Raw genomic sequence first — 57671 nt, forward strand, 5'->3', positions numbered from 1 at the left:
CCTAGCTCATCTGAGGCCTCTGCATCCTGCTGCCCGGAATCCGGTTGTGCTGATGCTTCAGCGCTTTGCTCTTCTGACCCTAGCTCATCTGAGGCCTCTGCATCCTGCTGCCCGGAATCCGGTTGTGCTGATGCTTCAGCGCTTTGCTCTTCTGACCCTAGCTCATCTGAGGCTTCTGCATCCTGCTGCCCGGAATCCGGTTGTGCTGATGCTTCAGCGCTTTGCTCTTCTGACCCTAGCTCATCTGAGGCCTCTGCATCTTGCTGCCCGGAATCCAGCTTTGCTGATGCTTCGACGCTCTGCTCTTCTGACCCTAGCTCATCTGAGGCCTCTGCATCCTGCTGCCCGGAATCCAGCTTTGCTGATGCTTCGACGCTCTGCTCTTCTGACCCTAGCTCATCTGAGGCCTCTGCATCCTGCTGCTCTTGACTCGGATCAGCTGCTGTAGTATTTTCCGCCGGATCTGCGTCTTCACTGTTCATAGAAGCTCCGTTTGCCTCAGTATGATCATCAACCAGATCCTCTGCGGTATTCTTCATTGCTGCGGCAGCCGCAGCGTTTTCTTCCTGATGATCCTCTTCTGGCACAGAATCACCGCTGTGAATAAATTTGCTCATTCCATAACCCCCGTTTACTGTCGGTATACAAACCAGTCGAACAAAGAACCCGCGACCTTCCCGCTTACCATCGCCATTAACAGCCCGAACAGATAATGTGTCATATTCAAGCGTTTCGCGAGTATAGGCAGCACATTTAATACCTCGGTCAATGCTGCAGCGAGCATCCCGACAAAAATCCCGTCAAATAGTCCTATACCAAGTTCAACTAAAGGACCTGAAGATATTTTCCAATTCCAAAAATCACTTACGGTTCCTACCAATGATCCGACTACCATCGCACCCTCGTACCAATGTACTTTATCGTAAGAAGAAGTTAATTGGGCCAGACGGGGCACCATGTCAAGAACCACAAATAAAGCGATCACACCGCCACCTACAGCGATCCCCCCTGCAATCCCCAGCAGCAAATTCAACCCTAGTGTTATAGGTGCCGTCATCTTCCGTCCTCCACGTTCTCTGGTTGATTTTCTCCACGGCGCCTCATTTTGCTATACTCCTCATTGATGACGTATTGATCGATATTTTTCTGATACAGGTACATTTCCACTTCTAGCGGTGTTGGCTCCTCATTCCACTTTTTCTTAAATAAATGGTTGAAAAAAATGACCATCCCAAAACCGATGCCTACAGAATACGCAATCTGAAAGACAACCGGATGCTCATCCCGATGACCGGTTATCATCTCGACAATTCGGATTTGGACCTCCTGCATGTTTACATCCGCATGGAAATTCATAATGGTCAGCGCAGACCCGAAGAACAGCAGCAGCCACACTAAAACAAACATCGCTACTGAGGGCTTCCGCCTCTCCACCGGACCTTCAATCTGCACAATCGTTCTCCCTTCACCGATCGGCTCAATGTCCGCTTCGGGCACCAGCTCATAAATGCGGGGAATAACCATCAGAAGATCAATCAAAATCAGATTGCCGTCACTTTGCTCTGGCTTCATTAGCAAAATAGATTCCAAGGACTCTTTCAGCTCTGGCTCCGCGATCAAAAATGCAATATCACCCAATGTGACACCTTTACCTTTGGGTACCGTCACCCGGTTCTTAAGCTGTATATAGATGGCGGGAGCAGAATGTTGTTTCATCCGCATTCCTCCTAAAGGTTGTGGTCAAATAGCTCCGGTGCAAGATAACGGTAGTATGGGAGTAAAGCCTTATTTTTACTCTTGAAGCTCTGAATCAATTTCCAAAGATGCTGAAATGTTGATTCTTTATAGGTATCGGGAAGACTTATCACACCTTACAATCTTGTTATAAAAGACGAAGGGAGGCATTTATGTAAGCGGATACAAACATCGCGATTTAATGAGCACTTGTTGTTAAAACCCTAATCTGGAGGTTATTATCATGAGTAAAAAAAGCTCAAAAACAATGTTCAAATTGTTCATCTGCCTGTCTCTCGTGTTTAGTATGTGTTTCAACTTTGTGAATAACAAACCTGCGGAGGCTGCTGCGACTTTTGCAAAAGGGGCGGATGTAGGCTGGCTATCGGAGATGGAGTACTATAATTGGTCTTTTTATAATGATAACGGTGTGAAACAAGATCTACTGCAAATCCTCAAAGACCACGGGATGAATTCCATTCGACTTCGGGTCTGGGTCAACCCCTCCATTAATTTCTCCAACAAAGCCGATGTTGTGAAACAGGCCGTTCGCGCCAAGAACATGGGTTTTCGAATCATGATTGACTTTCATTATAGTGATACATGGGCAGATCCTGGCAATCAGAAGAAACCTGCTGCCTGGACCAGCAAGAACTTTACAGCTCTAAAGACAGCGGTATATGACCACACTTATGATGTTATGAATACTCTCCAAGCTAGCGGTGTTACGCCGGAATGGGTACAGGTAGGGAACGAGACGAATAATGGAATGCTGTGGGAGGATGGAAAAGCTTCTGTAAGTATGAGTAATTTTGCCGCGTTGATCAATTCAGGTTATAGTGCAGTAAAAGCGGTCAGTAGTAGTTCAAAAGTCATCGTCCACCTCTCTAACGGCTACGACAATTCCTTGTTCCGCTGGATGTTTGACGGTCTGAAGTCTAACGGTGCCAACTATGATGTGATCGGCATGTCACTCTATCCAACTACAAGCAACTGGTCTACACTGAATGCTCAGACATTAACGAATATGAATGATATGGTTGCCCGGTATGGTAAAGAGGTGATCATTTCAGAGGTCGGAATGGATGTTAGTGCTCCAACAACGGCTAAAGCTTTTCTTACGGACATCATTAGCAAAACAAAATCGGTAAGTGGCGGCAAAGGGCTTGGCGTATTCTATTGGGAACCGGAGAGTTATGGTACATGGTACGCTTACACAAAAGGTGCCTTTGATTCTTCTGGTAAGCCTACGGTGGCTTTAGATGCCTTTTTGAATTAAAAAAGAAGACAGCCACGGTGCTTAACCATTGGCTGTCTTCTTTTCTATCCTAATAATCTTTAGAAATGGAGCGAATCCAGTTTCTTACCTTCAAAATCAAACAGAGCTAAATTGGACCACCCATTCTCATGCCCAACAGACCATTCCTTTTGCGAAGGAATCCATGCAGGCTCCCAGTAATAAAAGCCGATTCCTTTTCCGTTAGGTGTGTTCTCAATTACGTTTATGAAATCCTTCATATACTTAGCTTGACCTTCTACTGTGGCTGGATAACCTTCATGGAGCTGGGCTTCCTCATTCACAATTACTGGAAATCCTTCAGGTGCATTCAGTGTCCATGGATAGGCTGTTTCCACCACAATGATATCCTTGTTATAACGCAGCGCTAATTCGTTCAGGTTAAGCTGCAAGTCGTCCAAAGTACCATGCCACCAAGAGTAGAATGATAATCCGATAACATCAAAATTTACGCCATGTTCTAAGAAACGATCAAAAAAGTTACGGCTCGCCGGATGATCAGCTCCCCGGTCAATGTGGATCATAATGGACAAGTCAGAATCGACGGATTTCGCACCCCCTATACCCGCTTTAACTAGCGTAGTGAACTGCTCCCACTGCTCCGGAGTATCACAATCTCCATCAACCTTGCCTTCTCCCCATAACATGCCTGGCGTAATTTCATTACCGATCTGCACCATATCGGGCAGTGTGCCTTGGGACTGTAAAGCTTCGAGGGTCTCGCGTGTATACTCATACACGGCGGATGTCAAACCACTGAAGTCAAGTGCCTCCCAAGCTTTTGGCTTCCATTGGTTAGCCGGATCGGCCCATTTGTCTGAATAATGAAAATCCAATAAAAAGTTAAGCCCTGCTTCTTTGATTCGCTTAGCCATGACCAGTGTACGTTCTAAATTGCAGAAACCGCCTGGAGGGTCATTCCAAATCCGTAGCCGGATGGCATTCACTCCATTGTCCTTTAGGATGTGGAGTAAATCCTCACCTTCCTCAGCGCTCCGAACAGAGCTACTGTGGAACTTGCCTCCACTCTGCTCTATTTCATCCAAAAACGAGATATCCATTCCATTGATAAATGTCGTTATCATCATCCCTACTCCTTTACAGAACCAAGTGTCATCCCTTTAACAAAATATTTCTGCAAAAATGGATATACGATTAGAATAGGAGCAGCCCCGATAAAGATTTGCGCGGCTCTAACCGTTGTCTGCGAGATTAATTCCATCTCCTTCGGATTAATGCTCATGGAGCTCATATCCCGTTGAATGATAACGGTCTGCAGAAAGGTCGCCAGCGGAAACTGCTTGGAATTGTTCAAGTACAACAGTCCATCGAACCAGGAGTTCCAATGAAACACCATACTAAACAGTGCAATCGTCGCAATCGATGGTAGTGAAATCGGTAAGTAAATACTGAATAAGGTTCGGAAATGTCCGGCACCGTCTATTAGTGAAGCTTCCTCCAGATCTTTAGGAATACCACGGAAGAAGTTCAGCATCAGAATGACCAAGAACGTATTTACTGCACCTGGCAGAACGAGTACCCAGAAGGAATCCATTAAGCCAATTTTTTGAATGACAATGTAGAAAGGGATCAGTCCACCATTGAACACCATACTGAAAACGAACAACCAGGAATACACATTCCGACCTTTAAAAACTGAGTTTTCCTTAGATAAGGGATAAGCCGCCAGAAAAGTAATCAGAAGTGTAAGTCCGGTTCCGAGTACGGTTCTTTGTACGGATACCCATATGGAGTGCAGGAATATCGGATTATTCATTGTCTTTTTATAAGCTTCCAGAGAGAACTGCTTTGGCCACAGGCCTACCAGATTGGCATCAGCCGCAGACTTGGCACTGAAAGACACAGCTAATACGTGAATCAGAGGAACAATACACATGAGTGCGAGTATGATCAGAAAACAAGTATTGAATATGTTGAAAATACGATAACCTCTAGTTTTGTAATACATAGGTCTCCCTCTTCCTTTGGTAGTTTAGAAAATGCGATATCCTGCCCATTTTTTAGCCAGACTGTACGATACAAGGATTAGGACCATACTAATGGCTGACTTGAATAGTCCGATTGCTGTACCAAACCCCATCTCACCATTCAGAATAGCTGTACGGTATACGAAGGTGTCGATAATATCGCCTTTCTGATAGACCAGCGGATTATAGAGGTTAAAGATCTGGTCAAACCCTGCATTCAATACATTTCCAAGAGCCAGGGTACCTACCACAACAACCATTGGCAGTAGAGAAGGCATTGTGATAAAACGTGTCTGTTTCCAGCGGGTTGCACCATCTATTTCAGCAGCTTCATATAATGAAGGGTTAATTCCTGCTAGAGCAGCCAGGAAAACGATCGTGTTATAACCAAATTCCTTCCATACATCCGTGAGAATGACCGTGAACCTGAACCAGTTATTATCTCCTAAGAAAAAGATGGGTTTAATCCCCATACTCCCGAGAATCTGATTGACGAAGCCGTCTGTAGCAAGCAAATCCAGCAAGATCCCGCCAAGGATGACCCAAGACAAGAAGTGAGGTAAATAAACCAGTGTCTGAATTGTACGCTGTATATAAACCTTGCGAATCTCATTCAACAGAATGGCGAACACAAACGGCACAGCCAGATTGAAGATCATCTTCAGAACGGCAATAATCAATGTGTTCCAAATGACCTGCATACTGTCATTACGTTCAAATAGATAGCGGAAATTATCTAATCCAACCCACGCTGATCCCGAAATTTTTAGCCATGGCTTATAATCCTGGAACGCCATCACAATTCCGCCCATCGGTATAAAGCTGAAGATGATCAGGAATATCATCGCCGGCAGCAACATTAAGTGAAATGGCCATGTTTTTTTAAGTGTTCTCATCCTTGGTCCCCCATATCGTGTCAAGTTCTTCTGTAACCATACTCAAATTATAGCAACGACAGGATTCCCCAAATAGCGAGCAAAACCAATATATATGGTACAAAACCAATCTCTTTACCGTATAGAAACAGAAGCTAATTTATACAAATTCGGATAACCGCTAACGCAAAAAGAGACCGTTTCCACAGCTAAATAACAGCTGAGAAAACAGTCCCTAATTGTACCCTTAACAGAGCATTATTTTACACTGTCATACCATTCATTTACTTCTTTAGTGATTTGATCGCCGCCGCCTGATTTCCAGGTCGCTACGAAGGTATCGAAAGCTTCTAGTGGCTTGTTGCCATAGATGATCTCATTAAACGTTTGGTTCTCGATTTTGTTCAGGTAATCCATCTTCGATTTCATAGTTTCAGTAGTAGGGCCTGTGAACATATTTTTGAAGGATTTATCCTCTTGTGCCAGCAGAACCTTTGCAGCTGCAGGAGTATCCTTACCATAGTTCACAGCTACATCCTTCTCCAAACGAGTGGTTGGTTCAGCACCATCTGCAAGGTTAAGAAGGGCTTTCATTTGGGCATCTGGAATCCGGGCGCCGTCACGAACCAGCATATAACGAACACTGTTTACATAACCACCAGCAATTTTATCATTTTCAATCATCTTACCGTTTGCATCTAGTTCATAGTCATATCCTGCAAAGAGGCCGTTATCTAGCTCGCTTCCAGGCTTAGGATCAGCAAAGTTATCGAACAGATAGTTTTGATAGGTGAAGAAGGCTTCTGGATTTTTCATCTTGGTGCTAATCAGAGTTACACCGTTAGTGAACTGTGTTCCATGACGCATAACTTTACCATCTGGTCCTGCTGGAATTTCAATTGGAGCCCATACAGCATCCGGAGCATTCTTCACAGTATCTTGAAGCGGCCAACCGCTCATCCAGTATGGTCCTGGGAGAATACCTGCTGTGCCCGCCACTGCTGGCTCAGCTGTTTTGTTCTCATCCCAAAGCGCTGCTTCTTGAGGAATATAACCTTTTGCGAGCCATTCCTTCATTTTTTCGAGCCCTTGCTTCATACCTGCATTTACAGAGCCGTATTCCAATTTACCATCAGCATCAAGATTCCATTGCTGCGGAAGCGTTCCATAAGCACCGAAGATCCAAGAAGGATCGCCCATCCAAGTGTTCATTGATGTCTTAAAGCCGATACTGAGCGGAGTCACCTTATCTGGTGCCAAGCCGTCAGGGTTCTGATTCTTGAATGCATCCATAACTTTTTCTAGCTCATCAATCGTTTTAGGAGCTTGCATATTTAGCTTGTCCAGCCAATCTTGGCGGATCCAAAGAATGTAATCATGGTTGTATGCGTAATCGAGTACAGGGAGACCCATTCTTTTGCCATCACGGCTGTATTGGTTCCATACGTTCGGATCCTGTGCCATGGCTTCTTTCCAAGTAGCTGAGGCGTATTTATCAAATAGTGTTCCCACTTCAGCATACATACCGGAATCAATCAAATCCTGAGCAATCGTGCTATCCCCCGTACCGATCGTTACAACATCGGGCATTTCCTGACCAGATGACATCGACAGGCGTAGTTTGGTTCCAAAAGCGCCATTCGTATCTGTAATGGACCAAAGTGATTTAATATTGATGCCGAACTTTTCTTTTGTCCACTTCGTAGCTACGTTATTCTCAATGCTTTCCCCATTCTTGAATTTAAGCTCAGGGTCAACACCCCATACCGTTGTAATGGTTACCTCAGGATCATATTTATCCTTGTAGGCGTTTTCAGAATTAGATGTTGTATTGGTAGTCGAATCACCGGCTGTATTCTTTCCATCAGCAGCATTATTACTCGAACAACCTGCGAGACTACCTACCAAAAGCATACTCATACACAGGAGCGGCAGCCATTTTTTTCTCTTCATCGCGCTCATTTTGTTCCCCCTTAGATTCCTTAAGTGTTGGTTATGACTTAATTATAGGGAACGAAGATGATGTCGAATACGTCATTTAAACAAGGTTTCTGCACCTTTCTCAACCTCTCTATCCGTCACGAAATTCATTTGGTGTCATATTGTAATGCTTTTTGAACATTTTGCTGAAATATTGCGGATTTTGATATCCGAGTTCGGTAGTGATTTCATAGATTTTTTTATTCGTATTCTTAAGCAGATAAAGTGCACGTTCCATCCGCATGCGGATAATATAGTCTCCGAGCCCTTCTCCTGTCTCTGCCTTATATATTTTAGATAAGTATACGGGGTGCAGATACACATGATCCGCTATCGTCTTGACCGACAAATCATGTCCGGAATGGTTCCCTACCAGCTCATGCACCTGCTTAATAATGTAACTTTTCGTATTCTGATCACTTTCTGAGAGTTCCTTCTGAAGCTTGTTTAGCATATCGAACGCCCAGTCCTTCAGTTTGTCAAAAGAAACAATGATGCTCTGAGTCAACATCGGATCGAACGCATATTGGTCGATTTGTGAGATGAACTGCCCCCCTTTGTGGGCAATGTACATGAACGCATTAGTAATGGACAAAAAAACTTCATACAGATGCTCACTTGAAAATCGCGCATTCTCCATATCTCGGAACACATCAGCGATCTTCTCGCGGGCTGTATCCCATTGCTTAGATTCCAGCAAATGAATAAGCGTTGGCGGACGGTAAAGGCTTTCGAGTGATTTGATGCTCATCATCTCCTGAAGATGACGATCCCCCAGATAAAGTACCGAGCCTGTTTCATTATGTGTTGTCAAAAACATTGAACTTAAGCCACTTCGATAGGCAGCCGTCATCCCTTCGGGAAAAGCAAACCACTCCGTAACGATAAGCGATATCTCACCCTTCAGGTAGTTACTCACACTAATTCTGAAGTTAGCGATCGCTGACTTAAGGATTTGTTGTCTCGCAGCATCGTAATTATTCGACTTCTCTAACTCCCGCTGGATGACTGGCTTCAGCTCGACAAGCAAAATTAAACAATCATGGGGTGCTTTGCAAAACCAGACATGGAACTGCTCTTTAAAGAGCTCCTCGGCAATATTGCCGATGGCATATTCCATTAGGGAAACCGAATGATGATCCATCGCGGCATAATGTTTACCCAGCTGAATCAATAACATCGCCGCTTCCACATCTGATTCGAAAGAGATTTCATATTCCTTTAGCTTTAAAGCAAGTGTCCGCTCAGACAGTACTCTACCAAGTAGTAATTCATGCATCAAGTTGGCCCGTAAAACACTGTAATCGGCTTTCCGATTATAGAGTAGCAAATGGTATTTATCATGTGCCTCCCATTCATCTTTTAGCGACTCAATCGCTCCGGAGATACTATTGATAAATTCTTCATCACTTACCGGCTTCAAAATATAATCAAAGGCCTGCAGCTGAATCGCCTTCTTAGCATACTGAAAATCAGAATAACCTGTCAGTAGGATCGAACGGATATCCGGCCATTTCTCACTCACTGTTTCAATTAATTGTAACCCGGACATTCCCGGCATAGAAATATCAGTAACCATAATATCTATATCCTGCTGTTCCAATATTTCCAGAGCCTCAGCACCTGATGCCGCCTGATGCACTTGCTTTACGCCAATCTCGTCCCACGGAATCGTGCGGGCCAGACTTTCTGTTACATAAGGCTCATCATCGACTAACAATATCTCTATCAACATATTCCCTCCTAGATGTCATCCATATTATTGTCAGTTAGCGGTAGCAACCACTGAAGTTTAACCTGTAGTCCTCCAAGTGATGATGGTGCAATCGTCAATCCTGCATCCTCACCAAAACGCAGCCGCATTCTCTGATGCACATTCCAAAGCCCGCAGCCCATTTCTTCATCCATCGCTTTGCCTAGCTTATTTTCCAATACGATAATTTCCTCCGGGGTCATGCCTTTTCCGTCATCCTCAACCGTTAATGTCATAACTCTTCCGTTGCATGTGCCCGTAATTCGCACCAGCCCCTCTTTAGAGACAGGCTCAATTCCATGGATAACCGCATTCTCGACCAAAGGCTGAAGAACCAACGGAGGAAGATCCCGTTTCCGCATTTGCGGTGGGATAAGAACTTCATATTGAAGTCTGCTCATCCTCATTTTTTGGATCTCCAGATAGTGAGTCACAAATTCCGTTTCTTCAGATAAAGCGACAAGATCGCGTTCTTGGCGGGTCGTATATCTGTAATACCGGGATAAATTATGCGACATACCGACGACAGCACCCATATTATCGAGCTTCGCCATACTCGTAATAAAGGAGAAGCAATTATAGAAGAAATGCGGATTGATCTGAGATTGAAGCTGCTTTAATCTGGCTTCCCTAACATGGATTTTTTCCATTAACACATTCTCGATCAGCTTCTGAATCTGTTCCACCATGCTATTAAACCTTCCGGACAGGAAGCTGAACTCATTTTTACCTTTGATCTCCACCCGCGCAGAGTAGTCTCCTTGCTTCAACCTCTGGAAGCCTCCAACCAATAATCTAACGGGCACCTGCACCTGCACATATAGTAGATAGGCTACCAGACAGCTCATTAATAACAATGCACCAATAGCAAAATAAAATAAGCGATTGGAGGTTTGGATTGGATGCAGTATTTCTGACAGCGGCATATAGTCGATCAAATACCAGCCCATTTTATCCGAAAAGACTATGTTTACACTGTAGGACTCACCATTAATGTTCACTGTACGATTTTCGCTTTGCTTCAACTGCTCTTGCTCCAGCCTATTTACCAATTCATTAGCTAGCAGCTTGTCAGCACTACGGTTAAAGATAAGTCCAGTACCCTGTTTATAATAAAAAGGATCTCTCCTGCCATCACTTTTAAATTTATCCAGCATATCTTCAATGTTTCGGCTGTCAAACTCCACCTTCATAATCGTATTGGCCTTTTCAGGAGTGAACTCTGACATGAAGGGGGTAAAAGAAAACCAAGAGAACACAAAATGGTCGCCATCCTGCTCAATGATCTTTTCTACATGCCAGCCTGACTTTACTTCCCGCTTCAAATCCTCATCCGAATATGGTAAAGCATCATTCTCTGACACCATTCGGTGGATCGACGGTGAATATAGATACAACTTACTCTTCCAGTTGGAGGAGCTTTCCTGAATACTGATTTTGGTCTGAATCCGCTTAATCAAATTTATTGCATCCAGGTTCAAATGTGTCCCCTTTAAATAAGTATCCTTTAAGCTCAAAATATCAGGATCATGAATGAGCAGGATCGGCCAGGAGGACAACAGCTCCATATTACTCTCGACTTGATTCTGAAAAAAACTGAGCTGATTGCTGTTCGAAGTATTTAACTCCGTACGTAGCACATCCGTGGTCGTCTTATTGGAATAGAAATAGAGGATCGTAATAGGAATCAGCATGATGACCATGATACTTACGATTTTGGTAAATAAATTATATCTATACACTTTCCTTCACACTCCGACTCAAATGTCATAGCCTCTATTGTACAAATAATCTTCATTAACGCATAGATAATTTCTCCCCGCACAATGAGGTAGACAGGTGATAGCTTGTTCAAGCACTGTTATCGTCCTCTCTATTGTAAAGGCTTAAATTATTACGCTATATGCTACGTACGAAACATTTCTGCAGTTTTTGCAGTCTAATGTATTGTTGAGACATACAAAAAGGGATGATCCGAAAGCCTCTAGGCATTCAGTCATCCCTTTATACTTTATTTAGTTCAATCTATACAATCAGAGTCTGTTCAGAGCGTTTGTGCTTTAGATTGTTGACTCGATATAAAGAATAAAGCAGTCCAGATCAACGCGAACCCGATAATTTGCGGTAGGGTGACGAGCTGCTGGAATACGATCCAGTTAATGATTACTCCCGTCATAGGAAAGCTTAGTTCAGCCAATGTAGCGAAGGAAGCTTTGGTAGTGCTGAGTCCTTTGTAATACATTAGCATACTGAGCAGTCCTGGCAGCAAAGCCTGCAGCAACAAATTAATGGCTATGGCAGCAGATGCACCAAATCCACCATTAATCTGCCAAGGAGCCCCTTCTAATGTGGTGATTACGAAAAGCAGCGGCAGCGCCATTATAAATCTTAGGGAAGTCACTGTCTCATATTTCATAGACCCAAGCAGATAACGTCCCATTACTGTCGAGCCACCCCATAATGCGGCCGCTCCTAAGGCCATCAGACTGCTAACACCGATAAAGTTGTTCACATGTCCGAATGGAATACTCCAGCCAAAGGTCAGCAGGTAGGTTCCTACCAGAGCCACAGTAATGAGGATCCCGAAATTTTTAGGCAGACGTTCTTTAAGAATTAAGGCTGCAAGACCGATAGCGAATATCGGCTGAAGCTTTTGCAGCAACAGCACAGCATTTAAATCCCCACTGGAGAGTGCCATCGTAAATAGAATTGTTGCCCCGGCAGAACCTCCCCAGGAAACAATTAGCAAAGCTCCAATCTGGCGGAATCCAATACCTTTTAGCTCCGCCCGGTGACGCCAAAGAACAGGGGAAGCAGCCAAGAAAAGCACCACATGCTCCAAAAGAACAATTTGCGATGAGGTCAAGGATTTTAAGAGGATAATACGAAAGAGCGGATCCACGCCCCATAGTGCTGCACCGAACACAACGAGCCAAAAACCACTGCGTAACGGCGACGTGCTGCTTACCTTATTAGCTGATGTTGAAGCTGTTACATTACTCATAATCCCATTCTCCTTGTCGATACAAACCCTCGATAAGAGACCAAAAACCCCCGAATCACCATAAAAGGTCGACTCGGGGGCATTATCAATAAAGACGTACAGGATAGACTCCTAGCGCCTTCATCTTATGATCCTCTCCCATCCGGACTTTACCGTCGGCTCTGGATTCACACCAGATCAGTCACTTCTCTGCAAGCAGAACAAGTGAGTCGCGGGCTTAGTTCGCTTTGAACATTACCGCCGGTTGGGAATTTCACCCTACCCCGAGAATCTTGTATTCCGTTGTTTTTTTCACAATCTCAGAATAAACCTCTTCTTGCCATTCGTCCAGTACTTTATGAAAATATACATAAAATTTTCATGTATTACAGCTTTTTATTACATATTTTTTTCGTTATTGTTCTACTGTCTCATCCACAAAAATCTGTATAATGAAATTATGTTTATTTTTCCATAGTTTAGGAATTTTTCTAAGGAGGTTGTTATGAAGAAATCATTTTGGATGAAGGAGTCATTCTGGACGAAGCTATTGTTCTCCTTTTTTGCGGTCGGAGTCATAGCTTTTTTAGGATTCATAGGTTCGATAATTACTGCGCTTTTCGGGGGGCTTATCTTTTATACTCCTCTTGTGGCGATTTTATCTGTGGTAATAGCCATTTACGTTGTACTCCTTATATTTGATTTGTTGTCCCGAAAAACAAGCAATATAATATTGCTATCCATCCTCGGACTTAGTGTGCTCGTAACCGCAGGATATGAGATCAAGCAAGCATATACTAACAGCATTGCCACGGTCGATGATCGGGAGGTCAATCTCGTACAATATGAACCCTTTGCTGAGAATACGAAAGCAGTGAAATTAGACAAACCTTCTGCCTATAGTATCGATAGCAATCCACCCAAGCTGGATGGTGCAACCGCACTTTACCCACTGTATTCAGCTTTCGTGCAATCTGCTTATCCTGCGGGCAATTATAAACCATATGATTTTCAAATCGGCCAAGTAATTTGCAGCAGCACACCGGAAGCTTACAAAAGACTAATTGAAGGTGAAACCGATATTATTTTTGTGGCTGCTCCTTCTCTTGCTCAGCAAAAACATGCGAAGCGAAAAGGCGTCGAGCTGAAGCTCACACCTATTGGGCGCGAGGCTTTCGTATTTTTTGTGAATAAACGAAACGAAGTGACTGGACTTTCTACCGCCCAGCTTAAAGATATCTACGCAGGCAAGATCACCAATTGGAAAGATGTAGGCGGAGCTAATAACCGTATTCGCGCTTTTCAACGGCCAGAGGATAGTGGGAGCCAGACGATGCTGCAAAAGTTTATGGGAGATACCATACTCATGACACCACCTAAGGAAGACGTCGCAGATATTATGAGCGGAATCATTAAACAAACATCCAGCTATCGCAATTATAAAAATGCACTCGGGTACAGCTTCTTATTCTACGCCTCAGAAATGAATCAAAGCGGGGAAATTGCACTACTCGCCATAGATGGTGTTAAGCCCGACAAAGAAAGTATTCGTAGTGGACAGTACCCTTTGGCTACAGAATTTTATGCTGTGACTGCCGGAAGTGACAACCCCAATATTCAGCCCTTTCTAGATTGGATGCAATCTGCTCAGGGTCAGGAATTGGTAGAAAAAACGGGTTATACTTCTTTGAAATAAAATATTGTTAGGGAAAGAGAGCTAACCCAAATGTTTGGGAAAGCTCTCTTTTCGCTTTTTCTACCGAAATTTTTCCTTTTTCACTCTAAAAGAGCGCAACTTTTGGAAACTATTGTCGTTTAAGAATTATATACGCTGAAACTGCATCAAAGGAAGAAAAAGTAAGAATTGCTAGAAACCAAGAAACGGGGATGGTAGGGATTGCAGATGAAGAAGTTTGGTTTTTTGGCGTTACTGCTGCTTTTGTTGGTGCTGGTTCATCCAGGAACTGGTTATGCCGGCTCTGCAGAGACACACATCAATCTAGACGGCAATGATCTTAAGATTTCTAAAGAAGCACAAGTTCAAATTGTAAATGGAAGCGTGATGGTTCCACTTCGCCTCGTTACGGAGCAGCTTGGTTATACCGTGAAATGGGATAATGTGACCAAGACTGCAACCATTGAGCAAAAGGGAACGACATTAAAGCTTATCGTGAATAATGCGATGGCAGAGGCTTCGGGGAAACAGGTAAAACTGGACAACCCTCCTTTTCTAAGTGGCAACACGACCCTCGTTCCTTTAAGATTTGTTGGTGAACAGACAGGAACTACTGTAGGTTGGGATAATGTGACCAAAACGGTCTACTTAACTTCTCCAGTGCCAGAGATTGGCGGAAGCGATCCAGAAATTACAGTTCCAGACACTTCTGTAACCGCACCCTCTGATAATGGATCCAACGGTAACACAGCAACCGACGGAAATTCCTCAGCTGCAGTCACAAATCTTAGCTTCGTTGATAATAAACTAATCGTTGCGGTGAACGGTAGTGTAACACCTAATGTATTCACAATGACAGATAAAGACCGAATTGTCGTAGATTTACCGAATACCAGCTTTGGCGACAGCTTTCATCAGAACCTTTCTGTCGGAAAAAACCAAAGCGGGCAGTTGACGATTACCGAATATCCTAACGTCTCAACCATTCGTTATTCATTATTCAGTAGTTCTCCCTCTACGATCCGGATCGTGATTGATCTGAACAGCGCGAATAACTACAGTGTAACAAATGCTAACGATGGACTTATTATAGTGGATCTAAATGGGACAAGCACCACGCCTCCTGCAACCACTGTACCAGAAGTACCGGTTACAACGCCTCCACCTTCAACCGGCAACACAGACAAGAAGATAATCGTCATTGATGCAGGACATGGTGGGAAAGATCCTGGCACCGGAAGTAACCGAAAAGAGAAGGATTTCACCTTGCCAACAGCACTGAAAATTGCAGAACTACTAAAGAAAGAGCCAAATATTGAGGTTGTGCTCACTCGAAGTGATGATACATACCCGACCCTACAGGACAGATCCAACCTCGCCAATAAGGTAAAAGCAGATTTGTTCATCTCTGTTCATGCCAATAGTATCCCAGTGGGCAGTAAGAGCAATCCTAGTGGTACTGAGACCTATTACACACGTAAAGATAGTTTATTATTCGCGCAAACCGTTCATAAATATCTTACTGTTGCTACAGGTCTTCAGGATCGAGGGGTTCGTCAAGCGAATTATCATGTAACAAGAGAAACTAAAATGCCAGCCATTTTATTAGAATGTGGTTACTTAAGTAATACCAAGGACGAAGGATTACTCTTCACCGTGGATGTACAGAATAGGATAGCCGAAGCAGTAGTTCTAGGGATAAAGGAATATTTAGGTCGATAGAAAAAAGAGGAGCTTCAAAGCCACCAATTGGCTTTGAAGCTCCTCTTTCTATTTATTCATGTTTGTTATTCCAAACACTCATTCGTTCTCTTAGATTAGAAGTGTGCAGCTCTAACTGAATCCCATCTGGATCGAGAAAGTTGACTGTCCTGCCTACTCCCCTTTTAACAGGTCCTCTAATGATTCGTACTTCGTGGGTACGGAGTACCTGTACTGCCTCCTCGAAATGTTCTTCCGCTATACTAAAAGCAATGTGGTCTATCCCAATTACATTGCTCATTAATTCAATGTATTTTGGCTTTTCAATGAGGCAAATCCATGCGCTCCCCCATTCCAGATAAGCATCTGTATTCCCTTTGTGAATTAGCTGAAGACCCAAAATACCCGTATAGAAATTCAATGAACGTGATAAATCACTCACATTTACCGTCACATGATTAAATCCTTGAATTTTCATCCCCGTTCATCCCCTCAGACTTCTCAAACCAGAATAGAGACAATTCTCTTGCGTTTCTCTGAATCGGGATCTTGAGTAACTCGCATCTCCTCATCAAAGATCAGTGTAGGACGTTCTTCCAGATTATACTCAGGCCATGATAGCTCAGATGTAGCTGGGTTTCCACGATGAGCAAAGGCAATCCATGCCGCATGCATACTTTTAGCCAATTTTTGCATCCCCGGTGTAATTTCCGCGCCCAAGCGAGTTACATGAGACAAATTATTAAAAGCATAGACAATTTCCGCACCATGTACAGCTTTATTTAACAATGGATGGCCAGGGACCGTCCCATCAAAACGATACATCCACACAGGCGCATAGGCCAATTGATTCTCAGCTAAGGATATAGAAGTACCCCAGAAATATAGATCCGTTAGAATCTCCGCCTGTCCTTCCCATGTAGAAGAATAGTGGCTGGCAACCTCCGCCAGACTTCCAGTTCCCATCATCTGCTCCAGCGCCTTGAGCGATTCATCAAAGTCTGCACCTGGTGTCTCTCCCCTGAAAAATAAATTACCCTCATCTCGATTGGTTCCAATCAACAACGGAATCCCCTGGGCCGATCCTTCTGCCACAGCCTGTGCAGGATCTATAGGAAGCGTATCCCCATCAATGACAGGCTGAAATAACATGCCTATTGAACCACCCGTTAATTTAATGGTCATTCTTGTGGCTGCGTCTATAATTTGTTCCGCTGAGAAAGTATTAAGTAGGCTAGTATCTCCATCAGGGGAAATGCCTAGTTCAGTAAGTAATGCTACAGCAATATCTTTTCCTTGCTGATTTGGCAAAGTTTGAGCAGCCCCACTTTGCATGATCGCTCCAGCAAATAATCCCTTTGCAGCAGGCATAGCCAGAAGGGCTGCGATACTCATACTGCCAGCTGATTCTCCAAATACCGTAACTCGCTGAGGGTCGCCTCCAAAGGCGGCAATATTATGCTTTACCCATTCCAGCCCGGCAATTTGATCCAGCAAGCCTTGATTAGACGCAAATCCATCACCAAGCGAAGACAGATGCATAAAACCAAACGGTCCCAGTCGATAATTAATCGTCACCAGGACTACATTTCCATTCTTCGCGAAGCTAGTACCATCAAACTGTGGCTGACTTCCCGCACCTGTCACAAATGTCCCCCCGTGAATCCAGAACATTACAGGAAGTGCCTCGCCTGGGGATGCAGGTGACCATACATTTAAATATAAACAATCTTCAGAATGACGAGGTGTTAATCCACCGAAACGCGTACCTCTCGTATCCGCTGGCTGATGGCTAACTGGACCAAATTCAGAAGCATCTCTAATTCCGCTCCAAGCTTCTGGTGGCTGCGGCGCACGAAATCGAAGCTCTCCAACTGGTGGAGCGGCAAAAGGGATTCCACGCCAAACGTTCACGCCATCCTCCTCTCGTCCTTGAAGCTTACCGTAAGAGGTTACTGCTATCGGTCCTACCATTACATTTCACCCTTCCACATTATTCCTTATTCTCTTCAATCTGCTTATACAATCCGGACTGGAACCGGAACCATTGAAAAATATGTGTAAATACAACCTTGAGCACCGCGTAACCAGGAACTGCAAGGATAATGCCAAGAACGCCGAACATTTTGCCGGCAAAAATAATCACAAAAATGATCGTGATCGGATGAATCTTCAGTGTCTTGCCCATAATCTGCGGAGAGATAAACTTCCCTTCAATCAGCTGTACAGCCGTCCAAACGATGATCATCTTCAGCAGCATAAATGGTGAAGTGACCATGGCCACAATTAAGGCTGGTGTAATAGCAATTGCCGGACCCAAATAGGGAACAACTGCTGTACAAGCAGCGGCAATGGCAAGAACAAGTGAATACTCCAGACCAATAATCAAATAGCCAATATAGAGCAGCGCACCAATGCAGCAGCTTACTATTATTTGCCCTCGAATATAGGAAGATACTTGCGCGTTCATTTCCGACATTACCATCCGAGTCTGCGGCTGCAGCGCGGTAGGTACAAATTTCAAAATGTAATCTGGCAATCTTTTTCCATCACGAAGCAAGTAGAATAGAATAAACGGTGTCGTCACCACCGCCAGCACAATTTCCGTAACGGCTCCGACGAAGCTCCCTACGCCTGTTAGCGCATTATTCAGAAAAGAAGTGCCCCAAGCCGTAATTTTACTGGTAATTTCACTTAGGTTGGTTCCTATACTGTCTTGAACTTGACCAAAGAATTCGCTTCCCGTCAGGTTCATAAATCGTTCCTGGATCAAGTCACTATACCTTGGAAAATCGTCAATCAAACCAGATAACTGCGTTCGAAGAATCGGAATCACCATCACCAGAATCAACGTAATAATACCCGCAATTAACAGATAGAGAATGATGATTGCATACACACGTTTCATCCTGAATCTATTTCCCATTAGGTCTACTAACGGATTCAGCAAGTAATAAGCGATACCAGATAGTAACAATGGTGCCGCCACCGTGTGCAGTAATACAGATATAGGCGTAAAAATAAACGGTATCTTTGAAAACACCAGGATAGTTACCCCAGTTAACAATAAAATAAGTAACGTTACCACAAATTTATTGTTCAGAAAAAACTTTTTAAACTTCCCCGGCCACACCTGCAGCCTCTCCATCGAACCCTCTCCCCCATGCGCCACCTTATATGAAGTGTTATTTTATTCACTTTTTAATAGCATAGTCAACGTAAGGGGCGCAAGTCAAATTTGATATCTGTAATTCTGCCCGCCTCCACAAAACCAATCGATTGATATACTTTGTTAGAATCCGGGTTTTTGGCATCCGCTACGCCATGAGTTCTGTAATCGTAGTACTGTATTCTTCAGTCGCAAGCCGTAAATATCCTCCAACGTTTGCAGGCTTCTTTACGACAAGGCAGTGATAAGCCTCAAGCTTCATATATGTATGAAAAGTTTCTCCATGTAATTCACAAAAAGATTCCGCAAACAACTGCGCCGTTTCTGCATGATCATCCACTGTAAACCTCTTAAACATGTCTATTCCCCCTAGATCTTCCTTTCATTCAATCATGATCCTCTACTGAACTAAAAGAAGCAACGTTGCCTTCCTGAAAAGACAAAAAAATACCGCCAGCGCATTGACGGTACTTCAATCATTTCTGCTTAGATTCCACTCAGCTGCGAAACTTCGATCTATGGACAGCTATTTTTTCTTCTTCCCATTAGCTCCCTTGTCATCTGCAGCCATCAGCTGACCATCATAAGAATACAGCAGATGATCTTCAAGTCTCTCGCCCTGTAAATGCTTCCGTACTAGCGATTTCGCTGATTTAGGTGTGATCTCTTTATACCACACGCCTTCAGGGTATGCGATCACGACGCAGGAATCTGAACATCTACCATTACAACGGGTTACCGTCGTATGTATAAGACTCTGTGCACCTTGCTTTTCAATCTCATCTTCTATCGCTTCAGCTACCTCTTCACCTTTGTGTTTCTTGCAGCTGCTACCATTACATATCAACAAGTGACTTACGGTTCCTTGTAAATTCCAAGTTGTCATGAAATCCCCATTCCTTTCATGCCTAAAATATCCCGTTAGCGGATTATTCTAAACACTATCATAAGAGCTATTATAGTCAATAGAAAGAAAGACTGCTATACTATAATTGAGAATGATTATCATTGAAAAGGGGATCATTTCTACCATGCCCATCCAATCCGGCGGGATGCCACATCATTCCCATCCTTTTTATATGCCTGTTAAGATTAGTAGCCTAACAAGTCTTTCCCACTACACAACCGATAACATCCCGGCTACGAATTCCTGTATTATGATTGTCTGGGAAGGTAAGGGGCAGCTTGAGATAGATGGCGAACCTCACAACCTCAAACCCGGAAGCATCAAGAATTTTGCTGCATCTTCTAATTTAAAGCTAGAAACTGAGCAACAGTTACAGGGGATGTGGATAGAGTACGCCAGTACGGCCAACCGTAATCAAGAGGATTATTTTCTAAATGACAGCTCCTCCTTACACCATGCCTCCACAGAATTGATAGCACTGTCAGGTGAGCTTTATAGTGCTTGGATACAACCCGATAATCGGAAGCCTTTTAAGGTCCAGCAATTATTCACTCAATTGATCGTGAATCTTCATCATGAGCTGGCTGCAACAAAGGAAACATCAGGAAGCTGGCTTGAACATGTATTTAAATACATAGAAGCGCATTACAACGAAGATATCACTCGGGAGCAGATGGCTACGTTAGCTGGGGTAAGCCCTGAACACTTCTCACGTACCTTTCGTAAAATTATGGGTCAAACTTTCAGTGCTTATATTACACTGTTAAGAATCCGCAGAGCGCAGCAACGAATTCTCACCAGTTCTCCCAATCTAACAACTCTGGCGCACGAGGTTGGCTATGAAGAAGGGACTTATCTCAGCCGTAAATTCAAGCAGCTTGTGGGCCTTTCACCTACAGCCTATCAGAATAAGAACAAAAAAATTGTTGCTTTGAACTACAATCACACAGCTATCCTACGAGTACTGGAAATCATGCCCCAACTCGGTGTTTATTCGGATTGGCATCGGAGCTTGGAGCAAGTGCCTGCCTCCAAGCAACTAGCGATGAACGAAGGTAGCTCTTCCCTATTGGATTCGATAGCTTCAGCAGAGCCTGATATTATTATCAGCTACAATATTCCGGAGAATAAGATCCTGACTCCAGTTGCTCCGGTCATTGAATTACCCTTTATGCAAATGAGCTGGCGAGAGCAATTTGGTTTGATCGCTGATGTGGTTAATCGGCGACAGCGAGCGGAAGAATGGTTAGGTCATTACGACGGGCTCTGCCATGCGGCCAATAAGAAACTGAACCATTCGATAGGATCGGAAAGAGGGACAGCCATCGTTTGGGAGCTTAGTTCCCGAGCAGCTTATTGTTTCAGTAGCAGTTACGGTAGGGGTTGTCAGATTTTGTACGGAGATCTTGGATTCAAGCCACCATCCATCATTATGGAGAACGGAATAATGGATTCAGGGTATCTAGTGTCATCTATTGAGGAAATCGGAACCTATCCTGCAGACTATATTATTATCACTAGCATCCCATCATCTTCTGAGGGAAGAAAACGCCTCTCTCGCCTTCTGCGTTCTCGTGATTGGAAGCAGTTAGATGCAGTCCGTAACAATCGGGTATACATCCTGAACAAGGGTGACATGTTCTATGGATTTGATCCGCTGTCTTCTCAAGCACAGCTTAAAGAATTGCTACGTGTGATGACATCATAAATATGCACAAACGAAGATCATATTCGTCCATAGTAAATAACCAGAGAAGATTGTAAAGTTCTTATTGAGAATGATAATCAATTACTATAGGAGGAACAACAAATTGTATAATCTACACAAGAATACTTCGAAACAGAATCATTGGCTTCTATTTCCCTTCATGCTGACGTTAATTCTAGTCCTATCAGCTTGTGGAAATTCCAATACTACGGTGGAGAAAACAGGTGGTACCAGTAACACCAGTAATACAACAGCAGCAACACAAGCTCCAACCGAAACTAGTCAAGAAGCAGAAAGTGCTGAAACCCCTACTGTCAAAACAGTAAGTACCGTAAAAGGTGATGTTGAAATCCCTGTTCATCCTAAACGAATTGTCGCTGAGGAATACTTGGGAAGTCTAATAGCTCTTGATACCATTCCTATCGGAGCTCCAGGCTTAACCTTAGAAAATATGTATTATAAGGAGGCTCTTACAGGTGTTACAGACACAGGAGCGTACGGTAAAATGTCACCTGAAAAAATCATCGCACTAAATCCTGACTTGATTATTTCGGGACAAGCAGAAAGCTATGAAACGCTTAGCAAAATTGCTCCTACCATCATTGTGCCTTACGGGGATTTAAAAGATGCTCATGCAGAATTAACCTATTTCGGAGAACTCCTTGGAAAGGAACAAGAAGCAAAGAATTGGCTTGCAGATTATGACAAACAGATAGCCGAAGCTAAAGCAAAAGTGGACAAGGTCCTCCCGGCAGATGCAACCTTCTCCATCATGGAAGACGGCGGAAAATCCATTTGGGTCTATGGCGATAACTTTGGACGAGGCGGACAGCCCATCTATCAAGCGCTTGGTCGCAAGCCGCCTACAGAAGTAGCAGCGGAGATTATGGAGAAGCAATGGGCGGAAATATCTAAAGAAGCGTTAACTAAGTATGCCGGAGATTATATTATCTTAACCTCAAATAACCTTACAGAAGCTGATTACAAGGCTGATTCATTTTGGGGCAACCTTCCTGCTGTCAAAAATGGACACCTCTATGTTTGGAAAGAAGAACGTTCCTGGTATTATGACCCTATCGCCGTATTAACCCAGACCGAAGAGCTGGCCGATTGGCTAATAAATAATAAATAATGCATGAGGAAAAGGGATGTCCGAAGCCATAGCGGCTAAGCGGACATCCCTTCTCACGCTTCAAATTTAACTTATTGTAGTGACTTCAACAACGTAACTATCTCATCCAACTGCTTGTCCAGCGCATAAGCATCAGAGAGATAATAAGTTTTGAGATCGTATGTGAACACATGACCCGCCTTAACAGCAGGTAGACTTTTCCAAAAGACACTGTCCAGAATGTCCAGCTTATCCTGCTCCACACCACGGCTGAAGCCTTGGAATATATAATCAGCTTCTCCTAGATATTCGGGCAGCGTTTCGAGAGAAAGGGAAGCCCAGCCCTCCTTAAAGGCTACCTCTTCGACAAGATCAGGTGCATGCAGCCCCAATCCGTTGTATATAATCTCTCCACCACGCCCATATGACGAACCGTATAGATACAGCTCTTTACCGGCAATTTCAAAGATTGCCACCTTTTTGTCAGCTGCGATCAGATCGGCCAACTCAGCTTTCTTCGCTTCCAGCTTCTGATTGAAATCCGCCACCCACTTTACAGCCTGCTGCTCCTTGTTCAAGATTTTCCCGATCTCAATCAATCGTTCCTTATAGTCGTATTTACCCCAAGGAATAAAGACAGTCGGAGCAATCTTGGAGATTTGCTCATAGGTATCTTCCTGATAAGTGATAATTAAATCCGGTTCCAGGCTCGTTATTTTCTCCAGGGACACCGTCATGTCATCGCCCACTACTTCTACACCCGTAAGCGCCTCTTTGAAATATGGATGGTTCAAGATATCATTCCCAGCTACGGCAATGGGCGTCACCCCCAGTGTCAGAAGATCACCAATAAAGTCTTGTACCGGAATTACAATTCTTTGTGGATTGCGTGGGATCTGCACCGGACCTTTGTCGCTTTCGTATGTCCAGTACTCTGCATCAGCAGCCGGCTCCGTGCTGGCAACTACAGAATCATTAGTGCTTTTAGCCACATCAGCAGACGTGCTAGCTGGAGCATTCCCCTGATTAGCAGCTTGTCCGCATGCGCTCAACAGTAGCACCAGCGTAAGCACAACGGCTATCATGCTTGTTTTTCCTAACGATATTACTCTGTACAATGTAAATCCTCCTTGAGACTTTATATTATTATGATATTGATAATCAATATCATTTATATCCTTGTTTAATATACCGTCTCGGTGGGAAAACATATATACACGCTAATACATCAATTTGGCTATGGACGATTGTCAGCTTAATTTATGGCCGGTTAACAAATCTGTCTGTATCTCCAACTGACGTTCGAGTGCAAGCCCTTCGCTGCCCCAAAATTCCTCAAGCTTCAGGTAATATATGCGTTCATTCCTGTATGCTGTAAGATTGCGCCAAACCGTACTTTTGCTAATGCGTTTACGTGTTCTGGACATCCAGTCCTCACGTCCTGATACAACCACAAACATATGGTCAGCCGCATATATTGGCAATTCCGAAAGTGAGATGCATAGATGATCATTCCGCTCCAGAACATCTGACCTTACCTTGTCCGGTGGAGCTAACCCTAACATTGGATACAGATTGTACACACCTCGGGCTGTATGATTCCAGATATAAATACCGTTATCTTGCCTAATCTCATACACCGCTACCGTTTCACCAGATTCAATTAGGGAGGACAAGCGCTGCTTGGCCAAATCTATTTTCAAATGATAGTGCCTTATCCATGCCTCTGCCCTCTCCTCTTCTCCCAGCAGTCTGCCGAATAAACGAATCTGTTCTAAGCGGTCCATCTCATCACATTCCACCGTAACTAGTGGACCCAACTTTTCCATGTATTTAAGCTGACGGGGGCTCAGATAGGTCGGTGCAATGACTATATCGGCTTCCAGCCCAGACAAGTCGGCTTCCGCCGGACATCCCTGCAATTCAAACGATTGTACATCCGCCAGTTCAGGCTGCAAAAGTAATGAGTAGTTCATCACATCTTTTTCAACCGCGACAGGCTTAACACCCAGCGCAAGTAAATCCCCGAAAAATTGCAACGCTACTATCCGCTTCGGTTTGGGACGCAAACGGAAATCTGTTGGAGTCATCCCGGTGACTTGCTTGAATTTGCGGCTCAGATAGTCCATCTGAATAGCCTACTTTTTGAGAAATTTGCTGGATTGTTGCTTGGCTGGACATCAAATATTCTTTCGCTTTATTCACTCTTAGATGAGTTACATATTCGGTGAAGCTCCACCCAGTCTGCTTGCGGAACCATACTGAGAAATAGCGAGGATTAAATCCCATCATTTTTGACATCATCTCTCGCGTGATCTCTCTTTGAATGTTCTGCTGAATATAAGAGAGCATTCTGAAATATGAATTATCTGTAATGTCTGCTTCAGCATCAGCCTCTACGACCAGTTGATGTAGCTGATGCAGCAAGGATTGAATTCTATTTGCCTGTGCTTCTAAATTATTGGCAGCAACGCCTTCCAATTCACTAAATAAGCGGGTTATTTTGTTCGTTGTACGTATAGGTAAGATCCCGTTCGCTGGGAAAATTTCACGACAAAGTCCATAGATGAGTTCTTGTTCAGTGCTATTGCTTAACCCGTATACCTCATAAGAAATTGCGTGAATGGAGATAACCGTCTCTATTGGCACATCAATTTGATAAGTCGTACCTGCACTTAAAAAAAGAATTTCACCTATTTTAAGAGCTACAGTCTCTCCTTCAATAGTTATTAGAACAGCAGCTTCTATGGGTGTCAGGAAGAGTGGGGACTGGGCAATCTGGAGATTACGGATGTGACCACCGCCGGATTGGCGTCTCCCAGCCTCTTTTAACATATAAATTCTGTGAACCGGGTTATTATTAGATAACTTCATTCCTGCTCCCTTCCAGATCATCAGGCCATTAAACCTTGAAATATAAAGAAAGCGCATAAGGCTTCTCTCCGCTCGAAATGGATAAGATACCCTATACGCTTCATATAAAATTCAGATTTTATAGTTTGAAAAGCCTCTATCCTTAATGGTCGTCAACGACACCAAGCGCCTTATTCTTCTCCTTGAACCGCTCATTATGAGAGGAAACATATGCAGCCTTAGGTGCAGAGGGGTCCATATACAGTTTAGCGCTGTTCAGCGCAAGAACTGCATCGGTAAAGGTGCCAGCGATTAACCGGACCTTACTGCTATAATCCACAAAGTCACCTGCTGCAAAAATACCTGGAAGATTCGTCTCCAGCTGTCCGCTCACATTCGCACACCACTCGCCCATATCAATGCCCCATTCCCGTAATGGGCCAAAATCGCTTTTCAGACCATGATTAACAATAACAGCATCTACTTCATACTGTTCACTCTCACCTGTTTCGATATGGCTGATCGTAACCTGATCAATGGTCTCCCCATTACTGCTGTGTAATTGGCTTACTGCGAAAGGCACGCGAACATTGACTGAAGATTCCTTCATACGCACAATATTTTTCTCATGGCCGCCGAACTGCTCGCGACGGTGCACAATGGTCACACTTGCTGCGATGGACTCCAGTTCATTTGCCCAATCCACAGCGGAGTCACCTCCACCAGAAATCAGCACTTTTTTACCTCGGAAAGGCTCCAGCTCCTGAACTGTATAATGAAGATTCGTTACCTCATAACGGTCGGCACCTTCAATCTCCAGCTTTGCCATTTGCAGAATCCCATAGCCAATAGCCAAAATGACCGTACGAGTCCAATGCTGCTCACCAGTAGCCGAGGTCAGCATATAAGTTCCATCTTCCAGACGCTCATGATGCGTAATCTGCTGCCCGAAAATAATCGTAGGATCAAACGTCCGTGCCTGCTGAGCAAGCTGATCTATCAATTGACGACATAGTACGGGTGTTACCCCACCTACATCCCAGATCATTTTCTCAGGATATACGAGCATTCTTCCTCCAAGCTCATCCTTCGCTTCAATCAACTTCGTCTTCAAATCTCTCATACCACTATAAAAAGCTGTATACATCCCAGCAGGTCCGCCGCCAATAATCGTTACATCGTATAATTCCAGTTGATTGTTCATTATGTCCCTCCAAAAGTATATTCTATTGATGCCCTTAGCTTCTTACGCTCCAAATTGTGCCTCATGTAGTCGACTGTAAATTCCGGCAGTCTGTAGCAGTTCTTCATGTCTGCCTTGCTCAGCAATACCACCTTCCGCAACGACAACAATACGGTCGGCATTCTTGATCGTTGCCAATCGATGAGCAATAACAAGCGTCGTACGACCTTGTGACAACTCCGCAAGTGCTTCCTGAATCGCGGACTCCGTCTCGGTATCCAACGCCGATGTGGCTTCGTCTAGAATGAGAATCGTTGGATTCTTCAGGAACATCCGAGCAATAGACAGCCGCTGCTTCTGACCTCCAGAGAGCTTAACGCCGCGCTCCCCGATCATAGTATCCAGCCCAGCAGGCTGGGATTTGATCAGCTCTTCCAGTTGGGCGCGCCGTGCTGCCTCCCAGATTTCTTCATCGGAGGCTCCAAGCCGCCCGTAAGCGATATTCTCACGGATGGTTCCGTCAAACAGAAACACATCTTGCTGTACAATCCCGATGTGTGAACGAAGAGATTCAAGCTTCATGGAACGAATATCAATTCCATCAATGCTAATGTTGCCCTCACTTACATCATAAAAGCGGGGTAGTAGACTGCAAAGCGTTGTCTTACCCGCACCTGATGGACCGACCAGAGCAACGGTCTCTCCTGCTTGAATCGATAAATTCACATTTTGGAGTACATTTTCTTTATCACTGTATGCGAAAGCCACATCATGGAAGGTTATATTCCCCTTAAGATCATGAACTGTCTTAGCGTCTACCGCATCATCAACATCCGGTTCCGTCTCCAGCAGTTCGAGATAACGTTTGAAACCTGCAATACCTTTGGGATAGGTCTCAATGACCGAGTTAATTTGTTGTAATGGTCCTAAAAATACATTGGACAGCATCACAAAAGCGATAAATTCACCATAAGTCATTTGCTTCTGGATTACAAAATATGTTCCGCATACGAGAACGAATAACGAGACCAGTTTCATGAGAACAAAGCTAAAGGATGAATTCCAAGCCATAATTCGATAAGTCATCAGCTTCGTTATACGGAAGCGTTCGTTATTGACTGCAAAGCGGGAAATTTCATGATTCTCATTAGCAAAAGCTTGCACAACACGGATGCCGCTTACATTGTTCTCCACGCGTGCGTTATAGTCAGCAATGTCCGCGAACATGATGTGGAAGGCTTTAGACATTTTCCGGCTGAAGTACATGGATAAATAAATCATAAGCGGAACGATCACAAACGTCAGAATAGCTAATTGCCAATTGATACTGAGCATAATGCCGAACACACCCAGCAGCGTCATTACTGCTATAAAGAGATCCTCTGGCCCGTGGTGGGCAATTTCACCGATGTCCATCAAATCATTTGTCATCCGGGATACTAGATGACCGGTCTTGTTGTTGTCAAAGAAATTGAAAGATAACTTTTGAACTCGGTCAAAAAGCTTTTTTCTCATATCCGACTCGATATTAATCCCCAGCTTATGCCCCCAGTAAGTGACGACAAAATGCATAAAGGCACTGACAATATATATCCCCAGCAAGCCGAGGCATGAATAGAGTATCCATCTCCAATTGCCGCTTGGCAGTAGATCATCTACAACCCGGTTAACGGCTAACGGAAAGACCAGTTCAAGTAGTGCAGCAGCAATAGCACAAGAAAAATCAAGAATAAACAATCCCTTATAGGGCCTATAGTAAGCAAAAAAACGACGCAACATGTTAATGATTCGCTCCTTCTGGTGAGAGATCAGCCTACTTTCATCAAGATTTCGTACGGGCTAATAAATATAAAAAGTATGGTGCTCCAATTACTGCTACAACGATACCCGTAGGAATCTCAGACGGTTGAAGAATCCAGCGCCCAATGGTATCCGCTGTAATAACGAGTAGTGATCCAAGCAGTGCCGAGGTTGGAAGCATGAGTTGATGCTTCGGCCCAACTAACCGTCTCGCCAAATGGGGTCCGACCAATCCCACAAAACCAATCCCACCGCTGACAGCTACACTCGCCGCTGCTAATCCTACCGCAGCCGCAAGAAGCCGGAATTGTTCCTTCGTTACTGCGGCACCAAGTCCCACAGCCGTCTGCTCCCCTAGATTCAGTACGTTCATCACCCTTGCCTTATAGATGACATAAGGCACCAGAATTAGGATCCACGGTAAGAGTGACAGTACAAACTTCCAGCTTGTTCCCCAAATGCTGCCTGCCAGCCAGGTAGCGACGAATTGATATTTCTCTGGATCAAGTCTTAGCGTAAGCACGATCATAGCTGCACTCATCCCAGCTGCAACAGCTACACCAGTCAACAGTAAGCGCATAGGCGATATTCCTTGGTGCCGCTTATAAGCTAGAGCATAGATTAAGGCAGCTGTAAACCCTGCACCGACGAACGCTACCATTGGCAGCAGATACACTGGAGCCGCGGTTGCCGTAGGGTAAAAAGAAATTAACAGCATAACCATGATTCCTGCACCAGCATTAATCCCTAAAATACCAGGGTCCGCCAATGCATTACGAAAGACGCCCTGCATCACAGCACCGGATACAGCCAGACCTGCCCCAATTAGAACGGAAATCACAATACGTGGCAGCCGAAACTGAAACAAGATTAACTCCTGCTTGTCGGTTCCTCTACCGAACAATGTATTAATCAACTCCATAGGAGTCAAACGTATGTAACCTGTATTCATACTAATAATAAAAGCAATCACAATCAGTACAGCCAACGAAATCATGATCATTAAGCCCCGTTTGTTTTTGGCGGCTTCGAAGGAACCGAATGTCGTTTTTTCCATCATTACAGCTCCCTCCTTTCTTTACGTGCAAGATAAAGGAAGAAAGGTACACCAATCAGTGCAATAATAGCGCCAAGTGGCGTTTCATTAGGTGGATTAATCATCCGCGCAGTTAAATCTGCAAATACAGCAAGTAAACTGCCGAGGATCGCTGAACAAGGAATGATCCATCTATAATCCACACCTACAAAAAAGCGGGTCAAATGCGGAATAATTAGTCCAATGAAACCCACTGCACCAACTACGGCAACCGATGATCCAGCCAAAATCAATACGATTAATGCACCTGCCAACTTCACAAGCCCTGTACGCTGACCTAGACCTTTCGCAACATCGTCACCTAAACTGAGCATCGTGATCGATCGAGAGATTACCATTGCACCAATTAAAGCGGCCCCTATCCAAGGGAACATGATTTTGAGTTGAATCCATTTCGTTCCAGCCACGCCTCCCGCGTACCAGAAAGCTAAATCTTGACCGATATGAAAATATAAAGCTACCCCTTCACTCAGCGCCGACAAAAGTGCACTAAAAGCCGCACCGGCCAGCACCAAACGAGCAGGCGTTAATCCTCCCTTAGCAAGTGATCCTATTCCATATACCACACCCGCGCCTACGCCGGCACCCACGAAAGAATATAGAATCAAATACATAAACGATAAATTTGGAAAAAAAGCAAAACATAGTGCAAGCGCAAATCCTGCGCCTGAGTTGATACCCATCAGACCTGAATCAGCCAATGGATTTCGCGTCATCCCTTGCATAATGGCACCTGCAACTGCAAAGCTGGCCCCTACCATTGCCCCGCCAAGTACACGAGGTAATCTTAATTCTCTAATAATCTGATGATCCATGATCTCTGGATCAAAGTGAAACACAGCTGACCACACCACAGACAGCTTAATATCTGCTGCGCCGAAGGAGACGGAAACAGCAATTCCTAATAATAATAGCGCCAGACCGCCGACCAAGATGAATGTTGCCGCCCAAGGACGTGAACGAAATTCTCGTTTAACTACTCCCTTATCGGCTCCTATCCTGGTAGTTATCTGTTGATTCATGAATGCCACCCTATTTCTATGAAATTGATTCTCATTATCATTAGACTATTGTAAATTACATTTCCTAGGTTTGGCAATAGATAGATTTAATTGGTACCATTTAATTTATTGCATTGACAGAAATTCTAAGCTTTGATACAGTTCAAAATGATAACAATGATAATGATTCTCATTATTATCAATTGCTACATATACTTAGGGAGGTTTACCATGCTAAAAAGAAAGTCCCTTTTCCCCATCCTTGCACTCGTAATGTTATTGTCTGTATTTGTGACGGCTTGCGGGGGAAACAACAATGCTTCATCTAATACACCAACAGCGACAACTGAAGCAACAACAGCCCCGAGTGCAGAGGCAACGGCTGTTCCTGATGCTTCCGCTGCCGAAATGCGCAGCTATGAAACTACTAAAGGTACTGTTCAAATCCCAGTTAAACCTCAGCGTATCGTTACAGATTATTATGGTGGGGAATTACTCTCCGTTGGAGCTAACGTCATAGGCGTTGAACCTAGTACTTTTGATAACCCCTTCTTGAAAGACCTGCTCAAAAACACACAAGATGTTGGTGCTCCAGTCAACGCTGAGAAAGCACTAGAACTTGCACCTGATCTAATTGTAGTTATGTACGATGACAACTATGATGCTTTATCCAAAATCGCTCCAACCATTCATATTCCATACGGAACTGCTACTAACATCTATGAAACCGTAAAACTGTTTGGAGATATCGTGGGAGCACCTGATAAAGCTGAGCAATTCATTGCTGATTTTGAGAAAAAGGCTGCTGAAGGCCGCGAAAAGCTTAAAGATGTCGTGAATGAAAATGATACATTCGGAATATATGAGCTGACTGACAAAGGTGAGCTATGGACCTTCGGTAACAATGCGGGCCGTGGTGGACAAGCCCTTTATAATGCTCTTAAGCTGAAAATGCCTACTAAGAACAGCAATGACAATCAAACACTGCAGCTGTCCATGGAGCTATTACCAGAATACGCAGCGGACTACATGTTCCTCACCACTTATGATCCTGACAAAAAAGGGGATAAGCTGAAGGAACTAAAAGAATCGCCAGTCTGGAACGGACTCGCTGCTGCGAAGAATGATCATCTGTTTTACAACGATTTTGATACTTTCTATCGCTACGATCCTATTGCGATTACCGCACAGATTGATCTGTTCGTTGATATGATTCTTGAGCGCAACGGTAAGAAATAAGAATAGACAAATAAAGAAACACCCCACTATTAGGCATTGCCTAAAGTGGGGTGTTGTTTTGAATTACGAAATGAATATTATCTAGTGTAGTTCTCGTACTGATCGCTTTTGTTTAACTTTTTGTACATATACTCATCATTCTTGAGCTTGTAGAGCTGACCCATACCCGCAAATACGAAAAATAAGACCAAGATCAATAAATACGCATAGGTGAGTTCACCAATATAGAAGCAAGTGACAATAGCAACTAGGGTTAAGATCAACAATGCCACTGCAATTCTGGATAAAATCTTTTTCAAAATGGAGCCCCCTACGTTTTTTATTTGTTAATATTATCATAATTGGAATTAAATTCACAACTCCTATTATTCGTTGTGGGAACATCAAGCAGTTCGATATGAGCCAGCATCTTGCGAGTATATACTTTGGTATATAGATCATAAAAGAGCACTTGAAATAAAAGATAGCCCCCTCCTACAAACAAGCAAAACCAAAATGGCGCCAGAGCTACGGACATCTCAAACCTTGAAGAGCTGACAACATACACAGTGGCTAGCACAATACCTAATACATAAGGAAGAAAAAATAATACTTTTAAAGGACCGCCTATCATTTGAGCCACATCTTTAGAAGTTATTCCAATCTTATGCAACTTCCCGAATTTGATCTTCTCCCGCTCTAAATCAGTCTGGATACTGAAATGCAGCACTATACAAGAGGCACCAAAAAATATTAGACCAACAAAGGTAATGACGAAGATTCCAAATCGACCGGACTCCTGTAACTGTAAATACTCACTTATTCTAGATTTTGTGGAAAATACGAGCGCCTCATGCCGTTCATTGCCATACCAGGACTTCGTATTGTCCTTATTGTATTTGGCTAAAGCCGTATTTAGCTTGGTATCTATATCTGCAGTTTTTTTCCAATCCTTGAAATTGAGGAGCTGAAGATTCCCGATCGCATCCATATTCTCCACTTTCAGCGCCATATAGTCATCCTCGTTTACAATGACATGAAGACCATTCATAAGATTCGGCACAGGGTTAAATAGCATTTTAAATATAAGTCCTTGTGAGTACAACGTATGATTCCCGGAAGAAAGCTTCATTTCAAAGGTGGGCATCTCTGGTCTTTGATTCTTCCATTCTTCTCCTCGAGCACCTAAGGCAAGATTAAGAAAATGATCTTTCTCCACATGATAATCACTGCCGATTAATGTGTTGATGTTTTGATCCAAAAATATTTTGAAATAGAACAAATCAATGTATTCAAGCCTTTGATGTGAAATCAGAGGTGTAGCCCCATGATCCGTGATTTCGCTGAGTATCTCTGATGGAAGGCTATTTTTCCCGAATACTTCTGCATAGGCAATATCATAAGGGTTGTCTTTTACAGGAATATTCTCAGCATCCCAAGTAATATAAAAGATAATGCCACTTAGAAAAACCGTAATGAAGACGAGGAAGGTGATGAGAGAAAGTACTATTTTGGAGCGTCCAAGAGTATAGTTCAAATCGGAGCTTAACATTAAATGCTTATGATAAGCTTTCGTAGATCGCGAAAAGATGAATTTCATCCAGTCACCAAGACCTGACAGCAGCAAATAGATCCCCACCATACTTACGCCCAGATTGATTAACATCATACGGGTATTATCAGGACTGTAATGAGTAATCATATCATAAACGGAGATCGCCAGTAGTACAACTCCGATGATCCCTGTGATTTTACCATGAAGAAGGCTACGTTCTGCGGTTCTGGATTCTTTTAGAAGGCGTACAATGTTGTATCTCAGCGTTAATAATAATTGGATTCCAATCACAGCTATGTAAATAATCCCGAAGAATTTAATGGTATACAGATAACTTTCCAGCGTAAGTGAAAAAGAACTGTCCCCTATATTAACAAACAACGAGATGAAGAGAAAGAAAAGACCGGAGAAGACCGACCCTGCACCTAAACCCGTGAGAATCGAAGCTAATGCGATCATGCTATTTTCTAATAAAATAATTTTACGGATATTGTGGCTCGTCATTCCAAGAATCATTAACAGCCCAAAGTCGCTTTTTCTAAATTTCAAAAAGGCCGTTTGCGCATATCCAATAAATAGAACAGCAAACACTCTCATAACCAAGAAAGGAGCATATAAATTACCGGACACCATCCCATTCACTTGATAGGGGTCATTAAAATCAGGGTTCGTATACAGGGAGTGAAAGGCGAAAAATACCATAATCGTAAAGCTGCTGCATAGGAAAAATAACAAATACCTTCTAAGGTTCGCCTTAAAAATCTGAAAAGCCATTCTCCTAAAGGTCATCTTCTCCCCCTCCAATGAAGGCCAGATTCTCCAGAATCCTATCAAAAAATGCGCTCCGCTCTTTATCTTCCCTAGTAATCTCAAATAGCATCTTCCCATCTTTGATAAAGAGCACGCGATTACAATAGCTGGCCGCAAAAGGATCATGTGTGACCATCACAATTGTTGCTCCTTTCAGAGCATTCAGTTTGGCGAAGGTCTTCATCACTATACTGGAGGATTTGGAATCCAAATTTCCCGTTGGCTCGTCCGCAAAGATCACCTCCGGATCATTAATAATCGCTCTGCTAATCGCCGCTCGTTGTTGCTGTCCTCCTGAAACCATATACGGATATTTATCCTTCACCTCGCCCAGATCAAAGAGTAATAACGTCTCATCTGTCTTGGTATTGATGTCGTCTGCCTCTTGGTCATCCAGAACCATGGGCACCATTATATTTTCCCGTAGGGTCAGGCTATCCAGCAGATTGTAATCTTGAAAAACGAACCCCATTCGTTGCCGGCGAAACAGTGCAAGCTCGTTCTTAGACATCTCGCTTATACTAGTCTCTGCAATCTGGACTACCCCACTATATTCCGTGTCGATCCCGCTAAGGATATTCAGCAGTGTCGTTTTACCGCTCCCCGAAGGCCCCATAATTGCTACAAACTCTCCGCTGTCCACACTCAGGCTTATGCCGTTTAGCGCCCGAAACACATTCATTTTAACCTTGCCTTTATATTCTTTTGAGAGATTCTCTACCTCTAGAATAGGCATGCTCGCACCGTCCCCTTCATAGCTTGTAGGATTAACATTAAATGTAATTATGTTATTCCTGTAAATACTATAAAACTAAGTGAAGAGAACGGTTGTTAGATTGCTCACAGAACAAGAAAACTTGATTCCTCCTCTATCCTTTCCGATAGCGTTAAAATATTCCGCGCGCCCAGCAGATGCGTCGCATCCACATTTAGCTCTTATATAAGCAACAAACTAGAGCATCCCATCATCAGTGCACCTATTTTAAGCACACTCATCCTCCATCTTCTGACCATTCGAGACAACCCACTTGGGATGAAACCCTAGGTTTACATAAAAAAGCGTTGGTGGATTTTCCTCCTACCAACGCCTTTGGTAATAATTTATTCATTAAAATTGTTCGTCCAACATCCCCGTAACCTCCATAATCTTCGAGGCTAACAAGAACGAAGGAACTACATAATCCACGCACCCGAGCTCAACTGCCGCTTCAGGCATTTCATTTACAATCGAAGTCTCTTGCGATTCTACAAGAGTAGATTGGGCGCCAGCATGTTTGGCATTCAGCATGCCTCTCGAGCCATCGCTTCCCCTTCCAGTCATTAGAATCAAATGCTGCTTCAAGCTTTTCAGTCCAGAAATCGATTCGAATAATATATCAATGGATGGACGGTATCCGTTCACTGGGGCTTTCTTGTGAAGTTTGATTCTACATACTTGTCCTTGCTGAACTACGGTCATATGACAATTACCAGGTGCAATATATGCCGTTCCGCCATGTACCAATTGATCATCTTTCGCCTCAACCACCCGTACACTTGAGAATCGATTCAATCGTTCTGCTAATACTTTCGTATACTTGGGTGGCATATGCTGAACGATTAACAAAGGATATGGGAAGTTTGCCGGGAGCGAGCTAATTACGATTTCAAGCGCCTTCGGGCCACCAACTCCACATCCTATGGCTACGATTTGATCGAATTCTTCCATACACCCGCTCTTAGAATTGTCTTCTGCCTGTTGTCCTGTCATCACTTTCGAAACAGTAATATTGTTAAGAATAACGGTTCTCAAAGGAATTTGAGCAGCTTGTTTGATTTTGAATATTAGCTCGTCTTTTATTTGGGATAAATCAGGCCCATGGAATTGTGTGGGCTTGGATATAAAATCTACAGCTCCGTTCTGTAGACCTGTGATAGTTGCTGTTATTCCATCCTTTGATCCCGAGCTTAGGATAAGGATAGGGGTTGGACGTTGCGACATAATACTAGAGAGCGCTACTAAACTATTCAATTCTGGCACTTCTATATCAATCGTCACGACATCAGGCTTGAGTTCTTGAACCATACTAACCGCTTCGGATGCATTTCGAGCTGCTCCAATGACCTCGATCATTGAATCCTCCGCAATAAGGTTCGAGATCTGTTTACGCATCATTACTGAAGTAGCTACAACGAGCACCTTTAACTTTTGCACTACTTCTCCTCTCCTATCAATGATGATCCCCATGACACTGTTTATTTAACTTTAAAAATAGATACGAGTGCATTTAGTTCCTCCGCAAGCTGTGCTAATGCATTAGCCGTCGTTGCCGTTTCACTACTGCTTGCCGCCATTTCTTCCGTTGCTGCCGATATGCTCTCGATCGAGTACAACACCTCTGATGACTGCGCGGCCTGTTCTTCACTGGCAGCAGCGATTTCTGTTACTTTATGAGCGGTATCGTTCACCATAGAGAGAATATGATCAAAGGCTTCCCCATTTTTTTGTGAAAAAGCTACGCCTTCGACTACAGCCTTTACACTATGCTGCGTATTTTTCTGCATTTCTTTAATAATGTCCGTGACTTGCTTAGTAGCCTCACTGCTCCGCTCTGCTAGCTTTCTTACTTCATTCGCTACAACGGCAAAACCTCGGCCCTGTTCACCAGCACGAGCCGCTTCTATAGCTGCGTTAAGAGCCAGCAGATTTGTCTGTTTTGCAATATCATCAATGACCGCAATGATCTCACCAATTTTATCTGAGCCTTCTTCTAGTCTAGACATTTGGTTGTTAAGTAACGTCATCCCTTGAATGGAGTCAGTAACCACCGCACCTCCATCCTGAGCAATACGCATCGTATGATCTGACAGCTCTGAGGCTTGCTCTGCACTCTGAGCTACTGAATTAATCGCTTCAGACAATTCCCGGAACAACTCATTCATTGTTTGCGCTGCAGTTGCTTGACTCATGCTGCCGCTAGCTACTTCCTCAGTACTTGCTGATATTTGCTGTGCTGCCGCCGAGACACTTTCTGCAGAGGACAAAATCCCCCCCACAGTATGCCTTAAGTTCAGAACCATTTCATTCACAGAATTCGCAAGTTTGCCGATCTCATCCTTAGAATTCAGATTCGATGTTTCGCTTAAGTCTCCATTGGCTACTTTACCTAGCAGGCGCATCACTTGATTAAGAGGCCGTGCTATAATTTGCGAGATTAGATAGCCAAAACCCACGCTGATTAAAAGTGCAATGATAGTAACACTAAAGGTAATCAACCGAGAGGATTGATATAATTCATTCGCATTATCACTGGATTCCTGTGCCTGCTTCATATTGATGTCAATTAAACCTTGCAAGAAATTCGTCATCTCCGTAGTGGCCAGCTGTAAATCGCCTGTCAGCAAATAATTCGTATATTCTTCATTACTAATGATCTTCTTATCCAATTCAATTGCATGATCCACGCTGGTGGTATAGCGTTGCCAGATCTCAGGATAATCCTTCATTTTCTCTAATTCTTCTTCTCTCAATCTTGTCTTACTATATTTACTCATGATGTCTTCAATGCTTTGGACATTCTTATGTAATTTATCCCGATATTCTTTTTTCTTCACCTCGGTTTGGGCCATCGTATTTATATCCCGGATGTTTATCCTATTCGTTAAAAAAAGTTCATTCGCTTCACCGAGATAGGCAATCGGTGTTAAGCGATTTTTATACATATCCTCGATGGACTCATCCATCTTACTCAAATTACTTATTCCATAGAATCCTACAAAGCATAAAATGACTGATACCAACACAAATGCTGAGATTAGCTTCACTGCTGTTCTCAAATTATAAAACCATTTCATCCTTCTGCACCTCATTACGTTAGTCAATTTTTAGTAATTCTTAGGAACTATTTCATCATAAACGGTAAGCAGAATATGGTAACCGAAAATAAATGGCGTGAGCACGCAAAATTATTGCGTACCTCCGCAATGACGCGCAAAACAAAAAATCCCGCCTCACTATCTAGTGATCGGGATTTCAATCTATAGAATTGTTACGTATTTTCACAATGAATTAGTAAAATCTGATTCCTTCAATATTCCGAGCCGTTTAGCCTTTATAGCCGCTTCAATTCTAGATTTCACATTTAGCTTTTGGAACAAATTCGTTAAACTATATTCTAGTGACCGCTGACTCATAAGCACAATCTCCGCTATTTCCTTATTACTTTTTCCTTTTGCAATTTCCGTCAGCATTTCATGTTCTCTTTTGCTAATCATGGAGGTTGCTTGTTCATCATTGATCTCTAAACCTTTAGGAGGTACTTTTCTTAACTGCTTTACTAAGGTCCGCGGTAGAATGACTTCCCCTCTTAATGCACATCGTACCGCTGTAATCAACTGCTCTCTATTGGTTGTTTTTGAAATAAACCCAAAGATCCCCGATTCGATCATCAGGTTAAATTTGTTAGTAAATTCATATCCGGTGTAGATTAAGATAGTCGCATCCGCGTTCATTATTAATACTTGCTTCGCCAAATCAATCCCATTCACATCCGCGATATGAAGATCAAATAACATTACGTCAAAGGAATGACTACTCACTATTTCAAGCACTTCATTCGCTGAATTAGCTAGAGTAACCTTCATGTCTCCCTCTTGCTCTAATATCATTCTAGTCCCTTCCATAACAGATGGATGATCATCCACTAACAATATTTGAATCATGCCTATGACTACCCCTCTATCCAATTGTTATGCCGCATGATTAATCTGCAGGTATAGATATATTGACCGCTAATCCCTTTTTATCTGGCGAGTGAAATACTATTGTCCCATCCATACTTCGAACTCTTTCCTTCATCCCATAAATCCCCATACTTGTAAGTGAATCCTCACCAAATAAATTCATTCCGATTCCGTTATCTTTATAATCCAAATGAATATGATTGTCTTCACTAGCTAAGGTGATGCGTACTTCTGTCGCAAAAGAATGCTTTGCTGCATTAGCCAAAAGTTCTTGCACAATACGGTACAGGCCTATAAGCACTTCATCATCTAACTTATGTGTGAATCCTTCAGACTCGAAATAAATCTGATAGTTGGTACGTAGCTGCGTAAATTCAAACAACGTCTCCAGCGAGGAGATAAGACCTTCATTGATTAATGCAGGAGGTCTGAGCTCGTTACAAATAATCCGAAGTTGATAAATAACATCTAGTAACCCTTCTGCAATCTGTTCTAGCAGTTCCCTAAGATCCCCATTGATGGACTTTTCACCTAACAGTAGATCCAACTTACGATACCAGATAATCTGTTCTTGAAGCGCTGAGTCGTGTAAGTCCTGAGCAAGTCTTTTTCGCTCATTCTCGGATAAATTAAACATAAATCGGAGAAGCCATGTAGGCGCCACTTGCTTGGAAGCTGCTAGCTCAAGATCCTTCGTTAAATCTTCGATAAGCAAAAAATGATCAAAGAGAACACTGACATAACGGGTAATCGTCTCCAGCCACACTCGAATAGAACCGATTTCTAGTAAAAGCGTCTTCTCGTTAATCGACAACAAGTAGCTTTTTCCTCTGGACTCCCCGATCTTGAGTGAATACCCTTGCTCAGTCTCTATAATTTCACATAATTTATCATGGTTAGATTCAACTGCGATAAATTTTATATTTGTTATCTGCAGAGTTTCTCTGACTTCTCTAAGCAACCGCTGCTCCATATGACTAATCTTCATCACACCAAAAAGATCTTGGGAGAACTGATCGAGACTCATTTGCAGGCGAAAATACCGTTCCTCACTCTCTCGTATAATCTGCTCTGTATGTTCTCTGTCCTCATCTGCTTTTTTTCGATCGCTAATATCCCTAAATATAGAGATACATGCGACTTTTCCTTTATACAAAATGGAGCTAGCTGTTACCTCTACATCGATAATCGTTCCATCCGAACGTACGACCTTTTGTTCAATAGGAGCTATGATCTTATAGGGTTCTTTATAGATCTCTCGCATGCGTTCTTTCGACAGCCGCAGATACTCCGGGTGCGCCCAATTGAAAATATTTTTACCAATCAATTGACTCTCATCGCTAACTCCAAATAATCCAAGACAAGAGAAATTTACATAAACAAACTTATAATCGCTATGCAGAACAACCGCTTCAGGCGACATCTTGATCAGCTGCTGATTGAACTCCTCGCTTTCCCTTAATTCATTTTCCATTTGGACTCTCTTAGTAATGTCTCTTGCTACAATTACGATACTCATTACTTCTCCATCCTCATCTAGAACAGGAGTAGCAAGACATTCTAAATTTAAGATATAACCTTTTGTGTGAATAAAACGATTGTAAAACATCTTGCTTGCTTTTGTCCGAAAAATATTTGATATCTGTTCACGCAAGCTTTCTTGCTCATCTGGATCGATATACTTAAGTATGGTAGTGTCTTTGATTAGCCCTACAGGAATACCGATTAGGGTTTCGCAGGAAGGCGAGGCTACAATGAAATTTCCTTTCTGATCCAGTACCCCCATCATATCCTTCATGTTATTAATAATAAGTCTGTACTCTGCTTCACGCTGTGCCAGCTTATGTTCTACTTCTACTGTTGATGTTATATCTTTAGCGACCACAAAAGCACCTACAATACGACTATTCACATAAATAGGGATATTTTTCATAGTCCAGTGGCTCACTGTTCCATCCTTACGCGAAGAGGCAACAACATAGTGCTGAGCAGATCCCCGTACTGTTCTTTCAAAAAAATCCGACATCCTCAGTATATTTTCTACTCCAAATAGATTCGTGATGCACAAGTTCTCTCCGACCATATTTAAAGCTTCTCCAGTAATCTGCTCTGCTGCGGAATTGATTGCCAAAATATTACCTTGCAGATTCACCTCGCATACGACGTCTGAGTTATAGTCAAATAAGGATTTATAGCGCTGTTCACTTTTGAGTAATGCCTCCTTCATTAACTTTCTTTCAGTGATATCTGCCAAGATCCCGTCTAGCCGAACAACCGCTTGGGATTCATCTAGACTGGGTATGATTCTGACCTGTAGCCATCGAGGCTCGCCACTTGCGTGGATAATCCGATATTCACTAAGTTGTGGAATCCCTTGACCAACCGATGATATTATCTCTTGAATCAGGGGGTTTTCTTCTTTATGCGCAATACGGAACCAAAAATCATCCTCTTTCGCCTGTTCAACGGAATAACCAGTGATATTGTGAACCGCATCCGATACAAACAATACTTTCTTTGCAACATAATCAAAAGACCAAATCGCCACGTCAAGGTTAGAGAACATCTGTTGATACAAAGAAAAGGTGCTTTCTAATTGAATTTGCGCCGTTTTTTGTTCAGTAATGTCCAGCATAATTCCATCTATTCGGCAAACCTTGCTCTCCTTATTCAGGATTGGCGTGCCAATACTTTGAACCCACTTCAGTCCTTTAGCAGGTAGTTGCATCCGATACTCAAGACAACTGATATGACCAGCATTTAATCTTTCCATGTAGGCATCATATCGATCAAGATCCGCTACATTCACAAGTTCCCGCAAAAAATTGGGGTTGTGCGGTTTAGTCTTACTTGTGCAACCAACCCATTCCTCTAAAATATTCGACATCGTCAGCAGATTTTCTTCCATATCCAAAGACCATGTGATCACATTCTCGTCACCGAGTGAATCCATATTGAGATCACCTCCACATAAAAAGCCCCCCCTTTTCGGGGCGGCTTTTTGTTCTAATTCGCTAATTTATAAGCGTCATTACATGAATAACTTTATCCTACTATTGAGCAATCTGCTCACGGATATTCTGCAATATTTTCTTCTCCAGCCGGGATACCTGCACTTGAGAGATCCCTAGACGACTAGCGACCTCTGACTGCGTTTGATCACGATAGTAGCGAAGATAGACGATCAGACGTTCACGTTCACTGAGGCCTCCGATAGCTTCATTTAATGCCAGCTTATCGAACCAACGCTCCTGTGATTCGTCAGCGATTTGATCAATCAGCGTGATTGGATCTCCATCATTCTCGAACACCGTTTCATGGATAGAAGTCGGTGGCTTATTGGCTTCTTGGGCGAATACCACTTCTTCGGGTGTAACCCCTAGCGCTTCCGCAACTTCACCAATCGTAGGCAGACGATCAAGCGTTTTAGACATTTCGTCCTTCATCTTACGAACTTTATTAGCCATTTCCTTAAGGGAGCGACTGACCTTCAAGGTGCCATCGTCACGAAGGAAACGCTGAATCTCACCGATAATCATCGGCACTGCATAAGTGGAGAACTTGACCTCATAGCTGAGGTCAAATTTATCAACGGACTTCAAGAGTCCAATGCAACCGATCTGGAACAAATCGTCAGGCTCATACCCGCGGTTCATAAACCGCTGCACCACCGACCATACCAGTCGGATATTACAGCTTACAAGCGTGTCGCGGGCAAGACTATCTCCGGCCTGACTGAGCGCGATAAGACGTTTGACCTCCGCATCGTCCAAATAGGTCGGCGGAGCTTTTTTTGACTCTGCATCCATGGCTCCAACCCCTAATTGTATAAAGCTTTTTTCGAGACGATGGTTTTCTTCATTGAGATAGAAGTACCGTGTCCCGGTTCACTAGTGACTTCAAATTCATCCATGAAATTCTCCATAATAGTAAAGCCCATGCCCGACCGCTCCAGCTCTGGCTTAGAGGTATACAGCGGCTGTTGCGCCAGCTCCAAATCCTCAATGCCGCGTCCTTGATCCTCAATGGTTAGATGTACCGTTTCGTTGTCCAACGATGCCGAAATGGTCACAATACCTTCCGGATCACTATCATACCCATGAATAATACAGTTGGTGACCGCTTCCGACACGACTGTCTTCAGATCATTCAGCTCGTCCATCGTAGGATCAAGCCGGGAAACGAACGCCGCTACGACTACACGCGCGAACGATTCGTTCTCCGAGCGTGCAGCGAACTGCACGTTCATGAAGTTACCAGCCTTACTATTTGTCATAACGCAACCTCCAAATCCGAGAGTGCAGTACTCTCGTCGTCATATAGGGGCATGATTTTGAACAGGCCTGACATTTCCAGCAGCCGCTTCACAGGTGCCGTTGCATCACACACAACCATTTTTCCACCTTTACTGTGGATCAGTTTATACCTTCCCAGAATCACGCCTAGGCCTGAACTGTCCATAAACTGCAGATGCTTAAGACTAAGAACCAAATGCGATACCTGACCACGCATAATCGCTTCATCCATATCCATTCTTACAAAATCGGCTGCGTGATGATCCAACTCCCCTGATAAACGGACAATCAACACACCCCTGTGATGCTCCATCTCCACATGAGAATTCATGCTTGCCACTCTCCTCTTCGTTGCTTTGAAAACTGACCTTGAAAGACAGTACCTATTCCCTTCAAGGACAAGGTTTTCTACGCGGCAAATCAGGAATCCTGCCTCACGACAAAACTAGAAGAAAACCCCTATGAATCTACAGAGTACATGGGTGTAATCTACAAAAAAACTGTTTTTAATCTACGCCGAACATCGAGCCAGTTGTGCGCTTAAAGAGCTTCCACCAGCCCGCTTTCGCCACAGCTTCCCCTGCTTTTAAATCATATTCCTTAATCACTTGGGTTCCTTGGTAGACCACTAGCTTACCCACAGATTGACCTTCAGCTACTGGAGCCTTCACGCTTTCCGGTAATACTAGTTCGTGGCGGATGCCTTCTTGAGTCACACCTTTTTTCAAAAGAACACTGTACGTCTCTTTGGCTGTTATCGGTAACTCGGATTTTACGCCCTTTTCAATCTTTAGGGTGCCGATCGCATCCCCTTCTTTGTGGATCGTGTGTACTTTATATTGCGAGAACAGGTAATCGAACATGCCTGAGACTTCACTATTGCGCGTCTTTGTGTTCGGCTCGCCTAGTACAACAGCGACAGCACGTAGGCCATCTCTTGCTGCTGTAGCAGACAAACAAAATTTTGCCTCTGCAGTATAACCTGTCTTCAAACCATCAGCACCAGTGTAGAAACGCACCAGCTTGTTCGTGTTCACCAACCAGAACGGTTTGGTTGAATCCTTACGTAAGTAATCCTGATAGGAACCGGTATATTTTATAATTTGATCATGCTTCAAAAGCTCACGACTGATGACCGCAATATCGTAAGCTGAGGAATAGTGATTGGCGGCTGGAAGACCGTTGCAGTTGGCAAAATGGGTATCTTTTAGACCCAGCTCCTCTGCACGTTTATTCATCAGATCGACAAAAGCACTCTCTGAACCAGCTATTTTCTCCGCCATCGCCACAGAAGCATCATTACCAGAAGCCATAGCGATACCTTTGAGCATATCGTCTACCGACATTTCTTCACCAGGCTCCAGGAAAATCTGTGATCCGCCCATAGAAGCCGCATATTCACTTGTTCTCACCTTATCAGTCAGCTGCAGTCTTCCTTCATCCAGCGCTTCCACCGTCAGTAACATCGTCATAATCTTCGTAATACTTGCGGGAGGCAGCTTATCATGGCTGTTCTTCTCATAAATAACGGTTCCGGTACCAGCGTCCATCAAAATAGCAGAACGTGCTCCCGGTGCGAGGTCTACAGCGGCAGCATTACTGCCAGAGTCCTTGGTTTTTTCTTCTGCATAAGCGCCTGACATAGGTCCTAGAACCGATACAGCGATACAGACCACAAGCACAGCAAAACGCATTTTTCTCACAATGGTTCCCCTCCTGAACGTTAACCTTCATATCACAGGTACTGTGTTCCAGTTTCGTCAGAAAGGGTGGAAATTATTCCATTTTTAAGGAAATAACCACAATTATTTATCTCAAGAAGGAAGGATGTCATCAATTAAAAAAAGCCCAGCAGCAGTTGCAGAGCATTTTTATTATAGGGGAGATTAAATAATATTTCAAATTTAAAGTATTCCCATTTTTTTCGTTCTCATTTTAGGACTTTTAAAGGTAAATCGTAGGCTTTCACGAATGCTATCTATGAACCTATAACTGTCTTACAGAGGAGAAATACGAATGAACCCACTTGAAACTTATATTGAAACAGAAGCAAAACAGAACGATTTCTCAGGCGTAGTACTAGCAAAACAATATGATAAAGAAATCGCCAGCAGCTGTCACGGTTATGCCAATAAGTCGGATAAGCGCGAAAACAATATTCATACTCGGTTCGGGATCGCTTCCGGGTGTAAAATATTCACAGCAATTGCCGTCTCTCAACTTGTCGAAAGGGGATTGATTTCTTTCGAAAGCAGATTATCAGACTATCTGAAAAAGGTAGAGTTCCCTCTCTTTAGTTCTGAAATCACCATACATCAGTTGCTTACGCATAGCTCTGGGATTCCAGATTATTTTGATGAAACAATCATGGATGACTTCGAAGAATTGTGGAAGACACAACCTATGTATACTTTACGGCAGCTGGAAGACTTTGTACCGATGTTTCGAAACCTCCCCATGATGTGGACCCCTGGTGAACGATTCCACTACAACAATGCCGGATATATCGTGCTAGGTCTTCTGGTGGAGGATTTAAGTGGAATGTCCTTTTCCGATTATGTGGAGCTTCACATCTTTAAGCCTTGCGGAATGGAGCAATCCGGTTACTTTACGTCAGATGCCTTACCAGCCAACTGTGCACTAGGATACATAGAGGAAGAAAACGGTAGCTGGAGAAGCAACATCTATTCAATCCCGGTAAAAGGAGGCGCTGACGGTGGAGCTTTCGTTACCGCTCCCGACATGCAGTTATTTTGGAACGGGCTAATGAACCATACCCTTTTGAGTCCAGTACTCACTTCATTGTTGCTTACTCCCCACATACATGTGGATGGTGAAGGCTATTATGGTTATGGTGTATGGATCACCCTCCGAGAAGAAAAAGTGTTCAAGTTTCACATTATGGGCTACGATCCCGGCGTTTCCTTCCGATCGGCTATCTATCCGGCTAGTGGAGAGACTGTGGTCGTATTATGTAATACAAGCAGCGGGGCTTCTCAGATTTTCAATCTTATCGATAAGCATTTTGTAGCTGCTCCGTCAAAAACATAAAACAGCGAGCCTCCTATTACGGGAGGCTCGCTGTTTTACTGTCTATTTCAGGTCTTTGTCATGACAATAATTATATTTCCTTGGCTAGTACCGTGTTACCCCATCCTTCGTAACAAGCGCGAATACCAGTGGTAATGGTGGAACCGATTCAGAAGTAATGCGGTAAGCTTCTAATACCTTGCCCTCAGCTTCCTCTACTTTCTTATCACTGGCATCATTGATATGCAATACTGCAAGTGTATCCCCAATCTCTACAGCATCTCCAACTTTTTTAGAGAGTTGAATACCTACAGCCAAATCTATTACAGATTCCTTGGTTTCACGTCCTGCACCAAGCAACATAGCAGCAATGCCGATTTCTTCTGCTTGAATCCCCTCAATGTAACCCTTAGTCTTCGCTTTCACTTCAATGAATCGTTTAGCAGCAGGGAGTTTCTCCGGATCATCGATTTGCGAAACATCTCCGCCTTGCGCACTCACGATCTGTTTGAATTTCTCCAGCGCTGTGCCATCTTCAATATGTGTCATCAGAATCGAACGAGCCTCCGCTTCATCCTTGGCTTTACCGCCAAGAACAAGCATCTGGCTGCCCAGAATAAGGCATACTTCCTGCAAGTCTTTAGGACCATGACCCTTCAAGGTCTCGATTCCTTCCTTAATTTCCAGCGCATTTCCGATCCCGTAACCCAGTGGCTGATCCATATCACTGATGATCGCAACGGTATTACGACCCAAATGGGTGCCGATATCCACCATAGCCTGGGCAAGCGCAATAGAATCATCAAGCGTCTTCATAAAAGCACCGCTGCCGGTTTTGACATCCAGTACAATGGCGTCTGCACCCGCTGCAATCTTCTTGCTCATCACCGAACTTGCTATAAGAGGGATGGATTCTACCGTTGCAGTTACATCCCGAAGGGCATACAGCTTTTTGTCTGCAGGTGTAATGTTGCCTGACTGTCCGATTACCGCAGCTCCGATCTCCCCTACTTGATCGAAGAATCGCTCGCGATCCATCTCTACAGAAAAACCAGTGATCGACTCCAGCTTATCAAGTGTACCTCCTGTATGCCCAAGTCCGCGGCCGGACATCTTCGCTACGGGTACTCCAGCAGAGGCTACCAACGGTGCAAGCACCACGGTTGTTTTATCTCCCACTCCACCTGTGGAGTGCTTATCCACCTTAATGCCTGCGATTGGGCTCAAATCCACTTGATCACCGGACATCGCCATTTCCATCGTTAGATCACCGGTCTCCCGTGCGTTCATACCTTGGAAATAAACCGCCATGGCCCAAGCAGAAAGCTGATAATCAGGAACTTCACCTTTACTGTAACCCTGAATTAGGAAGGATATTTCCTCACGACTAAGCTCTCCACCGTCTCTTTTTTTCTGAATAATATCGACAGCTCTCATCTTACACCTGCTCTTCACGGACATTTGCGCGAGCAAATCCGATATATTTTGGTTTCGTCAAATTAAGTACTTTTACAACCTGTTCATGCGTCATTGGCTCAATCATAATTTCTTGAATCATAGATATGACCTCCAGTAATTCAATATGAAGTATCCCAAATTACATTTTCGGAATAAAGCCTAAGACCAGTTTCAAGAAACGTTCACGCACACGTTCTGCAGTTTCCATCACCTCTTCATGATTGAGTGGTTGATCCAGGATTCCCGCGGCCATGTTAGTAATACAGGAGATGCCCAATACCTCAATACCTGCATGACGAGCAACAATGGTCTCCGATACAGTAGACATGCCCACAGCATCGGCGCCTAGCGTACGAAGCATTACGATTTCAGCAGGCGTTTCGTAGCAAGGGCCCAATAGACCTGCATATACGCCTTCTTTGAACTCGAAATTCTGCTGAGCTGCCGTTTCCTTCGCTACCTGGATCAGGCGGCGACTGTAGGCGGTCGACATATCTGGGAAGCGCACACCAAGTGCAGGATCATTAGGTCCTATTAAAGGATTCCGTCCAGTCATATTAAGATGATCCGTAAGAAGCATAAGATCACCCGGTGTGAAATCAGTGTTCACTCCACCAGCTGCATTCGTCACTAGTAAACTGGCTATACCAAGCTCTTTCATAACCCGTACTGGGAATGCCGTTACCTCTGGCCCATACCCCTCATACATATGAAAGCGGCCCTTCATCATCACAACTCGGCGGCCTTCGATCATACCAATTAATAGCTCGCCTTCATGTCCCTCTACAGTAGATACCGGAAAGTGAGGAATCTCATCATATGGAATACTTACTCCATCAGTAATAAGGTCTGCTAGCACACCGAGACCTGAACCAAGGATCAATCCAATTTCCGGAGCCACCGGACATTTGTCTTTTATATAAATGGCTGCTTCTTGAATTTCTTTTTGTGTTAACGCGCTCATGGATGATCCTCCTTCATTGATGTTGCGGAGCAACCCGCAACCCTTTTATTGCAGTTTCGCTAAAAAGCTTGTCCCATACTGCGGCGCCTTTGCACCAAAGTTATCAGCAATGGTTGCAGCTACATCAGAGAAGGTTTCACGAATGCCCAAACTTTCCGGATGTTTAAACCGTGGGCTATAGATTAAGAGCGGCACGTATTCACGGGTATGATCAGTTCCACTATGGATCGGATCGTTACCATGGTCTGCAGAAATAATCAACAGATCATCTTCACCAAGCGTGGATAGAATCTCAGGCAACGCCTGATCGAATACTTCCAGTGCACGGCCATAACCTTCTGGATCCCGACGATGTCCATATAAAGAATCAAAATCCACCAGATTCGTAAACAGAAAACCGTCAAACGGTTGACGAAGCTGCTCAATAGTAACTTCGATTCCATGTTCATTGCTCTTCGTTGGATAAGAAGCTGTAACCCCTTCTCCTGTAAAGATATCGTTGATCTTACCAACCGCGATAACATCCTTACCAATATCAGCAAGCGCGTTCATTACCGTTGGTTCCGGCGGCTTCACCGCATAGTCATGCCGGTTTGGTGTCCGAACGAAGTTCCCTGGTTCTCCAACATACGGACGAGCAATCACGCGACCCACCGAGAATTCTGGAGCCATTGTCAGCTCACGGGCTATTTTACAAGCACTGTATAGTTCTTCAAGTGGAATAATATCTTCATGTGCAGCAAGCTGGAACACGCTGTCCGCAGAGGTATAGACAATCCAAGCACCGGTTTTCATTTGCTCTTCACCGTATTCAACAAGAATCTCCGTACCGGAAGCTGGTTTATTACCGATTACCTTACGACCAGTTGCCGCTTCGAACTTCTCAATCAACTCTGCTGGAAAACCATCAGGATACGTATTGAAAGGAACCTCAATCTTCAGCCCCATTAGCTCCCAGTGTCCGGTCATCGTATCCTTACCTACAGATACTTCCTGCATTTTGCCGTAGTACCCTGTTGGTGAAGTTACAGGCTCTAGTGGTGGCAACGGAGCAATATTAGCTAACCCGAGCTTCTGTAGATTAGGAAGCTTCAAACCAAGAACACGATCCAATATATGACCAAGCGTGTGCGACCCAGCATCACCGAAATCCGCAGCATCTGGTGCTTCACCGATACCAACACTATCTAGAACAATAAAACCAATTCGTTTAAATGAGGACATTGTTGTCTTCACTCCTTTTTTAGTATAGATATTCTTTCGTACCAACAAGAAGAAACGGCTGTACCGTCTTCCAGAAGACATACGCTTCCGAAGCTAGCGATACAATGTACCGCTTATCAGGTATCCGTTTCTGCTAAAAGATAACCTGCGGATCATTCCCCAGTCTATCCTTTCAGTATGATTCCATCATAACCATCTTACTCACAAAAAGCATCTTTACAGCAGAATTATCGAGCTCTAGGATGGTGGCTCTCATATACTTCCTTCATATTCTTACGGGCTATACCGTTATAAATCTGAGTCGTCGAAATATCGGCATGACCCAGCATTTGTTGTACGGAACGCAAATCTGCTCCGCCTTCCAGTAAATGGGCTGCGAAGGAATGCCTAAGTGTATGCGGTGTAATATCCTGCTCAATGTTTGCTTCCCGCGCATATTTTTTTATGATTTTCCAAAAGCCTTGCCGGGTTAATCTTCCGCCTAGACTATTCAGGAACATGGCTGGTTCCTCCTGGTGATCACGAAGCAGCTTGTCCCGCATCAGTGAAGTGTAAGCCGATACACTCTCAGCTGCAAGGGTGCCAATGGGAACTACCCGCTCCTTTCCAGAAGTTCCTGTACAACGCGCAAATTTCATATCCGTGTGCACATCATCCACGTTAAGTGAGATTAATTCAGAGACCTTAATACCTGTTGCATAGAGTAATTCCAGCATAGCCTTATCGCGCATTCCTTGTGGCGTACTTACATCCGGCGCAGCCAATAATTGCTCTATTTCCGAAATGGTAAGCACCATAGGAGGTTTCTTATCAGGCTTCATGGTCTCCATGTCCAATGTTGGATCCTGCTCAATCAAACGTTCCTTCAGCAAGTAATGAAAAAAAGCACGGAGGGACACTGCGTTCCTGTTCAATGTTGCAGTTGCTCGGCCAGCTCCGCGTAATGAGCCAAGATATAATATCACATGCGATCTTCGGATCTCATCAGGCTGACTAGCCCCCCGCTCTTCAGCGAACTCCAGAAACTGCGATACATCCCTACCGTAAGATTCCAGGGTATTCGGGGACAAGCCTTTATCTCCGGACAAATAATGTAAAAACGGCTGCAAGTGTGACTTCATTATTTCACGCTCCTGTCCTGGCGCAGCTACTCATAGTGACTTCCTGCAGCACATTCAGCATGAGGGCTCTGCAGATGTGTACATTTAGTATACGCTGCATGAATCCACCTTGTTTTCTTCGACATTCTTCTCGCTTGTTCCTGCTTCCTGAGAAGCTTTCATTCTCCATACCAGTAATAGAAGCGCAAACGCTGTCTTGTATCCAGACCATCATCACCACGATCGGCATGATCAAAAGCCCGAACAGCAGTGCCTTCAGGAATTCCATAATTCTCTATCGGACTGATCCATTCACCAAGCCAGCTCATAGCACTGTAAAGTAAATAGCTTAGAGCTACAAACATGATCATAAAATACAGCTTTCGAACGGTTTTGGGCACAGAAACGATCATAAGGACGCCTCCCTTTAACATACAGTTAAGATCTGCTCGTCCTTCACCTTATGCACTAAAACGGACTGATATGTATACCTCCAATAGACCAATCATTTAAAAAGCTCTCTCCGGTAAAAAAACCGGGGAGAGCTTATGAAGTGAATTTCATTATAAGATGACTTAGGACGGATTTCCGTTTGAATTATTCTTATCACTACACCGATAGCATATCCCATGAAAATCAAGTCTATGATCAAGCACTGAGAAATTAAATTCTTTCTCCAATCGCTCTTCTAGCGGACCTAGCCAATCCTCGCGAATCTCATCCATACTACCGCATTGCACACAAATTAAATGATGATGATGGTGCTTCGCAGTATCTGTTCGCAGATCATAACGGGCGACACCGTCACCGAAGTTAATCTTTTCTACGACGTGAAGCTCGCTAAGAAGTTCCAGGGTACGATATACAGTCGCAAGACCGATCTCGGGAGCTTTCTCTTTCACGAGCATAAAAACATCTTCTGCACTAAGATGATCTTCCTCATTCTCCAGCAGCACTCTTAAGGTCGCTTCCCGTTGGGGTGTAAGCTTGTATCCTTGGGATTGTAACTGTTGCTTAATTTTGTCTATTCGAGCTTCCATTGTCTCCCTCCCCCTTGGAAAATTACCTCACCGGTCTTCAAACCACTTCTTCCATTATAGGGGGTGTCGCTTTGAGAAGTCAAACGCTTTTACTGCAAGCCCAAGGTAGTCACTGCTTGTACAAGTGAAGGTGTAACCCAGCGCATCATGATCGGCGTAACATAGGTCTCAAAGCTAGAAATGCCCAGAATCAACAGAGCCATCACAAGTGACAATATCGTGTACATCGTAAAAGGTCGAGTTATTGGCGTCCGGCGTTGTCCTAACACTCGGCTACGAATCATCTGCAAGGAAAAGGCGATCGCTGCTGCACTACTTAGTAACAACACAGGGATCAGTACCAGATTGTGCGGAGCCACAGAGACTAGTGCGAACAGCATCCCGTGCCAAGAATATTGACTGACTAGACAACCGACTGTAAAGCCGATCAGTACCCCTTTTAAAAAATCAAGAATCAAGATTCCCGGCAACCCAATGACTGATAATCCAAGGATCCAGATCAGCCCAATCCATTTTAAGTTTAAGGCCGCTATACTCCAGTACGAATCAGGTGCTGCAGATAGACCCTGCTGATCAACCGTTACAAAGAAATTCCCTAGATAATCCCCCAGCTCCTGTTGCTGATCCATCGTAAGCGCACTAACGATAAGAGCTCCAAATACAACACCTACCAGAAATAATACGCCGACAAAAATATACAGAGGCGTCTGTTCCTTCATCATCAGCCTTAAATTACGCATCGAGACGTTCCCCTTTCCGGTTACATGTTACACCATATGAGAAAACGTCCCGCGATATGACTTGTCCTTAGGACAGTAACTTTACTTTCCAGGTTGTACGACTTTACCGTATGTTCCTCCACCGCCTGCCGATAGCTCCAAAATTCCAGAGCGGGCCTGGACGATCATCGACGCCAAATCCGCACCTATAACGCTGGCAATTTCCGCTTCACCACAACCATGTAAAATGTTCATCTCAGTTCCAAACGCTTGCAGTAACGCGTTCATTTTCGCCTTCCCTAACCCCGGGATAAATTCAAGCGGAACCTGATAATGATAGGGTGGACGATCAGCAGGTACTATCGGTGTCTTGCGGTCCGCAATATCTAAGATCCGGTCGAATACACCTCTAACCAGCTTAAGACTGCCACAATACTGGCAGCGTTCCGATGTGACATATGCTTCGTCAATAATACTGCCACAACCTCCGCAGTAGGTTCGGTGGTATTTACCAAGCCGGGGGTTAAGTCCGAAATTGGCAGTTACCTTCCGCCCTTCCTTACGTTCTAGTGCGAGTCGTAGTTCAGCAAAAGAAGGTCGTGCCAACGCCATGACATTATACTCACGGCCTAGTTTGCCCAGTGAATGCGCATCAGAGTTCGTTAGGAATGTGAAGTCATCCAGCTCAGAAAGATAACCCGCCATTTCCGAATCTGCACTCAGCCCTAGCTCAACTGCTGCTATGCGATCCAGATCAAAGATGTCTGCCATACGCTCCGCTGCACAGCCGTACAAGCCCTTGTGAGGCGTGAAAATATGTGCAGGGATAAGAATGCCTCCCCGCCCATAAATCTCATCCTGAAGCTCCCTAGCCGGAGCATACAGGCGCTGGGAACTTAGATTCACATTCCGCATATAGCGGCTCATCCACGCACTAAAATCGGTCATGCGCTCCAAGTCCGGCATGTAGGCAAGCACATGGCACTCTTTTCGCCCAGGCTCGCGGATTTCAATCTCTGTTCCCAGAATGATCGTAGTCCCTCGGTAAGCAATCCCTCCACCTTCAGCTAACGTCATCTCTCCAGATTCCAAGGAACGCTCCATATCACGTAGAACGCCTGGTGAATGACTATCAATAATACCGATCATTTCCAGTCCCTTGCGCTCTGCAGCCTCTTTGGCAATGCCTGCAAAGGTAAGCTCGCGGGAGCCGCTGATTTTGACCGCTTGTCCTTCCGACGTTCGTCCAATATGAACATGCAAATCGCAATAGAAGCTCTTCAGTTCAGTTATTAATTCCATTGGCCAGTCAGCGTGTATAGATGCCAAGCATACACTGCCATCATCGTCTTCGCGTCCGCGATGCGCCCGTCAGCCATATATTGATACGCTTCCTCCAGGGTAAGCTCCGAAACTTCTAGAAATTCGTCCTCGTCCAGGGACATATCCCCTGGCTTTGCATTAGTAGTCACATACAAATGAATAATCTCATCGGCAAAGCCGGGAGAAGTATAGAAGGATTTAAGCAATTTCAGATCTCCACTGTGAAAGCCAGTCTCTTCCTGAAGTTCACGACCAGCCGCAACTAATGGATCTTCACCTTTATCCAGCTTCCCTGCCGGAATTTCTACTTCAGTGCGTTGCATAGGCTGACGGTATTGCTCTACAACAAGCATTTTGTTGTTGTTTAAAGCAAGCACCGCTACGGCGCCGGGATGCTTCACAACTTCACGTGTGGCTGTATTTCCATCAGGCAGTCTCACTGTGTCCACCTGTAAAGAAATAATCTTCCCATCAAAAACAGGCTGGGTAGACAATGTCACTTCATCAAGCTCGGGTTTGCTGTGCAAATGTTGTTCTCCCATAAAGTTTCTGGTCTCCTTTTTCTCTATTGTGCATACGGTGTATTATAGCAAACTTAAAGGGAAAGAAGGAATTTCAGATGAACGAAATCTTCAGCCGTACAAGCTCAGCCGCAGTTACAATGGTAGGTAAACCGGAGGAAATCAAAGCCATCTTAGCTAGGTGGATAGAGCGGTATGGGCCCGATATGCCTCTCTCCTACATTCTCTCCCTAAAGGATCAATCCAAGTTCATTCCAACCAAAGCAGGGTAAATTCATTCTTTCCTTTAGGATTTAATCATACATGTGCATCCGAATATAGGGGTGTCCCAAAAGCCAAGAAATGGCTGCTGGGGCACCTCAGTCTTTTTTTTGAGCTATGTTTTAAATCCTATACGCACCTCTTCATAAGGCTAAATCTGGCTGTATTAAACTCCCCATAAAAAATGCAGAGCAGCAATCCTCCATTTCGGTAGGATCACTGCTCTGCTATTTTATAAGACGGTTATCCCTTTACGCTTTCTTTAACAATACTCACTACAAGCTCAGCCACTTTAACGATATCTTCGGCTTTAATCCGTTCCTTAGTGGTATGGATATGCTCGTATCCTACAGCTAGGTTAATGGTCGGAACATCTAAGCCATTGAACACGTTAGCGTCACTTCCACCACCAGAGTGGAACAGACGCGGTGTAAGACCCATAGAAGTGATAGCCCGTTGTGCAAGCTGTACCAATGGATCATTTTCATTAAAGCTGAAAGCTGGATAAATAATTTCACTGCGGAATTCGCATTCTGCACCGTATTCGCGGACAGTGGTCTCCAGTGCTTCACGCATCGAAGCAATTTGATCGCCAACCTTTTCCTGCACGATACTCCGTGCTTCTGCATCCAATTGAACGTGATCGCACACCACATTCGTAGGTCCGCCGCCAGCGAATTTACCAATATTCGCAGTCGTTTCGTTGTCGATCCGTCCAAGCTTCATGGCAGCGATTGCTTTGCTTGCTACTTGAATCGCGCTGATGCCGTCTTCTGGATTAACACCTGCATGAGCAGATTTACCGAAGATTTGCATCGTAATCTTAGCTTGTGTAGGTGCCGCAACTGCAATCGCTCCGACTTCACCATTAGAATCGAGTGCGAAACCGAAGTCTGCATCCAAGTGACTCGGATCCATCGAGCGTGCACCCAGCAATCCAGATTCTTCACCCGCAGTAATTACGAACTGAATCTGACCATGTGGCAATTTTTGCTCTTGAATCACTCTGATCGCTTCGAACAGTGCAGCTAGACCAGCTTTGTCATCCGCTCCAAGAATTGTAGTGCCGTCACTTGTAATCCATCCATCCGCGCCGAGCGTAGGCTTGATATTTTGTCCAGGGACAACCGTATCCATGTGGCAAGTGAACAGAAGCTTTGGTGCAGATCCAACGTTCACAGCCGGCCAGGTAATGAACAGATTACCCGCTCCATGTCCAGTTCTTTCCTGGGAATCATCTTCGGTAACTTCTAAGCCAAGAGCGTTAAATTTGCTCTTGAGCACATCGGCAATCTGCCGTTCATTTCTTGTTTCACTATCAACTTGGACAAGCTCCATAAATTCTTGAATCAATCTGTCTTGTGAAATCACTGGACTTCCCTCTCTTTCGTGAATACGTTACAATGGTTGTACAGAAAGACCATCTTCATGCAATTAACTTAAACTAAATCTAAAGGAGTTACTCATGCAACGTAATAAATGGTTCAAAATCTTCATCTACGTCATGTTGTTCGCCATGATTGCCTCTACGCTCTTTATGGTTATCGAGCCTTTCCTTGCAGGTTAATATCTACACAAGGAACATTGATAATAGCGGCTAGGGACTCCCTTGCCGCTATTTGGCTTGCCTGTTAGTTCGTTATTCAACCTTAAGCCATAGTGCCGAAGAACTCATCCTGCTCTTCATAAGGAAAGTGTCTTAGAAAATACGGAACCAATTCTTTGGCCACATCTTGAAGGTCAAAACGACGACCTGCACATTCTTCTAGGGAGGTTATTCCAAATTCAGTGATACCGCATGGAATAATTCCTTGAAAGCCGTGTCCAGATATCCCTTCAGAAATGTTAAAAGCAAAACCATGGCTAGTTACAAACCCTCTTCGGAATTTGCTTTTGTTAAACTTGACACCAATGGCACAGATTTTCTCGTCGCCAACCCATACCCCTGTATACTCCGGCTTCCGTTCCCCTACAATTCCGTAGGATGCCAAATAATCAATAATCACTGCTTCCAGACTGCGCAAGTACCCGCGTAAATCAACCTTACCTTCTTCACCGAGCATAAGGATCGGATAACCTACTAGCTGACCCGGTCCGTGATATGTAATATCTCCTCCCCGGTCGATTTCAAACAGCGCAATTCCTTTTTCTTTGAGCTGCTCTTCATCTAGAAGAAGATGTTCGGGATGATTCTGTGAACCAATAGTATAGGTAGGCGGATGCTGCAAAAGAATCAATCGTTCCGGTTGCTCACCAGCATCAATGGCGTGCACACTTTCCTTTTGCAGATCCCATGCCTCCCCATACTCCATAATAGGGTCATATGAAATCTGCAGCTTACGATTATCCGAAATATTCATACCGTCAGGTCCCCTTTTTCAGTCTCATGCCTGCACAGTTTGGCTCGTTATTATTTTTTAGTAAAGTTTCGTATCTGGGGTATATCCTTCGATGTTATCCTTAACGCGTTGCAAGAAACGACCGCAAATTACTCCGTCCAGAATCCGATGATCCAGCGACAGACAAATATTAGCCATTGATCGCACACCTATCATATCGTTTATGACCACAGGTCTTTTTACAATCGATTCAAACGTTAAAATCGCTGCCTGTGGAT

The 57671-nt window shown here is 43.9% G+C and carries 54 protein-coding genes and 1 riboswitch (1 of these 55 running past the window's edge); of the genes, 9 read left to right on the top strand and 45 right to left on the bottom strand.

Features of this window, described 5'->3' with window-relative positions; translation table 11 throughout:
- From M2444_RS07245 to M2444_RS07255, 3 genes are all read right to left on the bottom strand, one after another.
- The coding region (locus M2444_RS07245; protein ID WP_280786625.1) for a hypothetical protein at nt 1-617 on the bottom strand (617 nt) is incomplete at its 3' end.
- 14 nt (nt 618-631) lie between these two features.
- Entirely contained in the window at nt 632-1057 is a 426-nt protein-coding gene (locus M2444_RS07250) for a stage V sporulation protein AB (protein WP_042129676.1), read from the bottom strand.
- Entirely contained in the window at nt 1054-1716 is a 663-nt protein-coding gene (locus tag M2444_RS07255; protein ID WP_094876398.1) for a stage V sporulation protein AA, read from the bottom strand. The genes M2444_RS07250 and M2444_RS07255 overlap by 4 nt, the downstream gene beginning before the upstream one ends.
- A gap of 262 nt (nt 1717-1978) precedes the next feature.
- Here M2444_RS07255 and M2444_RS07260 point away from each other — a divergent pair, with 262 nt between their 5' ends.
- On the top strand, nt 1979-3013 hold the full coding sequence (locus tag M2444_RS07260) for a glycoside hydrolase family 53 protein (RefSeq protein ID WP_094876399.1): 1035 nt from the start codon (nt 1979-1981) through the stop codon (nt 3011-3013).
- A 59-nt stretch (nt 3014-3072) separates the two neighbouring features.
- On the opposite strand, the gene M2444_RS07265 is transcribed toward M2444_RS07260, so the two are convergent.
- The 7 genes from M2444_RS07265 to M2444_RS07295 all read right to left on the bottom strand — a co-directional run bounded on the left by M2444_RS07265 (nt 3073) and on the right by M2444_RS07295 (nt 12631).
- Nucleotides 3073-4119: a glycoside hydrolase family 53 protein gene (locus tag M2444_RS07265; RefSeq protein WP_306440455.1), complete on the bottom strand. Its 1047-nt coding sequence runs from the start codon at nt 4117-4119 to the stop codon at nt 3073-3075.
- Nucleotides 4120-4121: 2 nt separating this feature from the next.
- Entirely contained in the window at nt 4122-5000 is an 879-nt protein-coding gene (locus tag M2444_RS07270; RefSeq protein ID WP_094872170.1) for a carbohydrate ABC transporter permease, read from the bottom strand.
- A gap of 24 nt (nt 5001-5024) precedes the next feature.
- Nucleotides 5025-5915: an ABC transporter permease gene (locus M2444_RS07275; protein ID WP_042129685.1), complete on the bottom strand. Its 891-nt coding sequence runs from the start codon at nt 5913-5915 to the stop codon at nt 5025-5027.
- Between the two features lie 237 nt (nt 5916-6152).
- On the bottom strand, nt 6153-7856 hold the full coding sequence (locus M2444_RS07280) for a type 2 periplasmic-binding domain-containing protein (protein WP_280786626.1): 1704 nt from the start codon (nt 7854-7856) through the stop codon (nt 6153-6155).
- A gap of 109 nt (nt 7857-7965) precedes the next feature.
- Nucleotides 7966-9606 (bottom strand): response regulator transcription factor, encoded by a 1641-nt coding sequence (locus tag M2444_RS07285; protein WP_280786810.1) that lies wholly within the window; start codon nt 9604-9606, stop codon nt 7966-7968.
- Nucleotides 9607-9617: 11 nt separating this feature from the next.
- Nucleotides 9618-11369 carry a sensor histidine kinase gene (locus M2444_RS07290; protein ID WP_094872166.1) on the bottom strand — a complete coding sequence of 584 codons (1752 nt, stop codon included), beginning with the start codon at nt 11367-11369 and terminating at the stop codon, nt 9618-9620.
- Nucleotides 11370-11671: 302 nt separating this feature from the next.
- Complete coding sequence (locus M2444_RS07295) at nt 11672-12631, bottom strand: DMT family transporter (RefSeq protein ID WP_094872164.1); 960 nt, start codon at nt 12629-12631, stop codon at nt 11672-11674.
- A gap of 126 nt (nt 12632-12757) precedes the next feature.
- A riboswitch (FMN riboswitch) is annotated at nt 12758-12906 on the bottom strand.
- A 209-nt stretch (nt 12907-13115) separates the two neighbouring features.
- Here M2444_RS07295 and M2444_RS07300 point away from each other — a divergent pair.
- Entirely contained in the window at nt 13116-14306 is a 1191-nt protein-coding gene (locus tag M2444_RS07300; RefSeq protein ID WP_280786627.1) for a substrate-binding domain-containing protein, read from the top strand.
- A 207-nt stretch (nt 14307-14513) separates the two neighbouring features.
- A complete protein-coding gene (locus tag M2444_RS07305; RefSeq protein ID WP_280786811.1) occupies nt 14514-16007 on the top strand; it encodes an N-acetylmuramoyl-L-alanine amidase family protein in 1494 nt (497 codons plus the stop codon).
- A gap of 52 nt (nt 16008-16059) precedes the next feature.
- On the opposite strand, the gene M2444_RS07310 is transcribed toward M2444_RS07305, so the two are convergent.
- The 5 genes from M2444_RS07310 to M2444_RS07330 all read right to left on the bottom strand — a co-directional run bounded on the left by M2444_RS07310 (nt 16060) and on the right by M2444_RS07330 (nt 20041).
- Nucleotides 16060-16464 (bottom strand): VOC family protein, encoded by a 405-nt coding sequence (locus tag M2444_RS07310; protein ID WP_094872162.1) that lies wholly within the window; start codon nt 16462-16464, stop codon nt 16060-16062.
- A 23-nt stretch (nt 16465-16487) separates the two neighbouring features.
- A complete protein-coding gene (locus M2444_RS07315) occupies nt 16488-17960 on the bottom strand; it encodes a carboxylesterase/lipase family protein (protein ID WP_280786628.1) in 1473 nt (490 codons plus the stop codon).
- 19 nt (nt 17961-17979) lie between these two features.
- Nucleotides 17980-19134, bottom strand: a complete 1155-nt coding sequence (locus tag M2444_RS07320; RefSeq protein WP_094872160.1) for an AI-2E family transporter — start codon at nt 19132-19134, stop codon at nt 17980-17982.
- A gap of 169 nt (nt 19135-19303) precedes the next feature.
- Complete coding sequence (locus tag M2444_RS07325) at nt 19304-19513, bottom strand: hypothetical protein (RefSeq protein ID WP_280786629.1); 210 nt, start codon at nt 19511-19513, stop codon at nt 19304-19306.
- A gap of 168 nt (nt 19514-19681) precedes the next feature.
- Nucleotides 19682-20041, bottom strand: coding sequence for a (2Fe-2S) ferredoxin domain-containing protein (locus M2444_RS07330; protein ID WP_280786630.1), 360 nt, complete (start codon nt 20039-20041; stop codon nt 19682-19684).
- Nucleotides 20042-20186: 145 nt separating this feature from the next.
- Here M2444_RS07330 and M2444_RS07335 point away from each other — a divergent pair, with 145 nt between their 5' ends.
- On the top strand, nt 20187-21770 hold the full coding sequence (locus tag M2444_RS07335; RefSeq protein ID WP_280786631.1) for a helix-turn-helix domain-containing protein: 1584 nt from the start codon (nt 20187-20189) through the stop codon (nt 21768-21770).
- A gap of 103 nt (nt 21771-21873) precedes the next feature.
- Nucleotides 21874-22902, top strand: coding sequence for an ABC transporter substrate-binding protein (locus M2444_RS07340; RefSeq protein WP_280786632.1), 1029 nt, complete (start codon nt 21874-21876; stop codon nt 22900-22902).
- Nucleotides 22903-22973: 71 nt separating this feature from the next.
- Here M2444_RS07340 and M2444_RS07345 read toward each other — a convergent pair whose 3' ends face one another.
- From M2444_RS07345 to M2444_RS07375, 7 genes are all read right to left on the bottom strand, one after another.
- Nucleotides 22974-23999 (bottom strand): iron-hydroxamate ABC transporter substrate-binding protein, encoded by a 1026-nt coding sequence (locus M2444_RS07345; protein ID WP_256990446.1) that lies wholly within the window; start codon nt 23997-23999, stop codon nt 22974-22976.
- Between the two features lie 132 nt (nt 24000-24131).
- Nucleotides 24132-24920: an ABC transporter substrate-binding protein gene (locus M2444_RS07350; protein ID WP_280786633.1), complete on the bottom strand. Its 789-nt coding sequence runs from the start codon at nt 24918-24920 to the stop codon at nt 24132-24134.
- Nucleotides 24883-25755, bottom strand: coding sequence for a helix-turn-helix transcriptional regulator (locus M2444_RS07355; RefSeq protein ID WP_280786634.1), 873 nt, complete (start codon nt 25753-25755; stop codon nt 24883-24885). Before M2444_RS07355 ends, M2444_RS07350 begins: the two co-directional genes overlap by 38 nt.
- 142 nt (nt 25756-25897) lie before the next feature.
- Entirely contained in the window at nt 25898-26938 is a 1041-nt protein-coding gene (locus tag M2444_RS07360) for an NAD(P)/FAD-dependent oxidoreductase (protein ID WP_280786635.1), read from the bottom strand.
- Between the two features lie 42 nt (nt 26939-26980).
- Nucleotides 26981-28696, bottom strand: a complete 1716-nt coding sequence (locus tag M2444_RS07365; RefSeq protein WP_094872150.1) for an ABC transporter ATP-binding protein — start codon at nt 28694-28696, stop codon at nt 26981-26983.
- A gap of 43 nt (nt 28697-28739) precedes the next feature.
- The gene (locus M2444_RS07370; protein WP_373455817.1) at nt 28740-29774 is read right to left on the bottom strand and encodes a FecCD family ABC transporter permease; all 1035 of its coding nucleotides are present in this window, start codon (nt 29772-29774) and stop codon (nt 28740-28742) included.
- Between the two features lie 2 nt (nt 29775-29776).
- Complete coding sequence (locus M2444_RS07375; protein WP_094872147.1) at nt 29777-30835, bottom strand: FecCD family ABC transporter permease; 1059 nt, start codon at nt 30833-30835, stop codon at nt 29777-29779.
- Between the two features lie 210 nt (nt 30836-31045).
- Between M2444_RS07375 and M2444_RS07380 the strand changes: the two genes are divergently transcribed.
- Complete coding sequence (locus M2444_RS07380; RefSeq protein WP_280786636.1) at nt 31046-32053, top strand: ABC transporter substrate-binding protein; 1008 nt, start codon at nt 31046-31048, stop codon at nt 32051-32053.
- A 77-nt stretch (nt 32054-32130) separates the two neighbouring features.
- Here the strand turns inward: M2444_RS07380 and M2444_RS07385 are convergent, their stop codons facing one another.
- From M2444_RS07385 to M2444_RS07435, 11 genes are all read right to left on the bottom strand, one after another.
- Entirely contained in the window at nt 32131-32352 is a 222-nt protein-coding gene (locus M2444_RS07385; RefSeq protein ID WP_094872144.1) for a hypothetical protein, read from the bottom strand.
- Nucleotides 32353-32372: 20 nt separating this feature from the next.
- Complete coding sequence (locus tag M2444_RS07390; RefSeq protein WP_179283633.1) at nt 32373-34376, bottom strand: FtsX-like permease family protein; 2004 nt, start codon at nt 34374-34376, stop codon at nt 32373-32375.
- Nucleotides 34366-35133, bottom strand: coding sequence for an ABC transporter ATP-binding protein (locus M2444_RS07395; RefSeq protein ID WP_280786637.1), 768 nt, complete (start codon nt 35131-35133; stop codon nt 34366-34368). The genes M2444_RS07390 and M2444_RS07395 overlap by 11 nt, the downstream gene beginning before the upstream one ends.
- 372 nt (nt 35134-35505) lie before the next feature.
- Nucleotides 35506-36591 carry a chemotaxis-specific protein-glutamate methyltransferase CheB gene (gene cheB / locus M2444_RS07400; RefSeq protein WP_280786638.1) on the bottom strand — a complete coding sequence of 362 codons (1086 nt, stop codon included), beginning with the start codon at nt 36589-36591 and terminating at the stop codon, nt 35506-35508.
- A 41-nt stretch (nt 36592-36632) separates the two neighbouring features.
- Nucleotides 36633-38231: a HAMP domain-containing methyl-accepting chemotaxis protein gene (locus tag M2444_RS07405; protein WP_094872135.1), complete on the bottom strand. Its 1599-nt coding sequence runs from the start codon at nt 38229-38231 to the stop codon at nt 36633-36635.
- 204 nt (nt 38232-38435) lie between these two features.
- The gene (locus M2444_RS07410; protein ID WP_280786639.1) at nt 38436-39098 is read right to left on the bottom strand and encodes a response regulator; all 663 of its coding nucleotides are present in this window, start codon (nt 39096-39098) and stop codon (nt 38436-38438) included.
- A 40-nt stretch (nt 39099-39138) separates the two neighbouring features.
- On the bottom strand, nt 39139-42072 hold the full coding sequence (locus tag M2444_RS07415; protein WP_280786640.1) for a sensor histidine kinase: 2934 nt from the start codon (nt 42070-42072) through the stop codon (nt 39139-39141).
- 100 nt (nt 42073-42172) lie between these two features.
- Nucleotides 42173-42928 (bottom strand): RNA polymerase sporulation sigma factor SigF, encoded by a 756-nt coding sequence (gene sigF / locus M2444_RS07420; RefSeq protein WP_042129724.1) that lies wholly within the window; start codon nt 42926-42928, stop codon nt 42173-42175.
- 11 nt (nt 42929-42939) lie between these two features.
- On the bottom strand, nt 42940-43395 hold the full coding sequence (gene spoIIAB / locus M2444_RS07425) for an anti-sigma F factor (protein WP_042129726.1): 456 nt from the start codon (nt 43393-43395) through the stop codon (nt 42940-42942).
- A complete protein-coding gene (spoIIAA, locus tag M2444_RS07430) occupies nt 43392-43745 on the bottom strand; it encodes an anti-sigma F factor antagonist (RefSeq protein WP_042129729.1) in 354 nt (117 codons plus the stop codon). The genes spoIIAB and spoIIAA overlap by 4 nt, the downstream gene beginning before the upstream one ends.
- A 175-nt stretch (nt 43746-43920) precedes the next feature.
- Nucleotides 43921-45057, bottom strand: coding sequence for a D-alanyl-D-alanine carboxypeptidase family protein (locus tag M2444_RS07435; RefSeq protein ID WP_256989916.1), 1137 nt, complete (start codon nt 45055-45057; stop codon nt 43921-43923).
- A gap of 373 nt (nt 45058-45430) precedes the next feature.
- On the opposite strand from M2444_RS07435, the gene M2444_RS07440 reads away from it, so the two are divergent.
- A complete protein-coding gene (locus M2444_RS07440) occupies nt 45431-46465 on the top strand; it encodes a serine hydrolase domain-containing protein (protein WP_280786641.1) in 1035 nt (344 codons plus the stop codon).
- A gap of 84 nt (nt 46466-46549) precedes the next feature.
- On the opposite strand, the gene M2444_RS07445 is transcribed toward M2444_RS07440, so the two are convergent.
- From M2444_RS07445 to M2444_RS07485, 9 genes are all read right to left on the bottom strand, one after another.
- A complete protein-coding gene (locus M2444_RS07445; RefSeq protein WP_094872127.1) occupies nt 46550-47881 on the bottom strand; it encodes a pyrimidine-nucleoside phosphorylase in 1332 nt (443 codons plus the stop codon).
- Between the two features lie 160 nt (nt 47882-48041).
- On the bottom strand, nt 48042-48866 hold the full coding sequence (locus tag M2444_RS07450) for a purine-nucleoside phosphorylase (protein WP_076284512.1): 825 nt from the start codon (nt 48864-48866) through the stop codon (nt 48042-48044).
- Nucleotides 48867-48911: 45 nt separating this feature from the next.
- The gene (gene deoB / locus M2444_RS07455; RefSeq protein ID WP_280786642.1) at nt 48912-50090 is read right to left on the bottom strand and encodes a phosphopentomutase; all 1179 of its coding nucleotides are present in this window, start codon (nt 50088-50090) and stop codon (nt 48912-48914) included.
- 227 nt (nt 50091-50317) lie between these two features.
- A complete protein-coding gene (gene xerD / locus M2444_RS07460; RefSeq protein ID WP_094872123.1) occupies nt 50318-51211 on the bottom strand; it encodes a site-specific tyrosine recombinase XerD in 894 nt (297 codons plus the stop codon).
- A 158-nt stretch (nt 51212-51369) separates the two neighbouring features.
- A complete protein-coding gene (locus M2444_RS07465; RefSeq protein ID WP_042129742.1) occupies nt 51370-51603 on the bottom strand; it encodes a DUF4227 family protein in 234 nt (77 codons plus the stop codon).
- 162 nt (nt 51604-51765) lie between these two features.
- Nucleotides 51766-52230 (bottom strand): ferric iron uptake transcriptional regulator, encoded by a 465-nt coding sequence (fur, locus tag M2444_RS07470; RefSeq protein WP_094872120.1) that lies wholly within the window; start codon nt 52228-52230, stop codon nt 51766-51768.
- 89 nt (nt 52231-52319) lie between these two features.
- Complete coding sequence (spoIIM, locus tag M2444_RS07475) at nt 52320-52970, bottom strand: stage II sporulation protein M (RefSeq protein ID WP_280786643.1); 651 nt, start codon at nt 52968-52970, stop codon at nt 52320-52322.
- Nucleotides 52971-53051: 81 nt separating this feature from the next.
- Nucleotides 53052-54251, bottom strand: a complete 1200-nt coding sequence (locus M2444_RS07480; protein ID WP_280786812.1) for an endonuclease Q family protein — start codon at nt 54249-54251, stop codon at nt 53052-53054.
- Nucleotides 54242-54814, bottom strand: a complete 573-nt coding sequence (locus tag M2444_RS07485) for an NUDIX hydrolase (protein ID WP_076299537.1) — start codon at nt 54812-54814, stop codon at nt 54242-54244. The genes M2444_RS07480 and M2444_RS07485 overlap by 10 nt, the downstream gene beginning before the upstream one ends.
- A 77-nt stretch (nt 54815-54891) precedes the next feature.
- On the opposite strand from M2444_RS07485, the gene M2444_RS07490 reads away from it, so the two are divergent.
- Nucleotides 54892-55065, top strand: a complete 174-nt coding sequence (locus tag M2444_RS07490) for a hypothetical protein (RefSeq protein ID WP_179281665.1) — start codon at nt 54892-54894, stop codon at nt 55063-55065.
- A gap of 232 nt (nt 55066-55297) precedes the next feature.
- On the opposite strand, the gene M2444_RS07495 is transcribed toward M2444_RS07490, so the two are convergent.
- The gene (locus tag M2444_RS07495) at nt 55298-56425 is read right to left on the bottom strand and encodes a tripeptidase T (protein WP_094872114.1); all 1128 of its coding nucleotides are present in this window, start codon (nt 56423-56425) and stop codon (nt 55298-55300) included.
- Nucleotides 56426-56519: 94 nt separating this feature from the next.
- Between M2444_RS07495 and prli42 the strand changes: the two genes are divergently transcribed.
- Complete coding sequence (gene prli42, locus M2444_RS07500) at nt 56520-56621, top strand: stressosome-associated protein Prli42 (protein WP_094872112.1); 102 nt, start codon at nt 56520-56522, stop codon at nt 56619-56621.
- A gap of 82 nt (nt 56622-56703) precedes the next feature.
- On the opposite strand, the gene lipB is transcribed toward prli42, so the two are convergent.
- Nucleotides 56704-57414, bottom strand: a complete 711-nt coding sequence (gene lipB, locus M2444_RS07505) for a lipoyl(octanoyl) transferase LipB (RefSeq protein WP_280786644.1) — start codon at nt 57412-57414, stop codon at nt 56704-56706.
- A gap of 57 nt (nt 57415-57471) precedes the next feature.
- A protein-coding gene (locus tag M2444_RS07510) for a dihydrolipoamide acetyltransferase family protein (RefSeq protein ID WP_280786645.1) crosses the window boundary here: on the bottom strand, nt 57472-57671 show its 3' portion. Its footprint extends 1162 nt past the window's final position; 200 of the gene's 1362 nt are visible here — the last part of the coding sequence; its start codon lies beyond the right edge, outside the window; the stop codon is at nt 57472-57474.

Origin of the sequence: Paenibacillus sp. PastF-3 (assembly GCF_029893135.1) — a bacterium.
GTDB classification, from domain to species: Bacteria; Bacillota; Bacilli; order Paenibacillales; family Paenibacillaceae; genus Paenibacillus_AQ; species Paenibacillus_AQ nitricinens.

What these genes read in the sequence shown, in the direction of transcription:
- M2444_RS07300 (WP_280786627.1), top strand. Translation starts at nt 13,116, where the DNA reads ATGAAGAAATCATTTTGGATGAAGGAGTCATTCTGGACGAAGCTATTG.
- spoIIM (WP_280786643.1), bottom strand. Translation starts at nt 52,970, where the DNA reads ATGCGTAATTTAAGGCTGATGATGAAGGAACAGACGCCTCTGTATATT.
- M2444_RS07490 (WP_179281665.1), top strand. Translation starts at nt 54,892, where the DNA reads ATGAACGAAATCTTCAGCCGTACAAGCTCAGCCGCAGTTACAATGGTA.
- M2444_RS07335 (WP_280786631.1), top strand. Translation starts at nt 20,187, where the DNA reads ATGCCCATCCAATCCGGCGGGATGCCACATCATTCCCATCCTTTTTAT.
- M2444_RS07415 (WP_280786640.1), bottom strand. Translation starts at nt 42,072, where the DNA reads ATGGATTCACTCGGTGACGAGAATGTGATCACATGGTCTTTGGATATG.
- M2444_RS07370 (WP_373455817.1), bottom strand. Translation starts at nt 29,774, where the DNA reads ATGGAAAAAACGACATTCGGTTCCTTCGAAGCCGCCAAAAACAAACGG.
- M2444_RS07465 (WP_042129742.1), bottom strand. Translation starts at nt 51,603, where the DNA reads ATGATCGTTTCTGTGCCCAAAACCGTTCGAAAGCTGTATTTTATGATC.
- prli42 (WP_094872112.1), top strand. Translation starts at nt 56,520, where the DNA reads ATGCAACGTAATAAATGGTTCAAAATCTTCATCTACGTCATGTTGTTC.
- M2444_RS07360 (WP_280786635.1), bottom strand. Translation starts at nt 26,938, where the DNA reads ATGAACAATCAACTGGAATTATACGATGTAACGATTATTGGCGGCGGA.
- M2444_RS07275 (WP_042129685.1), bottom strand. Translation starts at nt 5,915, where the DNA reads ATGAGAACACTTAAAAAAACATGGCCATTTCACTTAATGTTGCTGCCG.
- M2444_RS07320 (WP_094872160.1), bottom strand. Translation starts at nt 19,134, where the DNA reads ATGGAGAGGCTGCAGGTGTGGCCGGGGAAGTTTAAAAAGTTTTTTCTG.
- M2444_RS07295 (WP_094872164.1), bottom strand. Translation starts at nt 12,631, where the DNA reads ATGAGTAATGTAACAGCTTCAACATCAGCTAATAAGGTAAGCAGCACG.
- M2444_RS07405 (WP_094872135.1), bottom strand. Translation starts at nt 38,231, where the DNA reads ATGAAATGGTTTTATAATTTGAGAACAGCAGTGAAGCTAATCTCAGCA.
- M2444_RS07265 (WP_306440455.1), bottom strand. Translation starts at nt 4,119, where the DNA reads ATGATGATAACGACATTTATCAATGGAATGGATATCTCGTTTTTGGAT.
- M2444_RS07380 (WP_280786636.1), top strand. Translation starts at nt 31,046, where the DNA reads ATGCTAAAAAGAAAGTCCCTTTTCCCCATCCTTGCACTCGTAATGTTA.
- M2444_RS07325 (WP_280786629.1), bottom strand. Translation starts at nt 19,513, where the DNA reads ATGTTTAAGAGGTTTACAGTGGATGATCATGCAGAAACGGCGCAGTTG.
- M2444_RS07330 (WP_280786630.1), bottom strand. Translation starts at nt 20,041, where the DNA reads ATGACAACTTGGAATTTACAAGGAACCGTAAGTCACTTGTTGATATGT.
- M2444_RS07315 (WP_280786628.1), bottom strand. Translation starts at nt 17,960, where the DNA reads ATGGTAGGACCGATAGCAGTAACCTCTTACGGTAAGCTTCAAGGACGA.
- sigF (WP_042129724.1), bottom strand. Translation starts at nt 42,928, where the DNA reads ATGGATGCAGAGTCAAAAAAAGCTCCGCCGACCTATTTGGACGATGCG.
- M2444_RS07260 (WP_094876399.1), top strand. Translation starts at nt 1,979, where the DNA reads ATGAGTAAAAAAAGCTCAAAAACAATGTTCAAATTGTTCATCTGCCTG.
- M2444_RS07445 (WP_094872127.1), bottom strand. Translation starts at nt 47,881, where the DNA reads ATGAGAGCTGTCGATATTATTCAGAAAAAAAGAGACGGTGGAGAGCTT.
- M2444_RS07440 (WP_280786641.1), top strand. Translation starts at nt 45,431, where the DNA reads ATGAACCCACTTGAAACTTATATTGAAACAGAAGCAAAACAGAACGAT.
- M2444_RS07250 (WP_042129676.1), bottom strand. Translation starts at nt 1,057, where the DNA reads ATGACGGCACCTATAACACTAGGGTTGAATTTGCTGCTGGGGATTGCA.
- M2444_RS07310 (WP_094872162.1), bottom strand. Translation starts at nt 16,464, where the DNA reads ATGAAAATTCAAGGATTTAATCATGTGACGGTAAATGTGAGTGATTTA.
- M2444_RS07305 (WP_280786811.1), top strand. Translation starts at nt 14,514, where the DNA reads ATGAAGAAGTTTGGTTTTTTGGCGTTACTGCTGCTTTTGTTGGTGCTG.
- fur (WP_094872120.1), bottom strand. Translation starts at nt 52,230, where the DNA reads ATGGAAGCTCGAATAGACAAAATTAAGCAACAGTTACAATCCCAAGGA.
- M2444_RS07255 (WP_094876398.1), bottom strand. Translation starts at nt 1,716, where the DNA reads ATGAAACAACATTCTGCTCCCGCCATCTATATACAGCTTAAGAACCGG.
- M2444_RS07270 (WP_094872170.1), bottom strand. Translation starts at nt 5,000, where the DNA reads ATGTATTACAAAACTAGAGGTTATCGTATTTTCAACATATTCAATACT.
- spoIIAB (WP_042129726.1), bottom strand. Translation starts at nt 43,395, where the DNA reads ATGACAAATAGTAAGGCTGGTAACTTCATGAACGTGCAGTTCGCTGCA.
- M2444_RS07450 (WP_076284512.1), bottom strand. Translation starts at nt 48,866, where the DNA reads ATGAGCGCGTTAACACAAAAAGAAATTCAAGAAGCAGCCATTTATATA.
- spoIIAA (WP_042129729.1), bottom strand. Translation starts at nt 43,745, where the DNA reads ATGAATTCTCATGTGGAGATGGAGCATCACAGGGGTGTGTTGATTGTC.
- M2444_RS07485 (WP_076299537.1), bottom strand. Translation starts at nt 54,814, where the DNA reads ATGGGAGAACAACATTTGCACAGCAAACCCGAGCTTGATGAAGTGACA.
- M2444_RS07410 (WP_280786639.1), bottom strand. Translation starts at nt 39,098, where the DNA reads ATGATTCAAATATTGTTAGTGGATGATCATCCATCTGTTATGGAAGGG.
- lipB (WP_280786644.1), bottom strand. Translation starts at nt 57,414, where the DNA reads ATGAATATTTCGGATAATCGTAAGCTGCAGATTTCATATGACCCTATT.
- M2444_RS07390 (WP_179283633.1), bottom strand. Translation starts at nt 34,376, where the DNA reads ATGACCTTTAGGAGAATGGCTTTTCAGATTTTTAAGGCGAACCTTAGA.
- M2444_RS07435 (WP_256989916.1), bottom strand. Translation starts at nt 45,057, where the DNA reads ATGTCAGGCGCTTATGCAGAAGAAAAAACCAAGGACTCTGGCAGTAAT.
- deoB (WP_280786642.1), bottom strand. Translation starts at nt 50,090, where the DNA reads ATGTCCTCATTTAAACGAATTGGTTTTATTGTTCTAGATAGTGTTGGT.
- M2444_RS07395 (WP_280786637.1), bottom strand. Translation starts at nt 35,133, where the DNA reads ATGCCTATTCTAGAGGTAGAGAATCTCTCAAAAGAATATAAAGGCAAG.
- M2444_RS07355 (WP_280786634.1), bottom strand. Translation starts at nt 25,755, where the DNA reads ATGAAGTTATCTAATAATAACCCGGTTCACAGAATTTATATGTTAAAA.
- M2444_RS07375 (WP_094872147.1), bottom strand. Translation starts at nt 30,835, where the DNA reads ATGAATCAACAGATAACTACCAGGATAGGAGCCGATAAGGGAGTAGTT.
- M2444_RS07365 (WP_094872150.1), bottom strand. Translation starts at nt 28,696, where the DNA reads ATGTTGCGTCGTTTTTTTGCTTACTATAGGCCCTATAAGGGATTGTTT.
- xerD (WP_094872123.1), bottom strand. Translation starts at nt 51,211, where the DNA reads ATGAAGTCACACTTGCAGCCGTTTTTACATTATTTGTCCGGAGATAAA.
- M2444_RS07480 (WP_280786812.1), bottom strand. Translation starts at nt 54,251, where the DNA reads ATGGAATTAATAACTGAACTGAAGAGCTTCTATTGCGATTTGCATGTT.
- M2444_RS07280 (WP_280786626.1), bottom strand. Translation starts at nt 7,856, where the DNA reads ATGAGCGCGATGAAGAGAAAAAAATGGCTGCCGCTCCTGTGTATGAGT.